Annotated in this window: 44 protein-coding genes and 4 tRNA genes (2 of these 48 running past the window's edge); 33 read left to right on the top strand and 15 right to left on the bottom strand. The window is 41.3% G+C overall.

Annotated features, from left to right (window positions below; genetic code table 11):
- From D7322_RS02115 to D7322_RS02055, 14 genes are all read left to right on the top strand, one after another.
- A protein-coding gene (locus tag D7322_RS02115) for an exo-beta-N-acetylmuramidase NamZ family protein (protein WP_245971228.1) crosses the window boundary here: on the top strand, nucleotides 1–749 show its 3' portion. Its footprint begins 493 nt before the window's first position; 749 of the gene's 1,242 nt are visible here — the last part of the coding sequence; the start codon falls outside the window, past its left edge; it ends in the stop codon at nucleotides 747–749.
- 72 nt (nucleotides 750–821) lie between these two features.
- Nucleotides 822–4,283 (top strand): SusC/RagA family TonB-linked outer membrane protein, encoded by a 3,462-nt coding sequence (locus D7322_RS02110; RefSeq protein ID WP_121120838.1) that lies wholly within the window; start codon nucleotides 822–824, stop codon nucleotides 4,281–4,283.
- Nucleotides 4,284–4,294: 11 nt separating this feature from the next.
- Complete coding sequence (locus D7322_RS02105; protein WP_121120836.1) at nucleotides 4,295–6,154, top strand: RagB/SusD family nutrient uptake outer membrane protein; 1,860 nt, start codon at nucleotides 4,295–4,297, stop codon at nucleotides 6,152–6,154.
- A 130-nt stretch (nucleotides 6,155–6,284) separates the two neighbouring features.
- Entirely contained in the window at nucleotides 6,285–8,141 is a 1,857-nt protein-coding gene (locus tag D7322_RS02100; RefSeq protein WP_121121263.1) for an outer membrane protein assembly factor BamB family protein, read from the top strand.
- Between the two features lie 42 nt (nucleotides 8,142–8,183).
- Complete coding sequence (locus D7322_RS02095; RefSeq protein WP_245971227.1) at nucleotides 8,184–10,010, top strand: glycoside hydrolase family 9 protein; 1,827 nt, start codon at nucleotides 8,184–8,186, stop codon at nucleotides 10,008–10,010.
- A gap of 50 nt (nucleotides 10,011–10,060) precedes the next feature.
- The gene (locus tag D7322_RS28870) at nucleotides 10,061–10,705 is read left to right on the top strand and encodes a polysaccharide deacetylase family protein (protein WP_245971226.1); all 645 of its coding nucleotides are present in this window, start codon (nucleotides 10,061–10,063) and stop codon (nucleotides 10,703–10,705) included.
- Between the two features lie 21 nt (nucleotides 10,706–10,726).
- Nucleotides 10,727–11,539 (top strand): N-acetylmuramic acid 6-phosphate etherase, encoded by an 813-nt coding sequence (gene murQ / locus D7322_RS02090; RefSeq protein ID WP_121120833.1) that lies wholly within the window; start codon nucleotides 10,727–10,729, stop codon nucleotides 11,537–11,539.
- Nucleotides 11,540–11,579: 40 nt separating this feature from the next.
- Nucleotides 11,580–13,070 (top strand): sodium:solute symporter, encoded by a 1,491-nt coding sequence (locus D7322_RS02085; RefSeq protein ID WP_121120831.1) that lies wholly within the window; start codon nucleotides 11,580–11,582, stop codon nucleotides 13,068–13,070.
- Between the two features lie 69 nt (nucleotides 13,071–13,139).
- A complete protein-coding gene (locus tag D7322_RS02080; protein WP_121120829.1) occupies nucleotides 13,140–13,955 on the top strand; it encodes a purine-nucleoside phosphorylase in 816 nt (271 codons plus the stop codon).
- 23 nt (nucleotides 13,956–13,978) lie between these two features.
- Nucleotides 13,979–16,048 (top strand): putative porin, encoded by a 2,070-nt coding sequence (locus tag D7322_RS02075; protein WP_121120827.1) that lies wholly within the window; start codon nucleotides 13,979–13,981, stop codon nucleotides 16,046–16,048.
- A gap of 139 nt (nucleotides 16,049–16,187) precedes the next feature.
- Nucleotides 16,188–16,265, top strand: a tRNA-Val gene (locus D7322_RS02070).
- Between the two features lie 9 nt (nucleotides 16,266–16,274).
- A tRNA-Val gene (locus D7322_RS02065) sits at nucleotides 16,275–16,352 on the top strand.
- A 9-nt stretch (nucleotides 16,353–16,361) separates the two neighbouring features.
- Nucleotides 16,362–16,436: transfer RNA gene (locus D7322_RS02060), tRNA-Val, on the top strand.
- Between the two features lie 34 nt (nucleotides 16,437–16,470).
- Nucleotides 16,471–16,545 (top strand) — tRNA-Val (locus D7322_RS02055).
- 104 nt (nucleotides 16,546–16,649) lie between these two features.
- Here D7322_RS02055 and D7322_RS02050 read toward each other — a convergent pair.
- Nucleotides 16,650–17,846: an acyloxyacyl hydrolase gene (locus D7322_RS02050; protein WP_121120825.1), complete on the bottom strand. Its 1,197-nt coding sequence runs from the start codon at nucleotides 17,844–17,846 to the stop codon at nucleotides 16,650–16,652.
- Between the two features lie 229 nt (nucleotides 17,847–18,075).
- Here D7322_RS02050 and D7322_RS02045 point away from each other — a divergent pair, with 229 nt between their 5' ends.
- Complete coding sequence (locus D7322_RS02045; RefSeq protein ID WP_121120823.1) at nucleotides 18,076–21,021, top strand: M16 family metallopeptidase; 2,946 nt, start codon at nucleotides 18,076–18,078, stop codon at nucleotides 21,019–21,021.
- Nucleotides 21,022–21,279: 258 nt separating this feature from the next.
- On the opposite strand, the gene D7322_RS02035 is transcribed toward D7322_RS02045, so the two are convergent.
- On the bottom strand, nucleotides 21,280–21,801 hold the full coding sequence (locus tag D7322_RS02035) for an NADPH-dependent FMN reductase (protein ID WP_121120819.1): 522 nt from the start codon (nucleotides 21,799–21,801) through the stop codon (nucleotides 21,280–21,282).
- Between the two features lie 227 nt (nucleotides 21,802–22,028).
- On the opposite strand from D7322_RS02035, the gene D7322_RS02030 reads away from it, so the two are divergent.
- The 5 genes from D7322_RS02030 to lepB all read left to right on the top strand — a co-directional run bounded on the left by D7322_RS02030 (nucleotide 22,029) and on the right by lepB (nucleotide 26,985).
- Nucleotides 22,029–22,826 (top strand): ParA family protein, encoded by a 798-nt coding sequence (locus D7322_RS02030; RefSeq protein ID WP_121120817.1) that lies wholly within the window; start codon nucleotides 22,029–22,031, stop codon nucleotides 22,824–22,826.
- Between the two features lies 1 nt (nucleotide 22,827).
- A complete protein-coding gene (locus D7322_RS02025; protein WP_121120815.1) occupies nucleotides 22,828–23,763 on the top strand; it encodes a ParB/RepB/Spo0J family partition protein in 936 nt (311 codons plus the stop codon).
- A gap of 1 nt (nucleotide 23,764) precedes the next feature.
- The gene (locus D7322_RS02020; RefSeq protein WP_121120813.1) at nucleotides 23,765–24,487 is read left to right on the top strand and encodes a DUF5683 domain-containing protein; all 723 of its coding nucleotides are present in this window, start codon (nucleotides 23,765–23,767) and stop codon (nucleotides 24,485–24,487) included.
- Nucleotides 24,488–24,656: 169 nt separating this feature from the next.
- Nucleotides 24,657–25,400 (top strand): 4-hydroxy-tetrahydrodipicolinate reductase, encoded by a 744-nt coding sequence (gene dapB, locus D7322_RS02015; protein WP_121120811.1) that lies wholly within the window; start codon nucleotides 24,657–24,659, stop codon nucleotides 25,398–25,400.
- A gap of 16 nt (nucleotides 25,401–25,416) precedes the next feature.
- Nucleotides 25,417–26,985 (top strand): signal peptidase I, encoded by a 1,569-nt coding sequence (gene lepB, locus D7322_RS02010; protein WP_121120809.1) that lies wholly within the window; start codon nucleotides 25,417–25,419, stop codon nucleotides 26,983–26,985.
- Between the two features lie 270 nt (nucleotides 26,986–27,255).
- On the opposite strand, the gene D7322_RS02005 is transcribed toward lepB, so the two are convergent.
- Nucleotides 27,256–27,972, bottom strand: coding sequence for a pyridoxine 5'-phosphate synthase (locus tag D7322_RS02005; protein WP_121120807.1), 717 nt, complete (start codon nucleotides 27,970–27,972; stop codon nucleotides 27,256–27,258).
- Between the two features lie 60 nt (nucleotides 27,973–28,032).
- Here D7322_RS02005 and cdaA point away from each other — a divergent pair, with 60 nt between their 5' ends.
- Entirely contained in the window at nucleotides 28,033–28,827 is a 795-nt protein-coding gene (gene cdaA / locus D7322_RS02000; RefSeq protein WP_181390572.1) for a diadenylate cyclase CdaA, read from the top strand.
- A 142-nt stretch (nucleotides 28,828–28,969) separates the two neighbouring features.
- On the opposite strand, the gene D7322_RS01995 is transcribed toward cdaA, so the two are convergent.
- The 5 genes from D7322_RS01995 to D7322_RS01975 all read right to left on the bottom strand — a co-directional run bounded on the left by D7322_RS01995 (nucleotide 28,970) and on the right by D7322_RS01975 (nucleotide 33,772).
- Nucleotides 28,970–29,815, bottom strand: coding sequence for a DUF2911 domain-containing protein (locus D7322_RS01995; RefSeq protein ID WP_121120805.1), 846 nt, complete (start codon nucleotides 29,813–29,815; stop codon nucleotides 28,970–28,972).
- Between the two features lie 233 nt (nucleotides 29,816–30,048).
- Nucleotides 30,049–31,341, bottom strand: coding sequence for a glucose/galactose MFS transporter (gene gluP, locus D7322_RS01990; protein ID WP_121120803.1), 1,293 nt, complete (start codon nucleotides 31,339–31,341; stop codon nucleotides 30,049–30,051).
- 281 nt (nucleotides 31,342–31,622) lie between these two features.
- Nucleotides 31,623–32,048 (bottom strand): hotdog fold thioesterase, encoded by a 426-nt coding sequence (locus D7322_RS01985; protein WP_121120801.1) that lies wholly within the window; start codon nucleotides 32,046–32,048, stop codon nucleotides 31,623–31,625.
- The gene (locus D7322_RS01980) at nucleotides 32,014–32,562 is read right to left on the bottom strand and encodes a DinB family protein (protein ID WP_104383679.1); all 549 of its coding nucleotides are present in this window, start codon (nucleotides 32,560–32,562) and stop codon (nucleotides 32,014–32,016) included. Before D7322_RS01980 ends, D7322_RS01985 begins: the two co-directional genes overlap by 35 nt.
- Nucleotides 32,543–33,772 (bottom strand): sensor histidine kinase, encoded by a 1,230-nt coding sequence (locus tag D7322_RS01975; protein ID WP_121120799.1) that lies wholly within the window; start codon nucleotides 33,770–33,772, stop codon nucleotides 32,543–32,545. Before D7322_RS01975 ends, D7322_RS01980 begins: the two co-directional genes overlap by 20 nt.
- Nucleotides 33,773–33,891: 119 nt before the next feature.
- Here D7322_RS01975 and gltX point away from each other — a divergent pair, with 119 nt between their 5' ends.
- Complete coding sequence (gltX, locus tag D7322_RS01970; RefSeq protein ID WP_121120796.1) at nucleotides 33,892–35,412, top strand: glutamate--tRNA ligase; 1,521 nt, start codon at nucleotides 33,892–33,894, stop codon at nucleotides 35,410–35,412.
- 51 nt (nucleotides 35,413–35,463) lie between these two features.
- Here the strand turns inward: gltX and D7322_RS01965 are convergent, their stop codons facing one another.
- Entirely contained in the window at nucleotides 35,464–37,041 is a 1,578-nt protein-coding gene (locus tag D7322_RS01965) for an MFS transporter (protein WP_121120794.1), read from the bottom strand.
- Nucleotides 37,042–37,047: 6 nt separating this feature from the next.
- On the bottom strand, nucleotides 37,048–38,097 hold the full coding sequence (locus D7322_RS01960) for an HlyD family secretion protein (RefSeq protein ID WP_121120792.1): 1,050 nt from the start codon (nucleotides 38,095–38,097) through the stop codon (nucleotides 37,048–37,050).
- A gap of 277 nt (nucleotides 38,098–38,374) precedes the next feature.
- Here D7322_RS01960 and D7322_RS01955 point away from each other — a divergent pair, with 277 nt between their 5' ends.
- Nucleotides 38,375–39,184: a helix-turn-helix transcriptional regulator gene (locus D7322_RS01955; RefSeq protein WP_121120789.1), complete on the top strand. Its 810-nt coding sequence runs from the start codon at nucleotides 38,375–38,377 to the stop codon at nucleotides 39,182–39,184.
- Between the two features lie 5 nt (nucleotides 39,185–39,189).
- Here D7322_RS01955 and D7322_RS01950 read toward each other — a convergent pair whose 3' ends face one another.
- A complete protein-coding gene (locus D7322_RS01950) occupies nucleotides 39,190–42,075 on the bottom strand; it encodes a DEAD/DEAH box helicase (RefSeq protein WP_121120787.1) in 2,886 nt (961 codons plus the stop codon).
- Between the two features lie 184 nt (nucleotides 42,076–42,259).
- Nucleotides 42,260–43,039 (bottom strand): diaminopimelate epimerase, encoded by a 780-nt coding sequence (gene dapF, locus D7322_RS01945; RefSeq protein ID WP_121120785.1) that lies wholly within the window; start codon nucleotides 43,037–43,039, stop codon nucleotides 42,260–42,262.
- A 230-nt stretch (nucleotides 43,040–43,269) separates the two neighbouring features.
- Here dapF and D7322_RS01940 point away from each other — a divergent pair, with 230 nt between their 5' ends.
- The 5 genes from D7322_RS01940 to D7322_RS01920 all read left to right on the top strand — a co-directional run bounded on the left by D7322_RS01940 (nucleotide 43,270) and on the right by D7322_RS01920 (nucleotide 47,749).
- The gene (locus D7322_RS01940; protein ID WP_121120783.1) at nucleotides 43,270–44,826 is read left to right on the top strand and encodes a Do family serine endopeptidase; all 1,557 of its coding nucleotides are present in this window, start codon (nucleotides 43,270–43,272) and stop codon (nucleotides 44,824–44,826) included.
- 365 nt (nucleotides 44,827–45,191) lie between these two features.
- Nucleotides 45,192–45,638, top strand: a complete 447-nt coding sequence (locus D7322_RS01935) for a low molecular weight protein-tyrosine-phosphatase (protein ID WP_121120781.1) — start codon at nucleotides 45,192–45,194, stop codon at nucleotides 45,636–45,638.
- A gap of 120 nt (nucleotides 45,639–45,758) precedes the next feature.
- Nucleotides 45,759–46,106 carry a hypothetical protein gene (locus D7322_RS01930; RefSeq protein ID WP_121120779.1) on the top strand — a complete coding sequence of 116 codons (348 nt, stop codon included), beginning with the start codon at nucleotides 45,759–45,761 and terminating at the stop codon, nucleotides 46,104–46,106.
- A 3-nt stretch (nucleotides 46,107–46,109) separates the two neighbouring features.
- Nucleotides 46,110–46,868 (top strand): peptidylprolyl isomerase, encoded by a 759-nt coding sequence (locus D7322_RS01925; protein ID WP_121120777.1) that lies wholly within the window; start codon nucleotides 46,110–46,112, stop codon nucleotides 46,866–46,868.
- A gap of 113 nt (nucleotides 46,869–46,981) precedes the next feature.
- Nucleotides 46,982–47,749: an exodeoxyribonuclease III gene (locus D7322_RS01920; protein ID WP_121120775.1), complete on the top strand. Its 768-nt coding sequence runs from the start codon at nucleotides 46,982–46,984 to the stop codon at nucleotides 47,747–47,749.
- A gap of 88 nt (nucleotides 47,750–47,837) precedes the next feature.
- On the opposite strand, the gene D7322_RS01915 is transcribed toward D7322_RS01920, so the two are convergent.
- A complete protein-coding gene (locus tag D7322_RS01915; RefSeq protein WP_121120773.1) occupies nucleotides 47,838–48,899 on the bottom strand; it encodes an Mrp/NBP35 family ATP-binding protein in 1,062 nt (353 codons plus the stop codon).
- A 353-nt stretch (nucleotides 48,900–49,252) separates the two neighbouring features.
- Between D7322_RS01915 and D7322_RS01910 the strand changes: the two genes are divergently transcribed.
- Together D7322_RS01910 and D7322_RS01905 are read left to right on the top strand one after the other, a co-directional pair.
- Nucleotides 49,253–51,457: a transglycosylase domain-containing protein gene (locus D7322_RS01910; RefSeq protein ID WP_121121261.1), complete on the top strand. Its 2,205-nt coding sequence runs from the start codon at nucleotides 49,253–49,255 to the stop codon at nucleotides 51,455–51,457.
- A 150-nt stretch (nucleotides 51,458–51,607) separates the two neighbouring features.
- Nucleotides 51,608–52,147 carry a phosphoribosyltransferase gene (locus D7322_RS01905; protein ID WP_121120772.1) on the top strand — a complete coding sequence of 180 codons (540 nt, stop codon included), beginning with the start codon at nucleotides 51,608–51,610 and terminating at the stop codon, nucleotides 52,145–52,147.
- A 154-nt stretch (nucleotides 52,148–52,301) separates the two neighbouring features.
- On the opposite strand, the gene D7322_RS01900 is transcribed toward D7322_RS01905, so the two are convergent.
- Nucleotides 52,302–52,868 carry a DNA-3-methyladenine glycosylase I gene (locus D7322_RS01900; RefSeq protein ID WP_121121259.1) on the bottom strand — a complete coding sequence of 189 codons (567 nt, stop codon included), beginning with the start codon at nucleotides 52,866–52,868 and terminating at the stop codon, nucleotides 52,302–52,304.
- A 120-nt stretch (nucleotides 52,869–52,988) separates the two neighbouring features.
- On the opposite strand from D7322_RS01900, the gene D7322_RS01895 reads away from it, so the two are divergent.
- The 3 genes from D7322_RS01895 (at nucleotide 52,989) to D7322_RS01885 (ending at nucleotide 55,958) form a co-directional block, all read left to right on the top strand.
- Entirely contained in the window at nucleotides 52,989–53,960 is a 972-nt protein-coding gene (locus tag D7322_RS01895; protein WP_183078583.1) for a DUF4271 domain-containing protein, read from the top strand.
- Between the two features lie 11 nt (nucleotides 53,961–53,971).
- Nucleotides 53,972–54,742 carry a uroporphyrinogen-III synthase gene (locus D7322_RS01890; RefSeq protein ID WP_165309272.1) on the top strand — a complete coding sequence of 257 codons (771 nt, stop codon included), beginning with the start codon at nucleotides 53,972–53,974 and terminating at the stop codon, nucleotides 54,740–54,742.
- A gap of 346 nt (nucleotides 54,743–55,088) precedes the next feature.
- Nucleotides 55,089–55,958: a cupin-like domain-containing protein gene (locus tag D7322_RS01885; RefSeq protein WP_121120769.1), complete on the top strand. Its 870-nt coding sequence runs from the start codon at nucleotides 55,089–55,091 to the stop codon at nucleotides 55,956–55,958.
- Nucleotides 55,959–56,023: 65 nt separating this feature from the next.
- On the opposite strand, the gene D7322_RS01880 is transcribed toward D7322_RS01885, so the two are convergent.
- A protein-coding gene (locus D7322_RS01880) for a PD-(D/E)XK nuclease family protein (RefSeq protein WP_121120767.1) crosses the window boundary here: on the bottom strand, nucleotides 56,024–57,671 show its 3' portion. It continues 1,238 nt past the right edge of the window; 1,648 of the gene's 2,886 nt are visible here — the last part of the coding sequence; the start codon falls outside the window, past its right edge; the stop codon is at nucleotides 56,024–56,026.

Raw genomic sequence — 57,671 nt, 5'->3', positions numbered from 1 at the left:
GGGTGATGGAACTATGTGCAAAGCATAATAAAAAACTGATTGTATTGGACCGTCCCAACCCCAATGGTGATCAGGTAGACGGACCGGTACGTCATGATGATAAATTTAAATCAGATGTTTCATGGCATAAAATTGCCATGATTCATGGATTGACCATTGGCGAACTGGCGCAGATGATCAATGGTGAAAAATGGCTGGAAAATGGACGTCAGGCTGACCTAGAGATTATAAAAGTTCAAAATTGGGATCACAGCAAGATGTATGACTTGCCGGTAGTTCCATCTCCGAGTTTGCCCAATCAGCTTTCAGTGCGTTTATACCTTTCTTTATGTTTGTTTGAAGGTACGGATATTTCGGTGGGGCGCGGTACGGATTGGCCTTTCCAGGTGCTGGGTTACACAAATCCAGTCTATGGGTCTTTTACGTTTACGCCTGGTGAACGTCACGGTATGTCAAAACATGTGGAAGGAAAAGGAGTCAAGAATTATGGTATAGATCTGCGTGATCTGAATCCTGATGAGCAGAAATTCACACTAAAATATCTCTTAGACTTCTACCAGAAAACGCCGGACAAAACTGTTTTTTTTGCGAGACCTGAGTTTTTTGACAAGCTGGCTGGCACAGATCAACTGCGTAAACAGATTATTGCGGGTGAGTCTGAGGCACAGATCCGGGATTCTTGGGCCGCGGATTTAAAAGTTTACAAGAAAATGCGCAAGAAATACCTGCTATATACTGATTTTGAATGAGTGTAGCGAATAATACTAACGAATAACGAACAATACTAACTAGAATCATTTATTTTTAAAACTCTATAATCAATGAGAAAATTTGTACTATTTTCTGTTGCTCTTGGATTGAGTTTTCCTTCTGAATCCTATTCTTTTGTAAAGAAAGAGGGCGCTTTGAGCAGTGCTAACTTGACGGGTGCCCTGCTTCGCTCTTCATCGAAGACTTCGGTTCAAAATACGGTGCAAGGTACTGTAACGGATGGAAAAGGCCCAGTCTCAGAAGTAAGCGTTTCTGTCGTTGGCGGAAGTGCATCTACTAAAACCGATGCGCAGGGGCATTTCAAGATTACAGCTGCCGTGGGAAGCAAATTGCGTTTTTCATCCATCGGGTATATTTCGCAAGATGTCATCGTTACTTCGAATACACTTAATGTAGTGTTGGTTGATGATAATCAATCCTTGGAAGAGGTCGTGGTCGTTGGTTATGGTACCCAAAAGAAAGGGAACTTAACTGGTGCCGTTTCGTCAATTAACGTCAAGGACAATTTGCAGGGACGTGCCATTGCGGATGTGGGACGTGGTATCCAAGGGACCACTCCGGGTTTAACTGTTGTGGTGCCAAGTGGCGAGGTTGGTTCCGATCCGGTAATGAAAATTAGGGGGCAGATTGGTTCGATTGCAGGACAGTCTAATCCTTTGATTTTATTAGATAACGTGGAAATCCCAAGTATCCAATTGGTTAATCCGGCTGATGTAGAGTCTATTACGGTGTTGAAAGATGCGGCAGCAGCTTCCATCTATGGGGCTAAAGCAGCATTTGGGGTGGTGTTGATCACGTCAAAAAAAGGCGCTAAGGGCGGGGATACTTTCAATATCAGCTATAATAATAACTTTTCTTTCCAGAATTCAGCTGTTGATTATAATATGGGTGATGTGAATGCGCTTAAGTATTCACTTGAAGCTGCAGAAAGGATTGGTGAAACTGAAGCGGGAGCATTCTATAAAGTCAATAGACAGAGTTATGACCTAGCCGTTAAATGGAAAGAGAAATACGGCGGTACAATTGGTGCCAATGATCCTACTGTATATGGTCGTGACTGGTATGTGAATCCGGCTGAACCGACCAAAAAATATGGTGTGCGTACCTATAATGTGCAGGATTATATGATCCGGAAGGCTGCGCCGACTTCACAGCATGATTTAAGTATCTCGGGTACTTCTGGAAAAACTGATTATAATTTAAGTATGGGCTTATTGAATCAGTCTGGAATGATGAAGCCTACGGATCACGACCAATTCAGACGGACAAATGCTGCTTTACGTTTGTCTACGGAGCTGAATAAATACCTGACTGTGCGCGGTGGTGCAATTGTGTCACGCCGCAAAAAGGAGTATCCGTATACGACTAATTCGACAACTGCCGATCCTTGGTTGTACTTATACCGCTGGAGTTCGCTATATCCGATGGGCTACGATGAAAATGGTAAAATGATCCGGAGTCCATGGAGTGAAGTTTCTTCAGCGAATACGGCCAGTTTCCAAAATAATTATCTGAATTTGAATTTGGGAGCTACCGTAAATATTATGAAAAACTGGAAGGTAGATTTTGATTATACCTTCTCTAATCAAGAAGAAATTACGACACAGCCGGGGACACGTTTTACCGCCGCGGATTCCTGGATCGCAGGTGTTGCTCGTAAAGATGCGGCCGGAGCTCCGGTTTATGTTAATGCGGATGGTCAGGTCGTGCCAGCTGGTACGCAGGGCGCTTCGGCTGCCTATGATCTGAATTACTATATGTATACCGCGAACGGCGCTAACCCAGATCATTTTTTGCGTGCGGCGGGGAATCGTCGTAACAACACGATCAATGCTGTTACAACGTATAATCTGAATATTAATGATGATCATGAATTTAAGTTTTTGGCAGGTATCAACCGTGTGACCTTGGATTATGATATGAATTCCTCTCAGACCTTTAATTTGCTCGATATCAAAAATCCACAGTTGGGATTTGGTGTGAATACATCATCGCAGCAAGCCAAGGGGGATGCTTTGTGGGAGGCGCAGCTGGGTTATTTTGGTCGCGTAAACTATGCGTACAAAAACAAGTATCTGTTTGAGGCAAATATCCGTTATGATGGTTCTTCGAAATTTCCAAAAAACCTGAAATGGCAATGGTTCCCGTCCTTTTCTGCGGGCTGGGTAGCATCCGAAGAAAGTTTTATGGAATGGGCAAAGCCTACATTGAACCAATTGAAGTTTAGAGGATCTTGGGGTTCTATCGGTGATCAGACGGTGCTACCAAGTTTGTATACTTCAACGCTTATTCCGGGTGATATCAACTGGCTTGGCGCAGATGGAAGCCGTTATTATAATATTGGAACACCATCAGCGGTTCTTAGCAGTTTGGGCTGGCAGCGTATTGAAACCACAGATATTGGTCTGGATATGCGGATGTTTAAAAATAAATTCGGCGTGGTCTTCGATTGGTACCGCCGCGACACAAAAAATATGATTGTTCCTAGTGGGAATGTAAGCGCAACTTTTGGTGCTCCGCCGCCGCAAGGGAACTTTGGTGCATTGCGTACCCAGGGTTGGGAGTTGGCGATGGATTTCAATCACCGTTTTGAGAACGGGCTCGGGTTCAATGTTCGTGGGACATTGTCGGATGCCAAATCAACCATTCTGAAGTATACCGACACCAAAGTGATTTCTGATTATTACGTTGGTAAGGACGTGGGTGAAATTTGGGGGTATCGTACAGATAGATTGTATCAAGCCTCTGATTTCGAGTATGATGCTTCCGGAAAGATGGTGGAGATTGATATAAATCAGAAGAAATTTAATAAACTTTCTGATCCAAATGGAGCATACAATACATTTTCAACGGACAGCAAGTTTCGTTGGGGACCCGGTGATGTAAAGTTTGTGGATCTAAATGGTGACGGTAAGATTGACAAAGGAGCTGAGACGTTAAGTGACCATGGTGATTTGGAAATTATAGGTAACGAAACTCCGCGTTATGAGTACGGATTCCGTTTGGGACTTGATTACAAAGGCTTTGATTTCTCGGCATTTCTACAAGGTGTGGGTAAACGCCAGCTTTGGGGGAATGGATTCTTGACGATCCCTGGTTATAACTCTTCGGATGGTGCAATGCCTGCGGCTATTGCGGATAATTTCTGGTCGAAAGATCATACCGATGCCTTTTATCCTGCTGCATTTAATAATGCGGCAAGTAATGACGCAAATAATCTGGTAAAACAATCGCGCTATTTATTGGATATGTCTTATATGCGTATCAAGAATATTACATTGGGATATACTTTGCCTTCGTCTCTGACAAATAAAGCCTATATCAAAACAGCGAGAATATATACCTCTTTGGAAAATTTCTTTACGTTTGATAAACTGAAAGGCTTGCCTGTGGATCCTGAAGCAATCAATGGGTTCTCTATATTCAATGAAAAGAATTATAACTCGGGTAGAACAGGGGTAGGTACACCAATGTTCAAATCGGTTTCGTTTGGTGTCCAAGTTAACTTCTAAAATTTACAAAAATGAAACTTACAAAGAAAATAGCTTTTTTGGCGCTGGGGGCAACAGTTTTATTGTCCTCCTGTAATAAAGATGTTTTGGATCGTGATCAGTTAACGAGTATCGAAGATCAAAATAGCTGGGGAAACGAGCTGGCTTTGCGTCTTTACGCAAATGGATTCTATCCGAATTTTTTTACAGGTAATAATTCGGGCTATGCAACTGCTTATGCTCCTGTAACAGGCTATAATTTTTCGGATGACCTGACAAAGAGGAATATTCAGGATAATTTTGAGAATACTGTTCCTTCTACCCGTAAAAATGAATATGCCAGTACAATTGCTTTAATGGAGACGCCGCAGATGTTGCGGGAATATGCAGGCCCGACCTGGAACTTTGTTTACGTAAGAAAAGCAAATATTTTTGTTGACCGCATTGAGCGTGTAACCAAACCAAATATTAATGATGAGACTTATCGTCACTGGATGGCTGTGGCCCGTTTTTTCAGAGGATCGGAGTATAGTCGCCTGGTAGAGGTATTTGGTGATGTTCCTTATTATGATAAAGAATTGAAGGATACTGAAACGGATCTTTTGTATAAAGACCGGGATAATCGCAGTGTGGTTATGGATCATGTGTACGAAGATTTTCAATATGTATTGGATAATATGCGGACAAATGACGGAAAGCAATACCTGAATAAATATGTTGCGGCATCTTTTATTTCTCGTTATATGTTGTTCGAAGGGTCTTATTTATATTATCACAATATAGATAAAGAAAGAGCGAAGAAATATTTGGAGTTGGCTCAGAAGGCGGCCGAAATTGTGATGAATTCTGGTGCTTATAAGTTTACAAGTGATTTTAAGAGTCTTTTTTCATCGGAGGATTTAAGTGCCAATCAAGAAGTAATCATGTATCGTGCTTATGACGCAACTAAAAATGTCACGCACAGTGTTGGTTCGTATAGCAACGGTACAGAGCGTCAGGATAATGCGTCCAATCTCGTTCTTGTCAAATCGTTTCTGTGTAATGACGGAAAACCTTGGCAAAACTCATCTGTGACAAATGCAAGCAGTTTCTCCATTAAAGATTTGGCCGTTACACGAGATCCTCGTTTTGAGGCTTCATTTTATGAGAAGCCATTAACTTCCTCGTCGACTCTTTTTTACGCATTTAAGTTTGCCTCAAGAGAAGCATTGACCTATATTGGTGGTAAATATCCTGCTGCGTGGGCCGGGATGACGAACACATCTGATGCACCGGTTATTCGTTTGGCTGAGGTGGTACTTAATTTTGTTGAAGCGAAGCAGATTTTAGCTGAGGGATTTGGAGGGGCGGCTGTAACACAGGGTGATATAGACAAATCGATCAATGCGATACGTGCTCGTCCTATAGATGCTGTGGCTGCATCAAAAGGGGTACAGAAAACAGCGCCTTTACAGATCGGAGCTATCGCAAATGACCCTGCAAGAGATGCTGATGTGTCACCATTAACTTGGGAAATCCGCCGCGAGCGTCGCATGGAGTTTGTTTATGAAGGTCTTCGTCTATTGGATATTAAACGCTGGAAGAAACTGGATTATATGAATTTTGATAAAAATCCAGATTATTACCGTGGTCCTTGGATTGATGTTCAGAAAGATATTCCGGCTTTACTGGATCCTTCAAAAGTAGGAATCCTTAAAGTGGTGGATGCTACGAATAAAGTAATCATTTATGATGGTAAGAATGCTAGTCAAATGGTTGGCTTCTATCTTGTCGAAACCGTCCAAAATCGGGAGTCTTTCTCGGATCGCTCTTATATGGCACCTGTTGGCCTGGAGCAAATAAATGAATATGCTTCGAAAGGTTATAAACTGACCCAAACTAAGGGTTGGTAATTTGACTCTTGACAGTATTAAGCCTTGTCTATTAGACAAGGCTTTTTTATATCAAAAATATCACGCATAAAAACGCATCTGTTTTTTTGTATTTATGCATAAAAACGCTATTTTTAAGAAAATATTATCCATGAAACCGAGGCTTATAACCCTTATTGGTGCATTATTATGCATTATTGATATGTCCTTTGCGCAATCTTTTAAATTTGCCCATGTGACAGACACACATGTTGGCGGTGCAACAGGAGCGGAAGATCTGCGACGTACTGTAAAGGATCTTAATACATTGAAAGACATCGATTTTGTTATACTCTCTGGGGATATCACTGAATTTGGGGCTGATCAGGAACTGAAATTGGCAAAACGTATTTTGGATAGCCTGCAACTGCCCTGGTATGTAATTCCGGGCAATCATGATGGAAACTGGTCCGAAAATGGAGCCAATACTTTCCGTACCGTCTTCGGTGGCGAAACGTTTTTCTTTAAACATAAAGGTTATCAATTTATAGGGACTAATTCCGGTCCGAATATGCGTATGAGTCCAGGTCAAATACCACGTGAAAACCTGGTGTGGATGGATTCTGTCTTTGCCGCGAACCCCGATAGGCAAACACCATTAATTTATATTAACCATTATCCACAAGATTCTTCCCTGAACAATTGGTTTGATGCATTGAAACGGGTCAAAACACGTAATGTCCAATTGGCGTTCTGTGGACATGGTCATGCAAATAAGGCTTACGACTGGGAAGGTATACCGGGTGTGATGGGGCGGTCTAACCTCCGCGCAAATAAAGCTGTGGGGGGGTATAATATCGTCACTATTGGGGATGGAAAAGCTTCCTATCAGGAACGTAATCCGGGCGTAGGGACACAAGAAAAACCTTGGTTGGAGGTGCCTTTGTTTGATCATCATTATGATAAAGAGGCTGCTGTTTACCCGCGACCAAGTTATGCAGTCAACGAGAAATATGCGGGTGCCGTTCATGTGAACTGGACTTTCGAAGACGCAAGCGACATTGGCGCAGGGTTGACCATTGATAAAAATAAGGTAATTACTTCAAATACTGCAGGGGATATCTTTGCCCTGGATCTTAAATCCGGTAAAAAGCTATGGTCTTACAGAACGGGAGGAAAGGTGTATTCCACGCCAGCAGTTTGGAAAGGTGTTGTTGTCGCCGGCTCTTCGGATCACTTTATCTATGCTGTCGATGCAGAAAACGGAAAACTCCTCTGGAAGGTAAAAACAGATAAAGCTGTATTGGGGTCGCCGTTGATTCAGGATGGTATTGCTTTTATCGGTGGCTCAGATGGTAAATTCAGGGCATTGGACGTAAAGACCGGAAATTTGAGATGGAGTTTTGATCAGGTCAAAGGGTTTGTGTCGACTTTGCCAACTTATTATTTAGGAAATATTATCTTCGGTTCTTGGGGAAATGGATTTTATGCCTTGGATGCCAAAACCGGAAAATTATCCTGGGAATGGAAAAATGGTCACGCCAATCGGATGTTTTCGGCTGCTGCCTGTAATCCTGTCGGAGTAAATAATCGCATTTTTGTTGTCGCGCCGGATCGGTTTATGACTGCGTTGGATGCGCGAAATGGCGCAGTGATCTGGCGGGAAAAGAAGGATACTATACGTGTGCGGGAGTCTATGGGGTTGGCGGTAAATAAAAAACAGGTCTATGTGAAGACAATGGACGGCGATTTGCTGGGAATTTCTTCTTCGGATGACAAAATGGACGTAATTTGGAAAGCAAAACTAAAATTACCCTATGAACTGACCCCATCGGCAATAAAAACAAACCGTAAATTGGTGTTTGTGCCGAGTCATTCGGGTTTGCTTTCGGCTGTGGATGCAAAAACAGGCGCGGTTATCTGGCAGTATAAGATTTCCAATGGCATGGTCAACCCTGTTGCTATAAGTGGTAATAATGAGGTTGTTGCGAGTACGATGGATGGGAAAATAGTTTCTTTGAGGTTTTAAACAACCGTTTGAGTTGATTTTATTAAAAATAAATGCCTTATTATGATAAAAGAATGTCTAAACTTCTTAAATTTACGTCAAGCTTTTTTGCTTGTTTTTGCATGTTTTGTTTGTAACTTTGCGGAAGCACAGCAGAATGCTTGGATTCGAATAAACCAATTAGGCTATACTCCGACAGGCAAAAAGGTCGCGGTATGGGGAGGGAAATCAATCAGGCAGCTTCGTTCTTTTGAGGTTAAAGATGCAAAAACAGGTAAAACAATATATGTCCGCCCTGTAGGGAAGGATTATGGTGCCTATGGTCCGTTTGTTCAGAGTTTTCGATTTGATTTTTCGGCATTACAGGATACGGGAAGTTATTTTATCCAGGTGGGAGAAATCAAGTCTCCTGATTTTAGGATAGCCTCCGATGTCTATAAGGGTGCAGCGGACTTTGTATTACGGTATATGCGTCAACAACGGACATTGTTCAATCCTTTTTTAAAGGATAGTTGTCATACCCATGATGGCTTTACTTTGTATGCCGGTAAAGTCGGTATAGCGGATAGTTCGCATATTGATGCTGGCGGAGGCTGGCATGATGCTTCTGATTATTTACAATACGCGACCACGTCTGCAAATGCGACATTCCACCTGCTGGCGGCTTATCGGGATTTTCCCAAAGTGTTTGACGATCAAAAACAGGCAAATGGCTTGGATGGAAAAAATGGTCGTGCTGATGTGTTGGATGAAGCCAAATGGGGACTGGACTGGTTGTTGAAGATGCATCCAAAAGCGAATCAGATGTATAATCAGATTGCGGATGACCGCGATCATGCAAGTATGCGCATGCCCAAGGAGGATCCCTACTATGGTCGTGGATTTGAACGCCCGGTGTATTTTATAGATGGCGAGCCTCAGCAAAGGGGCAAGTTTATGAATAACACCACCGGGACGAGTTCCACGGCGGGGAAATTTAGTAGCGCTTTCCGTTTGGGATCTGTGCTTTTTGGAAAAGAGAATAAAAAATATGCAAAATTGCTGTCACAGAAAGCGGAGACAGCTTATGCGTATGCAAATATAAAACCCGGGGTAACACAGACGGTTTCGGTCAAATCACCCTATATCTATGCCGAAGACAATTGGGTGGATGATATGCAGCTGGCGGCAGCAATGGGATTTTCGGTAACAAAGAAAAACAAGTTTGCCGAGGAAGCCATGCAGTATGCCAGACAGGAAAAAATAACACCCTGGATGATATCAGATACAGCTGCGCATTATCAGTGGTATCCTTTTATCAACTTGGGGCATTATGAATTGGCTAAAAAATTGAAGGGACAGGATCGCGAGGAGATTGTTTCATATTATAGGCAAGGTATCGAAGAGGTCAATAAACGTGCGGAGCAAAATGCATTTTTAAGAGGGGTTCCTTTTATCTGGTGCAGCAACAATCTTACGGCTTCTTTTGCCATACAGTGCCTTTGGTATAAAGAACTGACAGGGGATAATCAGTTTGATGAACTGGAACAGGCGAACTTTGATTGGTTGTTTGGTGCTAATCCTTGGGGAACAAGTATGGTTTACGGACTTCCATCTTGGGGCGACACACCGGTTGATCCACATTCTGCTTTTACTTATCTGGGTAAGCATCCGATCGACGGGGGGCTGGTAGATGGTCCGATCATGGCGTCTACTTACCGTAACCTGATCGGTATTAAGCTGAACAACCCCGATAGCTATGCGGATTTTCAGAGTGACCTTGCCGTTTATCATGACGATTATGGTGACTACAGTACCAATGAGCCAACCATGGACGGAACGGCTTCATTGATCTACTTGCTGGCGGCTAAAGAAGGGAAGGCCTTGGAGGAGCCTGTGGGAAAAAAGTAAGCAGGGATGGATTCGGCGCTATTGTCCGTGGCGACTCTAAAGTGAAAAAAGTGGCTTTACTTTTTACGGGCCACGATTTATCGGAGGGAACGACTGCGGTTTTGAAAAGCTTGAAGCGCCATCATGTGAAGGGGAATTTTTTCTTAACAGGAGATTATCTGCGGAACGCAAGTTTCAAGCCTTACATCCAGCAAATGTTGAAAGACGGACATGTGGTGTCTGGGCATTCTGATAAGCATCTCCTGGTCAGTGGTTGGGGGAGTCGGGATGAATTGCTGGTCAGTCGGGATTCGTTCCTGCGGGACTTGAAGACCAATGTGGATGAGCTGGCGCTTGCGGGGGTAGATACAAGTCAATTACGCTATTATATTCCTTCTTATGAATGGTATAATAGCCAGACGGTAGCATGGGCAAAGGAAATCGGCTTGTCTTCAATCAACTATACGCCCGGGATACGGACTGCCGCAGATTATACTTATCCAGAAATGGGTGAACGTTATCTTTCCTCCGGGGCAATTTTGAAGGGACTTTGGTCTTATGAGGAGAAGTTCGGCCTGAATGGTTTCATGATTTTGATCCATATGGGGACGGATGGAAGACGGAAAGATAAATTGTATCATTATTTGGGTGATATGATCAACATATTAAAAAAGAAAGGTTATCAAATAGTGGATATACCCGATTTATTGAATTAAGAAATACAATATATATTAAGAATGGTTAATACAACGGAGAAAGATTCGAATTATCAGGATTTGGACAAGATGTCTGTACATGAATTATTGACTAATATCAATAACGAGGATAAATCTGTGCCGCTAGCTGTTGAAAGGTCTATTCCTCAGATCGAAGCATTGGTTAAGGTTACTGTGGAGAAGATGAAGGCTGGTGGTCGGACTTTTTATATCGGGGCCGGTACCAGTGGCCGGCTTGGTGTCTTGGATGCATCTGAATTGCCTCCGACTTATGGTGTGCCATTTGAGTGGATTATCGGGTTAATTGCAGGCGGGGATACTGCGATCCGCAAAGCCGTGGAATTCGCGGAAGATGATCTGGAACAGGCCTGGAAGGATATGGAAGCATATGATATTGACGAAAATGATGTCGTTATCGGTATTGCGGCATCGGGCACTACACCTTATGTCATCGGTGGCCTGAAGACTGCAAACGAGAAAGGTCTGGTGACAGGCTGTATTGTCTGTAACGGCGGTTCTCCGATTGCTGAAATTGCTCAGTATCCTGTTGAGGTTATTGTAGGTCCCGAATTTGTGACGGGCTCTACCCGTATGAAATCCGGTACCGCACAAAAGCTTGTATTAAATATGTTCAGCACGGCGGTCATGATTCAGCTGGGGCGTGTGAAGGGAAATAAAATGGTCGATATGCAACTGTCAAACCATAAATTGGTCGGTCGTGGCGTACGGATCATTATGGATCAGACGGGGGCTACTGAAGAAGATGCTGCGGCTTTGCTGGAACAATTCGGCAATGTAAGGCAAGCGATCGAAGCTTATCAGGCGACACATTAAAATCATCTGCTATCATCAAATCACCTATTAAAAACAAACTATGTCACCAGTTATATTATTATCCTTTATTGTGATCTATTTTGCGGTCTTACTCGCAGTAGCGCACTTCACCTCAAAAGGATCTTCGGATAATTCCACCTTTTTTGTTGCCAACCGAAATTCGAAATGGTATATGGTGGCTTTCGGGATGATCGGTACCGCGCTCTCCGGTGTGACCTTTATTTCGGTGCCGGGTGCTGTGGGGGCTTCTGAATTTAGCTATTTTCAATTTGTTCTCGGAAATGCAGTTGGCTTCGTCATTATCGCTTATGTATTGCTTCCGTTGTATTATAGAATGAACCTGACCTCCATCTATACCTATTTGGAGGAACGTTTTGGACATACGACTTATAAAACCGGCGCGGCGATCTTCTTGGTTTCCCGTACCATCGGTTCAGCCTTTCGCTTATACCTAGTCGCAATTGTCTTGCAGCACTTTATTTTTGATGCCTGGGATGTGCCTTTTGCGATCACCGTTGTGATCTGTCTCGTGCTTATCTGGTTATATACCAATAAGGGGGGACTAAAGACGATTATTGTTACAGATACTCTACAGACGACCTTTTTGGTGACCGCCGTTATTCTTTCGATCTATTTTATGGCCAAAGGATTGGATTTTGGAATTGTAGATACGTTCGAAGCAGTCAAAGAAAGCAGCTATTCCAAAATCTTCTTCTGGGATGATTTTGTAGGCAGTAAGGCTAATTTTTGGAAGCAATTCCTGGGCGGAATTTTTGTGACTATTGCCATGACGGGACTCGATCAGGATCTGATGCAAAAGAACCTGTCAATGGGAACGATCAAAGAAGCGCAGAAGAATATGATTACATTCACAAGTGTATTTGTGGTGATCAATATTTTCTTTTTGGCTGTGGGAGCTTTATTATATATCTACGCCGCAAAAAATGGTATTGATGTCTCCCAATTATCGACCCGTGATTACCTGTACCCGGAGATTGCGTTGAACCACTTGGCTATCGTTCCAGCGATCATCTTTATGATGGGGCTGACTGCGGCGACATTTGCAACAACCGATAGTGCGCTTACGGCGTTGACAACGTCATTCTGTGTGGATTTTCTGAACTTTAATAAAAAGGAAAATCCAAATGATCCTGCTCTTGTCAAACAGCGTAATTATGTGCACTTTGCTTTTTCGATTGTTATGTTGCTGGTCATTCTCGTGTTTAAGCTGATCAATGATGACTCTGTCGTGAATGCCATATTTACCGCAGCGAGCTATACCTATGGTCCGTTGCTGGGATTGTTTGTTTTTGGGATTTTTACAAAATCTGCTGTACGGGACAAAGCGGTACCTTATATCTGTGTGCTTTCACCGACCCTGTTGTACTTGCTGAAAACATATGTGATCGAAGTCTATACGCCCTATGTGATCGGACTGGACCTAATTATCATCAATGGTTTTATCACTTTCCTAATGCTTTTGGCAAGCTCTCCGGGCAAGGCGAGCGAAAAGGCGCTTTTACATAACTAAGCTCCTATATTTGATTTGTACGTACAAAAAAATTAAGTTAAGTTTGAGTTACTTAGTTTTTTTGTACGTATGTATCATAGCATAAATGAGACTACGGAATTTATCCGTAGAAAAATTGGAGATTTTACTCCAGATTTCGGTATCATCCTGGGTACTGGTTTAGGTAAATTGGTTGATGAGATCGAGATCGAATATCAGCTCATGTATTCCAATATTCCTAATTTTCCCATCTCTACGGTAGAATTCCATTCCGGTAAATTGATCTTTGGCAAATTAAATGGCAAGAATGTGGTTGCCATGCAGGGAAGACTCCATTATTATGAGGGGTATGATATGCAGCAGATTACTTTTCCTATTCGGATCATGAAAGTGCTGGGTGTAAAAAAGCTTTTTGTGTCAAATGCTGCCGGCTCGCTGAATCCGGAGGTCCGAAATGGAGATTTGGGTATAATTGAAGACCATATCAATCTCTTGCCCGACAACCCATTGCGTGGGCAGAACCTGACTGAATTTGGGCCTCGTTTTCCGGATATGAGCGAACCTTATAACCGTGCGATGATCGAACAGGCGCTTGAAATCGCGTCAAAGCATGGAATTACCGCACGAAAGGTTGTGTATGTCTCCTCGCAGGGACCAAATCTGGAGACAAAAGCTGAGTACCGTTTCATGCGAATTATTGGGGGGGATGTAGTCGGCATGAGTACAGTACCGGAGGTAATTGTTGCCAATCATATGGCTCTTCCGGTGTTCGCGATTTCTGTTGTTACGGATGAGGGCTTTCACGATGTGTTAAAACCTGTCTCTTTGCAGGAAATCGTGGCTGTTGCGGAGAAAGCGGAACCTAAGATGACATTAATTTTGAAAGAATTGATAGCTTTGCAGTAAATTTAGACTATATACAATTTTAGATGAAGTTGATCGTACGCGTATTAGCCGCACTGTGTGTCTTACTTATTTGTTCCATGGATGTTATTGCGCAGAGCAAGGAGGAGTGGAGCAGCGCATTGGATTCGGCGAGAGCCAAAGAAGATGGAAAAAAGGATTCGGTTATCCTGTCTGCAAAGTATATTCGTTACGCGACATTGGATATGCTGAAAAAAGGAACTTATACAAGGCAAATAGATACTTCACATCGTAATTATCAATATTATAATCCTCAAAATACCCCCTGGAATCCCAGTATAAATTTAGGGTCTTATGGTCTTGCCACACGTGACTTATTATTTCAGCCCAAAAAGACAATCGGATTTCAGTCAGGATTCACAGCCTTGGAGCGTTATCTATTGAATCCGGATTCTATTCAGTATTTTAGGGCAAGGGCACGCTATTCGGAATTGTCGGCAGTAGGATTCTTTTTCAATGACCAGGTCTTCAGGGCCCGGGTTGCCCAAAATATCAATCCGCAATGGAATATGAATGTGGATTTCCATTCGACGAAAACGGATGGTTTTTACCTTAATCAGAGTTATTCCGATCTCAAAGCATCTATTGCCTCTTGGTACGAATCAAAAAACAACCGGTATAATCTCTTGATTAATGCTGTATTTAATCGTTTGGATGCAATGGAAAATGGTTCTATAACCGAAAATAATCCATTTGCTCCTGAGAACAGGCAAGCTCCTGATCGGTTTGCTACCAAATTTCGGGATCCTTCCAATACAAATGTGCCGAGATCAAAGTGGTGGGATAATTCCCTGTTCCTACGTCAGTCCCTGTACGTTGGTCGAATTGACACCGTAGACAAGGGAAAGTCGACCATGCAGATCTATCCGACAAACAGTATGGCGCACAATACAAGGATTCGGAAACAGACGTTCAACTTCTTCAAAAATATGCCTGATGAGTTTGCGGCGTTACCATACAATAATCAAGCGTTGACATTGAATAATGATAAAACAGGCATTACGAATGTCTCCAATGAGTTTGAATATAATTTCTTTCTGCGTGGTAAATCCATTTTTAAAAATGAGGCTAAGCTAAATCTGGCTTTTCAGCATGATATGAATTGGGTGGAGCAAAGTCAGGTAGATTCCTTGCGGTACTATACCGATCGTGCCGCTTACCCTGAACCATTGAAGAAATTGCCAGATAGTACAACGTTTGATCGTTTCTACCAGAATGGAATCGTTAAGGGGGAACTGGGGTACAAATTTTCGGATCGGTTGGATTTTAGTCTGAAAGCCAATCAGATTGTTTTCGGACATAATATCGGTGATTTTCTTTATGAAGCAAAGGCGGATATATCCATGGGAGATAAAATCGGAAAGGTGACGCTTTCGGCTTATTCACAAAATAAATCACCCGAAATGGTCTTCGAAAATCTGAATTATACCTACGCAAAATGGAATGATCTCGATCTCAAAAAGACCAAAATTCAGAATGTGGCCTTTCAATACCGCAATCCAACATTGGGTTTCAATGGAAAGATTGAATATTTTCGGATGAATAATTATACTTATTTTGAAGAATTATCGAACCCGCAGAATGACCGGAAGAAAGATAAGTGGATCAATCCTGCACAATTGGATAACGCTAATTTGCTGAAGGTAAGTGTGGGGCAGAAGTTTAAGCTTAGTCATTTTACCCTGGATAATCTGGTGGTTTATCAAAAGACGGATCAGCAGAATATACTAGCGGTGCCCGAACTATATACTTGGCACAGTCTTTACTACAGTAATCTCTTTTATAAAGTCATTGACTATAGTATTGGTATTGACGCTAAATTTAATACGCCTTATGCCAATCCGAATTATTCGATAGGGACGGGACAGTTTTATAATGCGTATCAACAGATCGAATTTTCGACTTATCCGATTATGGATTTATGGATCACGGCAAATATACAGCGGGTGAATATGTTTTTAAGTTATAATTTCCTAAATCAGAACTTTTATCCGAATGGCTATTATACTGTTAGACGTTATCCAATGAATACGGCAAACTTTAGATTTGGTATTTCGTGGAAGTTTTATGATTAATTTCTGTGAAAATTATATGGGTGTTTCTTAGCTTGTTGCGGTTTTTGCTGTAGAAAATCTTCGAAAATAATTTTGAGAATAGAATTTTTAAGCTATATTTGCACACGCAATTAGGGAACGGCGTTCTTTAAAAAAGTATGGAGGCTTAGCTCAGCTGGTTCAGAGCATCTGCCTTACAAGCAGAGGGTCACTGGTTCGAATCCAGTAGCCTCCACCATACAAAGTCGGAGAATTAGCTCAGCTGGTTCAGAGCATCTGCCTTACAAGCAGAGGGTCACTGGTTCGAATCCAGTATTCTCCACCAATCCAAAACGGAGGCTTAGCTCAGCTGGTTCAGAGCATCTGCCTTACAAGCAGAGGGTCACTGGTTCGAATCCAGTAGCCTCCACAAAGCATCATCAAATGGTGCTTTTTTTTCGTTAGGGGATTTAGCTCAGCTGGTTTAGAGCACTACCTCGACAAGGTAGGGGTCACTGGTTCGAATCCAGTAATCCCCACAATAAAAAAAGCGTTCATATGAACGCTTTTTTTATGCAAATTAAAGGATATTTTAAATGCCCCCTTAGTTGTTTAACAACTCGTCGGGCTCATCCAACAACTGTTAATTGCTAGATGGATTTGCCCGTTTCTTGCGCAACTTAAAACCATATCCTGTTGTCCATTCGATAAAATCTGCTTTACCGCCATGTGCTTTAATAGAAACTCCTGCAAAGAAATCTTTGTACACTTTATAGCGTACACCCGCCCTTAGATAAACAGGCGTGCTTTCACCATTGAATTTATTTCGGTGTAAGTATACGCCGAAATTTCCATTGATATATAGTCTCGAATTTAATACATGGTCAATGTAGAAAGCCGGACCATAGGAAAACAATGCTCCAAAGCTCCCTGCTTTGTCACCGGCGACTTCCTCGTCGTTACCACTTGCTGAATAGAATGCATCCATTCCGGCACCTAGACGCCATTTATATCCCAAATGCCTGCTGTAATAAGCTCCTAATGTCGATTTAAAATATTGACCGTCATGTTCGCGATCAATCTGTTTGAAACCAAAAGCATAATTGAAATGCAGTTCTTCCATTTCTTCCATTTTTGGTACCGTACGTTTTCTGAAATCAAACGGTCTGCTTGTCGGCGTATAAGAGACGGACAAGCTCAATGGTAGCAGGTTTATTCCCGTGTTTGGCAAAGCCAATGCCCCATTGCTAAAATGGTGGAAAGCTACACCGGCACCGACCTGGAATTTTTGGCTCAAACGGTAGTTGGCCTGAAGTCCAAAGTCGATAAATACATTGTTTTTGCTTCCTATCAGGAGGTTAAAAGGATTATCCTCCTCGTTGTAGGGATTAAATCTGCCCGAGAGACCAAGTGCAATCCGGTAGTTGAAATTCCATCTCGAATTTATTTTGGGTTTAATAGGTATTGCTACAAAACCATAGAGCGCGAAAGGTTGTCCCAGATGTTCCTGGCCAAACGTGCTGCTATAGACTCCCACACCATAGATCGGGTAGTTGTATATCTCATTGTAAATGCTCTTTAAGGAGTCTTGAAACTGTGTCTGAAAGCCAACGCGGAAATTAAGCCCGCTATAATAAGAGTCGGCTAGGGTCTCTTTTGAGCGTTCATTGAATTTGAGTTCACCGCCACTTTCATGCTCAAGTTGAAATATTAACCTTGTTTTCGCGGGTTTGAGGTTATTCAATGTGTCTTTTTGATTTTCTATTCGGGGGGTGACCTGCGCATTTGTATGAAAGGAAAGTAGCGCGAAGATCACAAAAACAAGTATACTCGATCTCATGAATTAAAACGTTAGCGTTTTTTAAAATTTTTGCAAAAGTAAGAATGATTAACGATTGTAGCAATTTTCCTTTAACAGTTGGTTAATGCGGAGCATAAATGGACGCTTTTTAGCGACAAAGAACCACGTACAACAACAGCGGAGCGCAATAATTGTTTTTATATGTTCGTGATTATATTGCATATCCACAGCAATTTATCTAAGTTTGAGTTGAAAAGAAAAAGGAAATATGATTAAAAATCTATTTAAAATTACCGCTGTTACGTTTGCTCTAACAACAGCGGGGGGAGCTTTGTTTGCTCAAAATGCCAAATTTGACTGGAAAGAAGCTTCTGAGGGTGGGTATATCTACAAATATGTGACCAATGACCCTACCCATTCAAGATTCTATAAACTTAAAAATGGCCTAACCGTTATTCTAAGTCCAACCAAAAAAGAACCGCGTATCCAAACCTATATCGCAACAAAAGCGGGAAGTAAAACCGATCCGAAGGACCATACTGGCTTGGCGCACTATCTGGAGCACATGCTCTTTAAAGGGACAGATAAATTTGGTTCCAAAGATTGGGCGAAAGAAAAGCCTTTATTGGATCAGATTGACGCGCTCTATGAAAAGTACAATGGTACAACTGATGAGGCGCAGCGGAAAGCAATATACAAGGAGATTGACCGGGTGTCGGGTGAAGCTGCAAAGTATGCGATCGCTAATGAATACGACAAGCTGATGGCATCCATGGGTGCCGAGGGGACAAATGCGTTTACCTCATTCGAACAGACGGTATACCAAGAGCAGATTCCGAGTAATGTGATGGATAAATATCTTGCTGTACAAGCCGAACGTTTTAGGAATCCGATACTGCGTCTGTTCCATACGGAACTGGAGGCGGTATATGAAGAGAAAAATATCGGATTGGATAAAGACAGCCGTAAAGCTGTGGAAGCTATGTTTGAGGCCGCATTTCCCAATAATAATTACGGAAAACAAACCACGATCGGTACAGTGGAACATCTGAAAAACCCGTCATTAAAAGCGATCCGTGAATATTTTCATACTTATTACGTGCCCAACAATATGGGGGTGATCATGTCCGGCGATTTTGATCCTACAGAGGTTGTAAAGAAAGTGGACCGGAGTTTTGCTTTTATGAAGCCTAAAGAAATACCTCCCTATACTTTCGATCCTGAGCAACCTATTTTGAGCCCGATTGTCCGGGAAGTTAAAGGGCCGGATGCAGAATTTATGTTTATGGGTTTCCGTTTTCCCGGGGCCGCGACCAAGGATGCGCAGCTGTTAAATCTGATGAGCCAGATTCTGACGAACGGGTCTGCGGGTCTGATCGATCTGGACCTGGTGAAGAATCAGAAATTATTGGGCGCAGGAGCCTTTCCTTATGTATTGAAAGATTACTCATTATTGATTTTACAGGGGAATCCAAGTCAGGGACAGAGCCTGGAGGAGGTGCAGCAGTTATTACTTAAAGAACTGGAAAAATTGCGAAAAGGTGAGTTTTCTGATGACTTGATAGGCGCAATCGTCAATAACGCGAAAAAAGATGAGATCAAACAATATGAAAGTTATGGTGACCGTGCTGAAGCTTTGATGGATGCTTTCACATCCGGTCAGGACTGGGCCTCGGTGGTTAGCTATTCTGATGGGCTAAATAAAATTACAAAACAAGATATCGTCGATTTTGCCAATAAATATCTAAACGATAATAACTATGTTGTCGTTTATAAACGCAAAGGGGTAGACAATAATGTCGTTAAGGTTGTGAAGCCGGAAATTACACCGGTGACTGTCAATCGTGACGATCAATCTGATTTCCTGAAAACGGTGGAAGCCATGCCTGAAGATAAAATCCAACCGGTGTGGGTAGACTATAATAAAGATGTTCAGAAAGCTACTGCGAATGGCCTGCCTGTACTTGCTGTGAAGAATAATGATAACGAATTATTCTCGCTGTCCTATCGTTTTGATGTAGGTAAATGGAATAATAAATTACTGTCGCTGGCTGCAGGATACCTGGAGTTTTTAGGTACGAAAGATAAATCCAGCGAGCAATTCAGTAAAGATTTTTATCAATTGGCGTCTGATTTTTCGGTGTCTGCCGGAAACGAGGAAACATTGGTTTCAATTTCGGGTTTAAATACAAATTTTATCGCTACGCAGTCTTTAATTCAGGACTTATTGCGCAATTGTATTGCAGATGAGGATGCTTTCAAAATGTATATTGTCCGTCTTAAGAAGTCCAGAGCCAATGCAAAGGAAAACAAAGGGGCTATCATGGAAGGTTTAAAATCGTACGCAAAATACGGAGCCAAAAACCCGTTCAACAATGTGTTTACAGATGCGGAGCTGGATGCGTTGAAGGCGGAAGATTTGGTGAAAGCACTGCATGATCTGGCCAATATGGAGCATACTATACTGTATTTCGGACCGTTGAGCACCAGTGAGTTTGTGGCAAAGGCAAAACCATTGAAACAGGGTGCGGGCGACTACCTGAAGGGAACAAAAGGTTTGGTGTTTACTGAACAGCCAACCACAAAAAATCAGGTGCTATTTGCTGATTTTGATATGAAACAAGCCGAAGTGTTCTGGTATAGAACTTCCGGTCTGTATTCGAATCCATTAACACCAACAGTGTCATTGTTCAATAATTATTTTGGCGGCGGCATGGGCAGTATTGTTTTTCAGACTATTCGTGAATCAAAAGCATTGGCCTATTCTACTTACGCATTTTATGGGCAACCGTATAAAAAAGAAAATCATTATACGGTAGGCGCTTATGTAGGCACACAGGCCGATAAATTCAATGAGGCGATCAAGGGTATGAACGAATTATTGGATGTGCTGCCCGAAAGTGCGAAAGGATTGGATATTGCTAAAGTGAGCTTACAAAAATCCATCGCCAGTGAGCGGGTGCTGAATGCATCTATATTAAGTAGCTATCTGGCGGCACAACGTCTGGGCAATACAACAGATATCCGTAAAGCTGTCTATGAACAAGCGCCTAAGTTGACTTATGCTGATTTAAATATGTTTCACAAGAAAGAAATGAGCCGAAAACCTTATGTATATTGTATTGTGGCGAAGGAAGATGGTCTCAAACTGGAAGATCTTGCTAAATTGGGCGAAGTGAAAAAACTTGACTTAAAAGAATTGTTTGGGTATTAGTTTTTTTGTTATCCCTATTTTAGATGGGGATCGGAGACTGTTTTTTTGGGGGGCTTTGGCTGATAAACTGTTGCCTTTTTCCGAATATGGCTTTACAAAAAGAAGCCTTTGACATACCAAAGGCTTCTTTTTTTGTGATTCGTTCACCCGTATATCTTTGTCTTGGTACATGATCTTCACAGGTGCGCGTAAAATATATGAAAAGCTCAAAAGTGTCTGTCGAGGGTACTATCAAGGGCGAATACCTGCAAGGATGAATTAAAACCGTACGATTTCCTCAATCTGTTCGTTGATAAAATGGAGCGTATCTTCTTTAAATAATTCTCCGTTTTCGTTCAGTTCCTGTTGTACATTGGGGAGGAATATCTTGAGCGGGAGAACATGCATTCTGAGGTAGTGACATATTCCTGTGAGGTGATCTATTCCGCGGAGGTTGCCATATCTTCCGGAGGATAATCCTACCAATGCAACTTTTTTGTGGTAAAAACTAATGGGGAAGGTGCAGCAGTCAATAAAAAGTTTGAGTGCACCGGGGATGCTTCCATTGTATTCAGGTGCGACAAAAATAAACATATCGGCTTGGCTAACCTTTTGCTGGATCGGTTCAAAAGCAGGGCTTCTTTTTCCGTAAAGGTCTGTTTCCAAAATATTTGCAGGGAGATCTGATAGCGAAAAGATCTCGTTCTCAACGGATTTACGGTGAAGTAGCTGTTGGTAGCATTTTGCTATTTTTAACGTCTTACTATGAGGACGGTTTGTTCCGGATATTATTAAAATCATTGTGTTGTTGATACTTATAAAAAGCACTATTTCAAAGTGGATACATATCTTGATTTTTTGTATCTTAGCATCCTGAGGATATGTGCTTTTGATCAATCAAAAGTACGAAATATGCTGAATTTGTTTGGCTAAATTAAATTTAGCGTAAATATTTGGACAAATTGATCTTCAGGAAAGTGAAATGTAGTGTAAAATGACATTTTAATTAAGAAAGGTTTTCATTCAAGATGGGAAAAGTAATCGCAATCGCAAACCAAAAGGGTGGGGTCGGAAAGACCACAACGTCAATTAATTTGGCGGCTAGTTTGGCGGTTTTAGAATATAAGACATTGTTGGTGGATGCGGATCCTCAAGCAAACTCCACTTCTGGGATTGGTTTTGACCCTCGTACAATCAATGAAAGTATATACGAATGTTTGGTCAATGATCTGAACCCAAGAGACGCTATTCAGTCCACTGAAACGCCTAATCTTGATCTTTTACCGGCCCATATTGACCTGGTAGGTGCAGAGATTGAAATGATCAATATGCATGAACGGGAGTACAAGATGAAGAAGATCTTGGATCAAGTAAAAGATGATTATGATTTTGTTATCATTGACTGTTCACCTTCATTGGGATTAATTACCATTAATGCCCTCTCGGCGTCCGATTCAGTAATCATACCGGTTCAATGTGAGTATTTTGCATTGGAAGGGCTGGGGAAATTGCTGAACACAATTAAAATTGTTCAAAACCGTTTAAATACTAGTTTGGAGATTGAGGGTATTTTGTTGACGATGTATGATGTGCGTTTGAGGCTTTCCAATCAAGTTGTTGAAGAAGTGAAAACGCATTTTACGGATTTAGTTTTTGATACCATCATTCAACGTAATACTCGTTTAAGTGAAGCTCCTAGTTTCGGTATTTCTGTTATCATGCACGACGCTTCCTGTAAAGGTGCGATCAATTATTTGAATCTGGCGCGTGAAATATTGCAGAAAAACGGGCATTTTAATGAAATGAATACAACAGTAACCGCATAATATGGCAGCACATCAGCGTAAAACAGGACTGGGAAGAGGTTTAGGTGCGCTATTAAACGATAGTGTAGAAGCTCCTGCAAAAAATAGTCAGCAAGTGGAGGAGGCTCCTCTAGTGACGCCTGCTACAGCAAATACAACAAAAGAAAATGGAAGTATCAGCCATGTCCGGGTGGAAGAAATATCGGTGAACCCGTTTCAACCCCGTACGGAATTTGACCCGGTCGCATTACAGGAATTAGCTGAATCCATTACCTTACAAGGGCTAATCCAACCGATTACCGTACGCAAGATTTCGGATGGAAACTACCAGTTGATCTCTGGGGAGCGACGTCTTCGAGCTTCAAGACTGGCGGGCATAACTGAGATTCCAGCCTATATCCGTACAGCCAATGACCAGCAGATGTTGGAAATGGCTTTGATCGAGAACATCCAACGTGAAAACTTAAATGCCATCGAAGTGGCATTAAGCTTCCAGCGCATGATCGAGGAATGTAATTTAAAGCAGGAGGAATTGGGCGAACGTGTCAGCAAAAACCGTTCGACGGTAACGAATTATTTGCGCTTATTAAAACTACCGCCGGTCATTCAAGCTGCCATACGCGACGGCGCTCTAACTATGGGGCATGCACGCGCGTTGATCAATATCGCAGAAGTGGATAAGCAGCTCTATATCTTTAAATTGATCATCGACCAGGGACTTTCGGTTAGAAAAGCCGAAGAGTTAGTTCGTGAACTTCAAAAAGGGGGCAAGAAAAAAGCAGTTAAGGATAAAACTCCAATGTCCTTTCAGCTGCAGAAAATTGAAGATGATCTGGCTTCGAAATTTTCGTCAAGAGTCAAATTGAATTTAAAGAGCACCAAAGGCAAGGGAGCTATTGAAATTCCTTTTGAATCCGAGGATGACCTGAGCCGTATTCTTGAACTTTTAGATTGGTAATATGGCCAAGTTAATAAGTTTGTTCTTTGCCTTATTTGCTGTACTTATCGTACACGGACAGACTGTCGATACAATTTCCAAAAAACAGGTCCAAACGATCAAAACAGAAAGTTTGAAACCAAAATCGGCACAGGATACTATAAAAAAGGAATCCAGAAAAGAACGTAAAAAGCGTGAAAAGGAGGAAGCCAAGGCGAAGGAGAAGGTCGTATTTAAAGATTCTACGCGTTTAGCGATTGAAGCAAAGAATAAGCAGGCCTGGAAGCGTTCTTTGGTGCTCCCCGGTTGGGGGCAATATTCCAACGGCGGTTTATGGTGGATAAAAGTCCCTGTGATCTATGGCGGATTGGCGACTACAGTGCTCGTTTTCGATTTTAATAATAAATATTATAAAGAACTTTTGGGGGTATTGAAAGACCGGAGCGAAGGTAAGCCAGTAGATCCTTATTATAATCAGGTTACAAATGAGGCAATTATTCGTGGAAAGGATAATGCAAGGCGAGACCGCGATCTGATGGTGTTACTCACACTTGGAGTATACGGATTGAACGTCGCTGAAGCTTATATCGATTCGATGCTAAAATATCGCTGGAGCATTGGTGATGATAAGCCCAAAAAGACGGCTTTTTCCATTGGACCTACATTAATGGATGCCAGTCTAGCATCCGGTTCATTTACATTTAAACCTACTGTTGGATTAAAGTTGTCCATGAAATTCAATTAAACTTTGGGTCGGAGTCCGTATTAAGTATCATTGAATGACGATTTAAGGCCCTTATGGTCTTAAATATGGACACTTTTAATAAAAAATCGTTGTTAACCATGGTTTTGTGTCTGTTTTTCACTGGAATTTTTTAATTTTAAAAATAAACTATACTTTATTTTCTAGATATATGAACATCATTCTCTTGGGATATGGCAAAATGGGGCAGATTATCGAAAGGTATGCACTGAAGAGAGGCCATCAGATTTTTTTAGTTGTGGATGAAAATAATCGTCCCGGCCTGACAGTTGATGATATTAAGGGAGCTGATGTAGCGATCGACTTTAGTGTGCCATCAGCTGCTCTGGATAATATGAATCTTTGCTTGGAAGCTGGTGTGCCGATTGTCGTAGGGACAACGGGCTGGTACGATCAACTGGAAAGTGTCAGAGAAAAATGTTTGGACTTAGGGGGAACCATTTTATATGGTTCAAATTTTTCGATCGGCGTGAATGTGTTCTTCCATATCAATCGTATGTTGGCACAGGCTTTACAACCTTATAAACAATATGATGTTCAGGTAGAAGAAATCCACCATATCCACAAATTGGATGCGCCGAGCGGTACAGCAATCACCATTGCCGAAGGTATCCTGGATCACAGTGATGTGAAGACAAACTGGGTCAATACTGTCGTGGGTGAGCAGGATGAAATTATTCCTAAACCACAAGAACTTCTCATCGAGAGCCATCGAATTGAAGAAGTCCCAGGTACACATACCGTGTTGTACAGTTCCGAAGTAGATCAGATAGAATTTAAGCACACCGCACATAGCCGTGACGGCTTTGCTTTGGGTGCGGTAGTTGCTGCTGAGTGGTTGAACGGTAAAAAGGGATTTTATCAAGTGACTGAAATTTTCGATTTTAATAAATAGTACTAATTAATAGATTATGTGGTTAATTATCTTTGCGGTTTTAACAGCAATAGCGGGATATGGATTGTGGCAATTGTTTGTTAAAGCTGGCAGAAAGGGCTGGGAAGCAATCGTACCTTTTTATAGTCAATATATTCAAGCCAAATTAACAGGGCGGCCAACTTGGTGGGTGATCTTATTGCTGATCCCGATCGTTAATATTTTTGTTTTCTATAACCTGTACCTCGACTTTATCCATTGTTTTGGCAAGCGTCGTTTTTGGGAAAATGCGGCGGCTGTTTTGGTCCCCTTTATTGTACTCCCAATGTGGGCAAAAGATAATAACGTACGTTTTTTAAATGGCTTGTATGCTAAAAACCTAAAGACCGCCGCGCAGGAAGGTGTAGAATTGACAGCGGAAAAGCGTGCGGAAATTGAGCAGGAGTCCTTTAAGGAATACAAGATTAAATATCCTTATAAAAAATCTATGGTGCGTGAATGGGCTGACGCCATTGTTTTCGCAACTGTAGCGGCTTCGCTTATCCGTGGATTTTTAATCGAAGCGTATATGATCCCTACTGGATCCATGGAACGTACGCTATTAATTGGGGATTTTCTATTCGTAAGCAAACTGAATTATGGCCCTCGTGTGCCAAATACGCCAATTGCTTTTCCTTTTGCACATCATACCATGCCGGTAACTGGTGGAAAGGCTTACTCTGAGCTTATCGAGCTGCCCTATAAACGGCTCCCCGGATTTCAAAAGATTGAGCGAAATGATGTCGTAGTTTTTAATTTTCCCGCAGGGGATACTGTTGCGTTGGAAAACCAGAATGCTAGTTATTATGATCTTGTAAGGGCTTACGGCTGGCAAACGGTGAACTCGCAGTTTACGATTCAGGCTCGGCCGATCGATAAACGTGAAAATTATATCAAACGTTGTGTGGGTTTGCCGGGAGATAAGATCTCCATGAAGGATGCAAAGCTATTTGTCAATGACCAACCCGGATTTGACCCGCCTGAAAGTCAATTGGATTATCTGGTGCTGACCGACGGAACTCCATTGAACATGGATCGTCTACGGGAATTGAGAATAGAGGCTGTAGGCTCGGATCAACAGCCCGGAGTTTATCAGCTGTTTATGACCAAGGACGAGCTGGCATTGGTGAAATCCTGGTCAAATGTAAAAGAAATCAGAAGAAGTCCAGTTGGGGAAGGTGCCTATCCCTATGACCCTCAGTATAAGTGGGATTTTGATAATTTCGGTCCGATACTTATTCCAAAGAAAGGCTGGACGGTTGCCCTGAACGCGCAGACATTACCAATTTACGAACGTGCAATTCACGTCTATGAAAATAATAAATTGGAGAAACGGGCAGACGGGATTTATATCAATGATGTCAAAGCGGATAGCTACACTTTTAAAATGGATTATTTCTGGATGATGGGGGATAACCGCCACAATTCCCTGGATTCAAGAGGATGGGGCTTTGTTCCTGAAGACCATATCGTGGGCAAGGCATTATTCACCTGGATGAGCTGGGATGAAATCGGTTCGGGCCTTTCTAAAATCCGCTGGAACCGTATATTTAAGGGAATTCATTAATCCTTTTATAAGGAGTGCATCTTCTTTTGATGGTGGATTTAAAACAAATAGAAAAAGGCTTTCTTCCTGCAAGAAGGCCTTTTTCTATTTGTCTTTTCCTTATTCTGGAAAGTCTCTTTAGTCTTGTTTTTTTTGCGAAGAGATGCAACTGTGGCTTAAGGTACCTGGCTGTTTGGACAAAATCCCGGTGCTGACCGGAGCGCTTTCCCAATAGAGTTGTACTTACCTTAGCTGTGCTTTAACCAGTTTAGCCAGTCCTCATCGTATTGTTTATTTTAAGCAGGCCAGATAGCGTTTGATTGTTTCTTCAAGACCGAGGTATAGCGCGTCTGAAATTAAGGCATGCCCAATGCTGACTTCCAGTAATTCGGGTATATGCTGATTAAAATACTGGAGGTTGTTTAAATCGAGGTCATGACCCGCATTCAGGCCTAATCCAACTTCACGTGCTTTCACTGCCGCTCTAAAATAGGGGCTGATGGCGGCATCTTTATCAAAACCATATTCGCTGGCAAAGCCTTCTGTATATAATTCGATACGATCCGTACCTGTTTCAGCTGCTGCCTCGACCATCTCCTCAACTGGATCCACAAAGATTGAAACACGTATACCGGCATCTTTGAACAATTGGCACATATCCTTTAAGTAGGCTTTGTTTTTGATCGTGTCCCAACCATGATTGGAAGTCAACTGCCCTTCAGCATCCGGTACCAAGGTTACTTGGGCAGGCTTATTGGCGAGGACAAGATCAATGAATTTCTGTTCCTGGCAATTGCCTTCGATATTGAGTTCGGTCTGAATTTCAGCTTTTAAGTCAAAGACATCCTGATAGCGGATATGCCTTTCGTCCGGTCTTGGGTGGACAGTGATGCCCTGCGCCCCAAAACGTTCGCAGGCTAATGCAGCAGCCACAAGATTAGGATTATTGCCGCCTCTTGAATTTCTGAGTGTTGCGATTTTATTGATATTTACTGAAAGTCTAGTCATTTTACTATATGTTATAGGGTAAAAATACGAATAATATCTATTTTTTTTTAACTTGCATATATGGATGGAATCGATTATAGCTTGTTTAGTGGCTTTCGCCTATTGGACGTTATCGATATTATATTGGTGGCGATTATTATCTACTATATCTATAGTCTGATTCGGGGTACCATTGCGGTGAATATCCTGATCGGGGTGGCCTTATTCTATGGGGTTTACATCGTCGTCAAACAGATGCACATGCGTCTATTGACCGAGATATTCGGCGGATTTATATCCGTAGGTTCCATTGCGCTTATCGTGGTATTCCAGCAGGAAATCAGGCGCTTTTTGCTCCATGTGGGCAAGAATATATCGATGAAACGAAAGAAGGTCTTCTGGTCTTTTTTAGGGAATAAAAAAGCTATACAGAAGGATTTGACCGAGGATTTAAGGCCAGTTGTGGAGGCTTGTAGAAGCATGTCGCGTACACGCACCGGGGCTTTATTGGTTTTCTCAAAATATTTTGATGAGGAATATTACCAGAGTAGCGGTGAATATATTGACGCTCATATTTCGAAGCGGTTAATCGAGAGCATCTTCCATAAAAATAGTCCCTTGCATGATGGTGCCGTAGTGATCGTCGATTTTAAGATTATGACTGCTTCCTGCGTACTGCCACTGTCGGATAGTGAGGATTTACCGCTACAGTTTGGGTTGCGACATCGTGCGGCGATCGGGGTGACCGAAATCTCCGATGCCATAGCGGTCATTGTCTCCGAAGAAACCGGAGAGATCTCTTTTGCAAAGGACGGCAATGTGAACATGAATGTTTCGCCTGAGGAATTGGAACAACTGCTCAAAGATGAGTTATAAAAATGACGTTGGCCAAGAGTAAAGCGAACTCACTGCCAATTGAATATTTGAAGGGAGAGGCCGGAGTACACGAATGAAATTAACAAAAAGCGGGGTATCCAATCTTTTGGATACCCCGCTTTGCTATCCGTTTATCACTGCTTTATTTTTTTGCCGCATTGATAATCTGCGTATTCAATTTGATGTATTCGCTATTTTTACCTTCCGTAGCGACTTCGACCCCTTTCGTAGCCGTTTCTATGGCGCCTTTTTTATCGCCGGCTTTGAGTTGCGCTTTCGCCTTCCAGTACAATACATGGGCGGCTTTAGGCTGTGCTTTCGCCGCTTCGTCAAACCAAGCTAATGCTTTCTTCTCGTCTATGTTATTGTTGAAATAATATTGGGCAGCAGCGAAATAAGGCTTTTTCTCACCTTTCATTGCTTCCTCAATGGAGGCGATGATTTTTGCCTGTTGATTGACTTTAAGAGCTACTTTTATTGCTGTTTTCTCCCATGCAAGATTTAATATGGCATCTGTTGGTGTGACATTGTCGAAAGAGATCGTAAAGGTTTCAACCGGACTGCTTAAATTCTGTGGTTTAACATTGAAACGAAGTGCATCTTCGGACTGATTATAGGTGTAGGCACCCCATTGTTTGGTATTCTTGCTGATAATTACAGTCCACTCGTTCTTGTTAGGGATGGTGAATAATGCATAGGTTCCTGCAGCGAGTTTATTTCCGTTGATTGTAACATCACCTTCAAAGGTCAAGGTTGTATTGGTATTGGCACCTGTACGCCATACCTCATTGTAAGGTACAAGGTCACCAAAGATCTTACGGCCGTTCATGCTCGGACGGCTGTAGCTGAGGGTTACATTTTCAATCCCTAATCCCTGTGTAACTGTTTGGGCACTACTTGCTGCCGGAAATTTTAACTGGGCATAGGATTCATTGGCAGTAAACATTAAGGCTGCTGCAAATGCAATGGCAAAGAATTTCTTTTTCATTTGTTCGATAATTACTTTTTGGGCCAATTAGCCCGGTGATTTATGAATATAGAATTTTGCTAATTAATGGCTAATGCTTTTTTAGTTCGTATAAAGCATGTCGCATAATCTGTCATCGAGTAAATCCGAGCTGCAACTGAACTTAGATTTATCTCTTAAAAATAGGAAGAATTTCACAAAAAAGGGCATCTATTTTTAGGTGCCCTTTTTTGTGAAATTCTTCGGTACTTTTCTTACGCTTTTTTTCCAATTTTATGACCAGCTATTGAAAAGTACATGATATATAAATATCCGGGAATCATGGCATAAAGGAAGGCATGTTGAAAATCAATATGTAAGTGATCTTTTAGATAACCATAGACTAAAGGCCAGATTGCACCGCCCGCGATTCCCATAATCATAATGGCCGATCCGGTTTTTGTGAATTTTCCTAGCCCTTTGATTCCCAATGGGAAAATTGCAGGCCACATTAAGGAGTTTGCAATTCCTAATAAAGCAACAAAAACGAATGATGTGGTTCCGGTTGTAAAAACAGATATAAGCGTAAATGTAATTCCTATAATGGTACAGATGCGTAGTGCCATTTGTTGAGATACATATTTAGGGATCGAGATGATACCGATAATGTACCCGATCAGCATACACGAAAGAGTAAACGCTGTAGCGTATGTTGTAAAGAACGGAGCTACTTTCAGCTCACGTGCGTAGACACCAATGATATCTCCCGCCATTACTTCAACAGCAACACAAAAGAAAATGGCCAGTGACCCTAAGAATAGGTGTGGGAACTGAAAGATCGAGGTCTTTTTCACTGCGACATTGCCATTTTCTTCGCCACTTTCTTCTTCAGCATCAACGTCGACTTCAGGAAGATGTGTGAATTTTAAGAAAATTGCGAAAGCAACAAAGATTACAGCAAGGGAAATGTAAGGGGTGTGAACACGTTGGAGGAGATCATCTAAAATGGCATTTTTTTGCACTAGATCAGTGGTAGCTTCTAATTTTGCGGTCACATTTTGCGCATCTTTTAAAAAGAGTGTTCCAAATAATATCGGTACGATAATTCCTGCAGATTTATTAAAGAATCCTGCTATCGAGATCCGTTGTGCAGCACTATCTATTGGACCAATAATACTTAAATAGGGATTGACAGCCGTTTGAAGAAGGGCCATACCCGATCCCTGAATAAATATTCCCGTTAAAAATAGGCCATAACTTCTGCTATCGGCCGCAGGGATAAAAATCAAGGATCCCAAACCTAATATAACAAGACTAACAACCAGGCCATTTTGGAAGCCGATTTTTTTAATAATAACTGAACTTGGAAGGGCCAGAAAAAAATAGGCAATATAAGATGCGAAGGTTACAAAAAATGCTTGTAAGTCTGTTTCTAAATTACAAGCAATCTTTAAGAACGGGATTAACGTTCCGTTTGCCCAGGTAATAAAACCGAGGATAAAAAATAATCCACAGCAAATGGCCATAGGGCGAAAAGCTGTTTTACCAACGTTAGGATTAGTGGTCATGTTTTATTTTATATATTTAGTTAAGTTATCGTTCACGGATTTGTCAATCAGTAAAAAATAGCTTTAAACAAACGATTGCATGCTATTTTTGTTGATTTTTAAAATATCCATCTTACAAGACTACTTAATTTTCTTGAATATCGGAAATAAATAAAGCGGGATTTTGATAATTATTTGGCAAAAAAAAGAAGAATAAATTGTGAAAATTATTCTTCTTAGCTTGTAAATATTGTTGATTTCGAATTACATGAAACTGGTAAATCGAGTTAGCAAACCCGGTCTTATTTGGGCACGATAGCTACTGTAAGTCTAGAGATACAATTCAACTTATTGAAGCGGTCATACATTTTTATCTCCCAGATGTGGGTCGATCGGCCAATATGAATAGGACTGCATTTTGCCGTAATGATTCCACTGCTTACCGGTCGGATGTGATTAGCATTGACTTCGAGCCCTACACCGCGATATTTATCTGGGTCGACGACCAAATTGGATGCAATGCTTCCTAGCGATTCTGCTAGTACCACCGATGCCCCACCATGTAGGATACCATGAGGTTGTTTCACTTTATCTGTGACGGGCATGGTCGCCGTAATGCTGTTGTCATCTATTTCGGTAGCGCTGATTTCCAATAAGCCGGACAGGTATTTATTGAAAAAGACATTTATTTCCTCAATGTTGTAAGGCTGAAACCAAATTCTTGACATCGTCTGAGTTTAAATAACGTTCCTGAATAATAATGCGGTGGTGATTAAGATGTCCAGCAATCACATATAATAATGCTTTGACACTGGTCAGTCGCTCTGAGGCCATGCCTTTGCGCTCTAACTCTGCATCGTTGAAACTGTTGAACAGCATGAGGTTGGCCTTGCGCAGATAAGTAAACTCTTTGCTTAGGCTTTCCAAGGTACGGTCATTGTAACGGGAGTGTTGAATAAAGTAGTCCTGATCATAACCGGCCAGCTCTTTCAGGTCGTTGCGTGAAAATCGTAATGCACGGTAAGCCATGATGCGCTCATTGTCAATAACATGACCGACCACTTCTTTGATTGTCCATTTGTCTTCGGCATATTTGAAATTACCTCTCTCTTCGGGGATGGTATCCAGAAATGCTGGAAAAGAGAGCGTTTGTTCTTCCAATACATCTAATACGTTGTCGACTACAGTCTCAATATAGGGAGCATATACTGCCGGATATTCGTCAGATTTGAGTGGCTTCATATTTTAAGTTGCTTTTTAAGATTATTCGAAATGTTGTTCCTTTACCTATTTCAGATTCTTTAACAAAGATTTGTCCTTGATGATACCGCACCATTCGTTTGGTTAAGCTAAGGCCGAGTCCCCAACCTCTTTTACGTGTTGTAAAACCCGGCTGGAAGACAGATTCAAAATTTGATCTTGAAATTCCTTTGCCCGTATCACTAATGTCTATAAAAATTTCTTCTTTCGCAATATTTTCTGAAATATTAACAGTTATCTTTCCTTCTGTGCCAATTGCATTTACGCCGTTTTTCAATAAATTTTCGATAATCCAGTCAAAAAGTGGAATATTAAGTTTGGCTTCCACATGGGTATCTCCCGTTAATTCGAATGTAATTTTATTACTTGTCCGTATCCGGAAATAATCCACGTAATTTTTGATGACCTCATAGAGATTGTGATTGGTCAGCACAGGTGTTGACCCTATTTTTGAAAAGCGATCGGCGACGATCTCCAATCGTTTAATATCATTTTCCATTTCATTCAGCGTATCGTCTTCCTCAGCATCAAATTTGATTCGAATCAGCTCCAGCCAGCCCATTAATGAAGATATGGGGGTTCCCAATTGATGGGCGGCCTCTTTTGTTAGTCCCACCCAGACAAGGTTCTGCTCGGATTTTCGAATGGAATTGAAAACGGTATAAGCAATAATCAGGAAGAGGGCGATCAGCGATAACTGAACATAGGGGAATACACGTAATTGCTGTAAAAACCAAGAGTCTTTATAGTAAACATGCCATTTTTGACCATTTTCCAATTCCAAAGTAATGGGTGGATGACTCTTTTTCATAAAGGCAAGCTGTTTCTGGAAATAATTTGGGTCATAATCCAGCTGCTTTGTAACGCTGTCATTATGGATTGGCTTGATATTGGTCTTGGTGGAATCCAGATTGCGCCAAAAAATAATATCGTCTTTATCGTCGGTGATGATTGCAGGCAGATTTAAACTATCTCTAACAGCATAGATGAATGTAATGAATTCATCGTCCACATCGGGCATCGTCATAATGTTTTTGGTACTCATTGCCCATACTTCGGCTTTGGAACGTTCGGCATGTGCAAGGTTGCGGACAAGGTAATTGGTATAAACCAATGAGGCGATGGCGATAATTGCCGCAAAGATGAGCAAAATAAATTTCCAGCGTTGTTGGCTTATCTGAGAGGGTTTCATGATTCCGTAATTTGTACTCTAGCGCAAATTAATGAATAAATGTCTGTTTTCTGCACTTTTATTTCAGCTTAGAACTCATCCTGTTATCCAAATCAAAAATTTTGTGGTAATTTTGCGGCATGAGTTCAGAAAGAAGAGTAAGAGTGCGCTTTGCACCGAGTCCTACCGGTGGTCTTCACCTTGGGGGCGTACGTACAGCTTTGTTTAATTTTCTCTATGCGCGTCAGCATCAGGGGGATTTTATTTTACGTGTCGAGGATACGGATCAAACTCGTTTTGTCCCGGGAGCCGAGGAGTACATCAATGAATGTTTGGCCTGGTGTGGCCTGACTCCAGATGAAAGTCCGTTAAAAGGTGGCCCATATGGCCCTTACCGTCAAAGTGAACGAAAAGCTTCTTACCGCCAATATGCCGAACAGTTAATCAAGAATGGCTACGCTTATTATGCATTCGATACCGCAGAAGAGCTGGAAGAACAACGTAAGCTGCAACCTAACTTCCGTTATAGCCATGAAAATCGGTTACAATTGCGCAATTCTTTGAGCTTAAGTGAAACTGAAACGCAACAATTACTGGATGCGGCAACACCGCATACCATCCGGATAAAAATTCCGACAGACGAAACGGTGTCATTCACCGATATGATCCGTGGGAAAGTCGCCTTCGATACCAATATAGTGGACGATAAGGTGCTGCTTAAAGCCGACGGAATGCCAACGTATCACTTGGCTGTCGTTGTGGATGATAAGGCGATGGAGATATCCCATGTCTTCCGTGGTGAAGAATGGTTACCTTCTGCACCGATCCATATTCTATTATGGGAATACCTTGGATGGGCTGATAGCATGCCACAATGGGCACATTTGCCACTTATCCTTAAACCTGATGGTAATGGAAAATTAAGTAAACGAGATGGTGACCGTTTAGGATTTCCTGTATATGCCATGAATTGGACGGATGCTAAATCTGGTGATACAACAAAGGGATTCCGTGAAATGGGATTCCTGCCAGAAGCTTTTGTCAATATGCTTGGTGTGTTGGGTTGGAACGATGGGACAGAACAAGAACTATTTTCTTTAGAGGAGCTGATCCAAAAATTCAGCGTCGAGCGCATTAGCAAAGCTGGAGCAAAGTTTGATTTTGAAAAGGCAAAATGGTTCAATCACGAATGGATTAAACGTTCTTCGAGCGATTCTTTATTACCTCAGATCAAGGAGGTGCTGGCTCATCATCAAATAGAAGCAGAAGAAGGTTATGTAAACCGCGTATTGGCAGCGGTCAAAGAGCGTTTAACTTTTGTTGAGGATTTCTGGAGCCAAGCTGCTTTCTTTTTTTTACAGCCTGTTGAATACGATCTGAATGCCGTAAAACCAAAATGGTCTGCGGAGAAAACCGTATTTTTTGAAAACATCATTCCGTCATTTGAAGGCTTTTCGGATTGGAAAGCAGCTGAGCTGGAGGCATTTTTTAAAGAAGCGATTCAGAGCTCAGGAATGAAGATGGGGGAACTGATGATGCCATTCCGGATTATGCTGGTAGGTGGTAAGTTTGGTCCCGATGTGTTTCAGATCGTTGAATTACTTGGTCAGAACGAAGTTATTGAGCGTATAAAGCGAGCTCTTCTAGCGTTTAACGCCTAGTAAATATTACCGTATCGAAAAGCTGTTGCAAACTCGTTGCAATGGCTTTTTTTATAAATATGGAATTCTCAGTCGCATGAACAATGCCTTGGCGGGGGCAAATAGAAAAATGATTAAGGTAATGGCTCCTCCCAAGATCCCGAGATAGGTAAAGATCTCCATATTGCTGATGAGGGATGCCTGCTGGGTAATTGTTGTCTGAAGGCTCTTGCTGGCAAGATTAGTTGCCAATTGATCACCGGATGTCCCCAGGTATTTTTCGATCAAAGCACTCCAATAGGCAACTGTGATCGGATTGCTCGTATTTAAGTGTTGTTCGATCTGGATAAAATGTTTTTGATTTAAGGTGTAACTGATGTTTTGAATCAGCGCAAAGCCAATATTGGTGCTCCAGAATCTAACGGTCGTGCCCATTAAACCTGCATTGCCCACATGATGTGGAGCAACCCCTGTTATAATATAGATCACAAGTGGGGTAAACAGCCAGCCCTGTCCGATTCCCTGAAGAAATAGTGGCAGGCCTATTGCCCAAACGGTGGTATCGGGATAAAATGTAGGGACAAACAAAAAGCAGGATGTGGTCAATATCAGGAAGCCCAGTCCGAAAATATATTTCGGTGATACATCGCGCAATAAGAGTATTCCTGAGCTACCCACTCCCACGATGGTCCCCAGTACATTAATGTATTGGATGTCGACAATGTAATGCCAGGGCCACCGCCATACATTGGACATGACAGTGTAGACATTGTTGAGGCTGCTCCGGATCAGATAAAATAAAAAAAATAGGATAACGCCAAAAATAACGTTCTTATATTTCAAAATTTCAAAATGAAACAGTGGTCTTCTTACGAGATATTGTTTGATGACAAAAAGCGCCCCGAAAATTAGGAAAAGTGCGCAGTTAATTGCGATCGTGTTGTTTTCGAACCAATAATATTTACGACCATAAATCAACACATATGCCCCACAGCTTAACGAAAGCAGCAGAAAGAGACAGCTGGCCAGATCCAATTGATAAAGTGGGAATTTCCGGCTTAATCGCCTGTTGTTCAAAAATAGTAAAGCGATCCCGATGACCATCAAATGCCAATAGAGCACAACATGAATCATATCTTCCCAACCATAATCCATAATACTTTCTTTTAAGAGGGATGTTGTTATTGTTCCGCCTGTCAGCATAAAAGTATACAGGAAGAAATAGGCAATGGTGCGGCTTTTGGAATGCCTGATCTGCATCATCAGCAAGGGAAGAAAACAAGCGCCTTCAAGTATACAAAAAATACCCTCGATCACCCTGAGCACGGCAATGAGGAAGGGATCTCTGGTTATAGAAATGGCCAATAAAGTGAGGATGGATACCGTGCAGGTCAGCAGGATATATGTCCTTACCCGAAAGAAGGCAAATAGCCTATGAAAGATCAACAGGGCTGCGACAATAGCACCATACATTAATGAAAGAAAATACTGAATATCTTCCATTTCGATCGCTAACGTAGAAGCGGTAAAAGCGGTGTTCGAATGAAACAGGGACATCAGCATGAGATGTGGAAACATGGCCAACATCATCATGGGAAGTTTAATCCATTCGGGAACCCAGCGGTAATATAAAGATTTGCTTGAACTCATGAATAGTTAAGATTGGTGGGCTGCATGTACCACGACATTCATTCCTGCACGTAGTTTTGTCAAATCCTGTTTTGGTGCAAAGACAATTTTGATCGGTATGCGTTGTTCGATTTTAACAAAGTTTCCGGTTGCATTATCTTGGGGTATAACCGAAAATCTGGATCCTGATGCCGGCGAAAAGGAATGAATTTTTCCCTTCAGATGTAATTTCGGAAAAGCGTCCACCTGTATGGTGACTTCGGTTCCTTCGCTCAGGTCCGCTAATTGTGTCTCTCTAAAATTGGCGTTAATCCATTTCTCTTCGCTGACGACATTGACTAAAGTCTGTCCCTCTTTAACAAATTGGCCCGGTTGGATCGTTCTTTTTCCAACAAAACCGTCATAAGGTGCCGTCACTACGGTATAGGACAGGAATACTTCGGCATTGCTTTTTGCTGCTTTTTTTAAATCGATATTTGCTTTGGCAGGTAGTTCGCTAGCTTTTTCTTTTCTTGTATTTAACTGTGCCGAGTTGTATTCTTCCTGAATAGCATTGAGCTGAGCCAAAGAAATGTCATACGCTGCCTTGGCATTATCGTATTGTTGTCTGGTTGCGGCATCTGCTTCATACAAATTTTTAAATCGCCTGTAGTCCTGTTCAGTTTGCCATACACTTACTTTGGCTGCTTCTAATCTAGCTTTTTGGACAGAAATGCTATTGGCAGTGACATTTGCGCTTTTGGCAATCACTTCGGCATTCCGCTGACTGTTTCGAAGCTCGGCATTCGCCATATCTAATTTGGTCTGATACTCGCTGGCATCTATGCGTAATAATGTGTCTCCACGATGTACATATTGATTTTCTTCAAACCTGACTTCCTTCACAAAACCTGATATCCGACTTGCTACTGGCGTCACATATTGGTCAACCTGAGCGTCGTTGGTCGTGACATGTTGACTTGTAAACAACAGATGTTTGCCCAAAATACCGATTCCGGCAAGGAGCAGGACCACGGCAAATACAACTAAAACTTTATTAAACCCTTTTGTTCGGTCTTTATTTTCTTCTGTACTCATTATGATTTTTATGAATATTTTAATGTTTTTCCATCTATGCTCCAGTTGATCTGCCACCTGCGGTCTGTATGATAGGCTCCCAGTATCTCAAGCGGCAATTTCAGAATATGCTGGCAAATTGTTGTTGAACCGGGATCGCCCGGATACGCTGTATAGGCTTGAGCATGGAGGGAAACTTTGCACAAAGATACTGCCGGCGGGACGAGTTTAGTTTTGTATAGTCGGACGGATATTTGTTCATTTGTGCCATATGGTAAAAAAAGTGTAATTTTAAATTATGGAACAGGAACAACTGGTGGCTATAGATGACGACCGGAACGACTTTTATGTGTGGCATACCCATGTAGACCGGATTGATCCGCGTGAATATATACACCGGAAAGCGCGCTTACTGTATGCTGATGGCGGTATTATACATGTGTTTACTGCGATGAAGCATTGGTATCTGCCGGGCCGGTTTTATATGTGGATTCCTGCAAATACGGCCTACCACCTAGAAAGTTCCAGTTCCCGTATTCACCTGTATAGTTTCTACTTTAAAGAACAGTCAGACGTTCACCCTGTTCTGTTGGAACCGAACATATTTTTGAGCAATGACCTGATGCGGGAGATGTTTTTATTTGCACAGGATTGGGAAGGTGGGATAGGTAAAAAAAACAATTATGCTAGGTATTGCTTATTACGGGCAATGATGGCTATTATTCCGGAGATGAGTCCGCCGATAGATGCTTTCCCCATGCAGCATCCCTATCCTAAGAATGAAAAGCTTCGGCGTATAGCGCGGTATCTAAACTCGAATATTGATCAAGCTTTTACAATCGAGCAGGTAGCGGCACAGTTTGGCATGAGTAGCCGGTCCCTTTCACGGCTGTTTAAGGAAGATATGGGAATTAGCTATATCCGTTTTTTGAGAGCTATACGCATAGCGAAAGCATTAGAACTGATGGCTGAGAATACTTATTCTATCCTGGAAATTGCGATGCAGATCGGCTACAATGAACTATCGTCATTCAGTAATATCTTTATGCGTGTTACGGGTATTCGTCCCTCGGTCTATATGTCAAAAATTAATGAATATAAAAATTGATCACATTAAGCCAGAAGTTCGTGCAGATCTTCCTGAGAAAGTGATTTTATAAAGCTTTCTTCTGTTGTAATGAGGCTCTGTGCAATGGATTTTTTGCGGTTCTGCAATGCCAATATTTTTTCTTCTACAGTGTCTTTACTAATAAATTTGTAAATAAATACGTTTCGCGTCTGTCCGATACGATGGGAACGGTCTACTGCCTGTTGCTCTACGGCAGGATTCCACCAAGGATCCAAGATAAAGACGTAGTCTGCTTCGATCAGGTTAAGACCAACACCGCCGGCTTTGATTGATATCAAAAAAAGTTTGGTGTTGTTGTTTTTACGGAACTGGCTAACGGCTTCGTCACGATTTTTAGTTCCACCATCCAGGTAGGCATAGTTTGTTCCTTTCTTATCAAAATATTGCCTGAAGATATTAAGCTGTTTGACGAATTGGGAGAAAATAAGAACCTTGTTTCCTCGCTGCATCACCATTTCAAGGGTTTCAATAACAGCTTCAAATTTTCCAGAATCACCAACAAAGTTCTCGTCGACCATTCTAGGATGATTGGCTAACTGGCGAAGCTTTGTCAATCCCTGCAATAAGGCAATTTGGGTTGACTTTGGCTTGTTGTCCAGTTGCCCGTCGAGAATGGCATTGCGGTACTCGGATTTGACCTTTTCATAAAGTTCCGATTGCTTATCGGTCATTTCACAATACAGCACTTGTTCTGTTTTTGGGGGCAGTTCTGTTGCGACCTGATCTTTTGTTCGCCTTAAGATAAACGGTTTGACAATCGCCTGAAGACGTTGCGCTTTTTCTTCATCCTTTTTCTTTTCAATGGGTTGCACAAATTCTTTTTGAAAGTAGGTGTAACTTCCCAATAACCCGGGATTGGTAAAATGCATTTGTGCCCAAAGATCAGAAACAGAGTTTTCAACAGGAGTCCCGCTTAAAGCTAGTTTATTTTTACTTTTCAGACTTTTTATGGCCTTAAATGATTTTGAGGTCGGATTTTTAATATTCTGGCTTTCATCTAGGATTATGTAATTGAAATAAAATCCACTCAATATTTCCTCATCAATACGTGCTATGCCATAAGTGGTAATGACCAGGTCATACTTAGCAAATAGTGTGGCATCTTTAATACGGTTATTTCCCGTATGCAAATGGATCTTTAGCTGTGGGGCAAACTGGTGTGCTTCCTTTTGCCAGTTGTAAACGAGTGATGTTGGCAATACCAGGAGTGAAGTGTGTACTTCCTGCTGATCTGTAAGCTGCTCTTTTTGTTGCTGCAACAGGGCTAAAGTCTGTATGGTTTTTCCCAATCCCATGTCATCTGCGAGACAACCACCGAATTTATACTGCTTTAGAAAGTTAAACCAGTTATAGCCTGCTTTCTGATAGGGCCGAAGATTTCCTTTGAAATGTTTTGGTTCCGGAATATCGGCAATTTCCTCAAACGTCGCGAGATTTTGCAATTTACGGTTGAAGACCAATTTGGTATGTTCGCTGATCTCAAAGAGCAGACCGATGTGTACTTTGTTTAATTTAAGTTCATGTCTATCGGCAGAAAACTGAAAGAGATGGTTGTATTGTGCAAACCATTCTTCAGGGATCATGGCGATTTCCCCATTGGGCAGGGTAAATTCTTTGATATTGTTTAGAATATGGTTTCGTAAGTTTATAAAAGGAATCTCGTAGGGACCGAATTTAGCAATGGCACTGATATCAAACCAGTCATTATCTTCGTCAATGGCGATGTCCAATGAGGTATGTCCGATGAAAAAGCGTTTCTGTTCGCTGTTTTGTATGATTTCAAATCCCAAGTTTTTTATTTGTTCCTGATGATTATTTATCCAGTCGAATACAGAGATCCGTTTTCCGGACTGAATAGACGGGGCAAGTAGTCCCAGCTGACGGTCCAGATCTTCCAGCCCCATGGCTTTTAGATTCTCGTGCTGCTGTTCTTCCCATTGTAAAGAGCGTTTGACCCGATGGAAGATATATAAGTCTTTCTCTTCATGATATTCCATCCGGACAGTCACTTTATTTTCCGCTCCCGCAGTAAATGTATGTGGGCCATATCTGAATTGCAACTGTAATTGCGATGCGCCATCTTCTACATAAATTAAATGCAGCAATGGAATTGCTTGGTGCTGATGCGTTTGTATTTCAAAGCCTTCGGCATAAACATGATAACGTTCGATTAATCCACAGACAAAAGTTTCAAAATATTTTTTTTCGGTACTTCTCCCCACGGAAATGTATCGCTTATTGAGAAAGGGGCTAAGCTTTTTTCCTTCTAGCGCCTGATCGAAATAGTATAAGGTATTGTTTAAGAGTAGCCACGCCTGAGTATTGGTTAATACAATGGCATTTTTAAACATAAATTCCAAGCGTTGATTTTCGTACTTTATGGTTGGAAAGTAACGTGTTTCCTCATTACTTCGACGAAAATGAAATAAGATAGATGCAGCCGATGTCGCCAATTTTATTTCTTGGTCTGCCGGGTAACCGTCTTTGCTCATCATAAAGAGCGGTTTATTTCCAATAGACTCGAAAAATTGGATCATCTTTTCATCAATCTTAGGTCGCAGCAGGTCGTAGAGCTTTTTGTCAAAGACTTTGGAGAAAAAATCTACAGGTCTGATTGCTTTTTTATAATATTTCTTGATGAGGTTTGTCTGTTCGATATCGTCGAGCAGTCGGATCAGCTTGTAATCTACCTCATCCAATTCTGCGGCATAGGCATCTACGGTATTGCTAAATATACGTTGGTATCGTAGGGAGTAGGTTCCGTTCGGATTGAGTTTGACCATGTGTGGCTCAATGAGATAGCCAAGATAGGGATGCTCACAAATAGAATAAACGATTTTATATATTGGAAATGACTTTGACTGTTGCATTAAAAATAGCGGGCCTTGTAAATAAAGGTATCTAATATACAATAAAATATACCATTAAACGTAATTTGCCGAATGAAATTTAAAAAAATGTAGATTACAGAAATAGCCTGCAATATTTTAGGTAATAAATTGGCATCGTATCAAGACTATATTGACCGGTGATAACAATATGTCTTTCCAAATACTAGAAATTGCCCTCAAAAACAAATTGAGCAGGGCCTTTGAGAAAAACATTTGTAAAGCTACTTCCTTTTTTATGAAAAGAGATATACAATTGTCCACCCAGCACGCGAATAGGGATAACGATCTCGCCTTCTAAGTTCATTTGTAGGGCCACTGCCATTGCAGCAGCGGTAGCACCGGTACCACAGGCGTAAGTTTCGTCTTCTACACCACGCTCGAATGTGCGCAGAAAATAACCATTTTCCTCCTTCTCGATAAAATTGACATTGATGCCATGGTTGGCATAAGTAGCGTTGTTGCGAATCGAGTAGCCATCCTGATAAACATTTTTTTCTTTTAGGTTTGTAACAAAGCTAACGTAGTGGGGTGACCCGGTATGTAGGATGTAAGCATCGCCGTCTCGTCCAAACTCATACACGTCGATCATTTGCAGGTTGACAAGTTCTGCGGAAAGGGAAGCATGGTGTGCGCCGTCGACTGCCAAAAAGTCAGTTTTGTCAGTGATAATGCCTAAATCATGTGCAAAGGCCACGATACAACGTCCGCCATTGCCGCACATACTCCCCTCTCGGCCATCAGCATTATAGTAAATCATCTCAAAATCGTAATTTTCTTTCTTTTGAAGCAGCATGAGGCCATCGGCGCCTATTCCAAACCTGCGGTCACAGAGGTTTTTCACCAGGACTTCGTCCGCCCGGTTAAATGAATCGTCGCGATTATCGATTAGGATGAAATCATTGCCAGCTCCCTGATATTTTGAAAATCTTATTTTCGATGCCATTCTATTGATTTGAAGTAACAAAAATACGTTTTTTTGTTACAAAAAAGCGTTAGGAAGTTAAGATTTGTTAAAATTATTGCATTTGTCTAGCAATTAACATTTTTTAACGTGTCGGATTTTCCGAAGGCCTTTAAATGGTATTACATTTGAACATATCCGAATAAAATCGGTAATTTTAAGAGCAAAAATTATCAGCTTATATTAAGACATTTTAAAATAGAAATAAGTTTATGAATAAGGTCGGTTTAACGCTATTAACAGCTGTTTTCGGTGGAGCAGTAGCATTAGGTGGTTACAAGCTTATTGAAAATAAGAAACTTGATAGTATGTCTTTTGAAGACAAACAGAAAGTTTATTTTGCCAATAACCCTACAGGAGTCATGTCTTCAACGGGCAATCCTGATTTTACACAAGCATCTGCGGCGGTGGCTCCGGGTGTCGTACATATTAAGACAACATATAGTAGAAAGGGTTCGCAGCAATCACAAGGTTCTCCATTTGATATGTTTGAAGAATTCTTTGGTATGCCCCAAGGCGGGGGACGCCGTCAGATGCAGGCGCAACCTGTGCAAGCTTCAGGATCAGGGGTCATTATCTCTGACGATGGGTATATTGTTACCAACAATCACGTCGTAGAGGATGCGGATAAGATCGAGGTTGTGCTAACAGACAAGCGCACTTATGAAGCGAAATTGATCGGTCGCGATCCAAATACGGATATTGCTTTATTAAAAGTAGCCGGAAAAGGCTTGCCTGTTGTAAAGTTGGGTAACTCGGATAATGTAAATGTGGGTGAATGGGTCTTGGCCTTTGGCTATCCACTTGGGCTTCAATCAACCGTAACGGCTGGTATTGTCAGTGCAACAGGTCGTGATATTGGAATCTTAAGAGAAGGACAGCAACAACGTGGTAATCCTTTTGGCGGTGCTACTGAGCAGCCACTTGCAAGCTCTGCTATCGAGTCTTTTATTCAGACTGATGCGGTGATCAATAAGGGGAACAGTGGTGGCGCATTAACTAATGCCTCCGGTGAATTAATCGGTATCAACTCTGCTATTGCATCACCAACAGGTGTGTATGCAGGTTATGGTTTTGCTATTCCCGTCAATTTAGTGAAAAAAATTGTGGATGATTTCGTGGAATTTGGTAATGTAAAACGCGGCTATATTGGTATTAGTTATGTGCCGATAACGTCAGAACTGGCCAAAGAAAAAGGGATCACCGATGTTAATGGATTATATGTTGAGGATGCGGTAGCCGGTGGAGCTGCAGCAGCCGCAGGGATTAAAAAAGGCGATATCTTGACTAAGATCAACGGTAAGACCATCACGGGCTCTCCGGTATTAAGTGAAACTATCGGCCGTCTGCGCCCGGGTGATAAAGTAAATATTACCTACAAACGCGACGGTAAAGAAAAACAGGTCTCGTTGACATTGAAAGGTGAGGAGTCGCTAAAATCAGCTTCAGGTGCAAGTGGAAAAGCTTCAAAAAGTGCAACTGAAATCTACAACAAATTGGGGGCAAGCTTTATTCCTGCTTCTGCAGCGAAAAAGAAAGAACTGGGTGTAAACTCTGGTGTTGTGGTGACACAAGTAAACCGTGGTGGTATATTTGATTATTTTGGTGTAGAAAGAGGTTTGGTGATAACCGAAGTCAATGGAAAAGCCGTAAACAGTGTTGATGATGTAGAATCGGCATTGGGCGCAACGCAGCGCAATATCGTTCGCTTAAAAGGTGTATCTCCACAAGGAGGTGCTGTCCAGTTGAGCTTCCCGGTAGAATATTAAAAATTGAATTAAGAATTGGTTGATTAATATAGTTTAGGTGGTTCTAGCCGTAAGGTTAGGCCACCTTTTTTTATTATTAAAGACCTTATTGGCAAGAGATGAAATCTTAAAGGTCTGTTTTTGCGGTATTGAAATCATAGAGACAGCATTGTAAATGTCCGGTCATCAAAAATCATCCTGAGGTTGAAGTTGCAATAAGAAAATATGATTTCTTTAGGATTGTTTCTTTAATAGTTCAAGTTTAGTTATTTTGTGCAATAAAATCTGATAGACTGATTTTGTTTGGAATCATAGACAGAGATGAGGTCTATGATTTATTGTGGTCGTATTGCTCTTTATAGTCGTAGCTTTAAAAAAATATTTCAATGAAAATTTTAATGGTTTGTTTGGGAAATATCTGTCGTTCGCCACTGGCACATGGGATCTTGAAGCAAAAAGTAAAAGATAAACAATTAAACTGGATCGTAGAATCCGCAGGCACGGGAGATTGGCATATCGGTGAAGCGCCAGACCGAAGGGCAATTTCGATTGCTAAGAAATATGGGGTCGACATATCCAGCCAACGGGCAAGACATTTTCGGCCGGAGTTTTTCGAAGAATATGACCTTATTTTTGTCATGGACCGTCAGAATTTTGCAGATGTATGTGCACAAGCTGCCAATAAAGGTGACCTGGAGAAAGTGCAATTGTTTTTGGCTGATGATATTGTTCCGGATCCATATTTTGATGATAATTTGTTCGATCCCGTTTTTCAGATGATTGACAAACGCTGTATGGAGGTGATCGAGATAATATCCAAGAAGAAGGAATAATATTGGGCTTGTCATTGCGCTTGCGTTATGGGTAATGACGTTAATGAGTGATTTTTGTACCGGAGACATATAACTTGCATACCAAGTTGAAATTGTCTTCGTTTGTTTAAAGGGAAAAAAATGAAAGCAGCAGAAGTGAACAAGAAATGGAGCACGCTACAGCGTGAAATCGCGTCTTTATTTGATATGGAAAAACCTGACATCAAGGTATGTTTATTCCTTATCGGTGTACAGGAATTAGGAAAAGGCCCGCAGAGCTTCTCGAAACGGCAGAAAGAGGAACTGATGCATATTGCCACGTGCCGTCTGTTCAGTTCGATGGGGTTCTATAACCTAAAAGGATTGGATGAAGAAGGGTGGCCGCATTGGGAATTGGTAAAACCTATTCCAAACTATACGTTATTGGAGCAAGAACTTATCATGAAGTCCTTGATTATTGATTATTTTGAAGAATTAAACGTCATCTAAAACATGAGATTTTTAAAAATTTGTTTAGTAGCACTATTTTGCTTTTTGCAGGTTATGGCATTTGCGGCTAAACCTGAGTATAAATATGTTCAGATTATCACGGATAAGGGAACCTGTGTATTGCGATTGTATAATGAAACGCCTAAACATCGGGATAACTTTGTGAAATTGGCAAAAAATAAATATTATGATGGCACATTGTTCCATCGGGTTATTCAGAACTTTATGATCCAGGGGGGGGATCCGGACTCAAGAAATGCAGTCGGTGGTGCTCAGTTAGGAAATGGAGGACCGGGGTATACGATTCCTGCGGAGATCCAGGATGGATTATTCCATAAGAAAGGTGTTATTGGTGCTGCACGGGACAATAATCCCGCAAAAGCATCTTCCGGATCTCAATTTTATCTTGTTCAGGGCAAGGTGTTCACTCCCGAGGATCTTGATCGCCTTGAGCAGACCCGGATGAGCGGAAAGAAGTTTTCTGAGAAACAGCGTCAGGCCTATACAACAGTCGGTGGTGCCCCGCATCTGGACTGGAATTATACCGTATTCGGTGAATTAGTGAATGGAATAGAAGTGATCGACAAGATTGCGGAAGTAAAAACAGACCAGCATGACCGGCCTGAGGTGGATCAGAAGGTGACCATGCATCTGTTGACCAGACGAGAGGCACTTAACCTGGAACGTGAACTGAAAGGTCTAAAACCACAGACTGGATTCTTTACAAAGATTGGGGACCTATTCTCTTCCAAAGATTATTAAATTGTCTTTGATTGATATACTGGGAAAGAATGCGCTGCGTGCGCTATTTCGTAAGTTCCGTGCTTTCGGATGTAAAGTTTTAAATCTAATATTTCAATACTCATAGCTAAACAATGAAAATAGTAACCTACAATGTGAACGGTTTGCGAGCTGCTTTAAAGAAAGATTGGTTAGGCTGGCTGAAAAATGTGGATGCAGATGTCATATGTCTTCAGGAGATTAAAGCTACTCCGGACCAGATTCCAGAAATTGCGCTACTGGAGGAGATGGGGTATGAGCATTACTGGTATCCGGCTCAAAAAAAAGGATATAGCGGTGTTGCTCTCTTTACCAAAATTTCTCCAATGCATGTTGAATATGGCTGCGGCCATGAAGACTATGATTTTGAGGGGCGTATTATTCGTGCTGATTTTGATAAAGTTTCGGTGATGAGTACCTATTTTCCATCTGGAACAACGGGAGATGTAAGACAGGATTTTAAATATCGTTTTTTGGACGATTTTCAGCTGTATAGTGACAAGCTGTTGGTAGAGCGGCCAAATTTGGTCGTATGCGGGGATTATAATATCTGTCATCGTGCTATTGACATCCATAATCCAAAGTCAAATGCAAACTCATCCGGATTTTTGCCCGAGGAACGCGAATGGATGGAAAATTTCATTAATTCAGGATATATCGACTCTTTTCGTCATTTGAATCCGGAGCCGCATCACTATACCTGGTGGAGTTACCGTGCGGGTGCGCGTGCACGAAATCTGGGTTGGCGCATTGATTATAATATGGTCTCAAAACCATTGGAGGCGCAGATTAAAGCTTCGCAGATTTTGGCGAATGCAGTCCATTCGGATCACTGTCCGGTTTTGTTGGAATTGGACGTTTAACTAAGACGACCTATTTGCTATATAAGAAAGGCTTTCAGTTAATGAAAGCCTTTCTTATATAGCAAATAGCTGCCTCCAGATGTGTTGCTTAGACCTGACTCTGGATGATGGAAAGTTGCTGCGCAACTTTTTCTGCAATCGTCAGAAAGGATTTTGTCACGGGATCTTCCTGATCTGTTGCGATCGGGAAGCCATTGTCGCCTGCATCCGAAATACCTTTAAGCAACGGTATCTCACCAAGGAAGGGAACCTTATATTCTTCGGCCAGACGTTTTCCTCCATCTTTGCCAAAAATATAATATTTATTGTCCGGTAATTCTGCTGGGGTAAAAAAGGCCATATTTTCCACAACGCCCAAGAGCGGAATATTGATACTGTCCATTAAGAACATCCCAATTCCTTTGACTGCATCGGCAAGTGCTACGTGCTGTGGTGTCGTTACAATGACGGCTCCTGCAATGGGGAATGTTTGCGATACCGTGATATGGATATCACCGGTCCCCGGGGGCATGTCAACAACAAGATAATCCAATTCGCCCCAATTAGCATCGTTAAATAGCTGTTTGATAGCTGAAGTAGTCATCGGACCACGCCATGGAATAGGTTGGTTCGGATCGGTAAAGAAACCGATGGAAAGTAATTTTAGGCCAAACTTTTCGATAGGTTCAATTTTAACCTGACCGTCGGGCATTTCAACAGATCCGGGTTTCGCACCCTCCAGTCCAAACATAATCGGCAGCGAAGGGCCATAGATATCGGCGTCCAATAGACCCGTTTTTGCACCCTTGGCATGAAGTGCCAGGGCCAGGTTTGCTGCGACTGTCGACTTTCCGACGCCGCCCTTACCCGATGAAACCAGAATGATGTTTTTAATCCCTGAAACCTGCGCTCCCTGTTTGCCAATCACATTGGAAGTCATGTTTATCTGTACTTCAAGATTTTTATCGACAAAATGCGCTATGGCATTGCGGCAAGCATGCTCAATATGGTCTTTCAGTGGACAGGCCGGGGTAGTCAATATGACATCGAAAGCTATTTTTTGGTCTTCGATCTTGATATTTTGAATCATATTCAATGTTACAAGGTCCTTTTTTAGATCAGGCTCTTCAACATAGGATAATGCATTTAATATTTGTTCTTTGGTAACCATCTATTATTCATTTGAAATCATGGAATACAAAACTACTCATTGCCGATCAATTTCATGTCATTTGTTTGTTTTTAATGGAATTCAAATCAGGCCGCTGCTCCTAATGAATGACTCTGCCGCCTTAAAGAAAATTGAAGCGAAGTCAAGTCGACTGAACGGTGCGTTTCCATTTTGGCTTTGCTAGCAAGGTTTTCTTTATTTTAGGAATTGGACCGACAATTCGGCACATCGTTTGACTAGCTTTAATAATGAGACCTACCCACGCAGGTTTCGGTGTAATTATAATTGTATATAAAGGCAAATTTATCTAAGTTTGACTATTGATATGCATGGATTTGCATGAAATTGTAATTATGTCCAATCGATTTATAACATCTCTGAAGTCCCGCAAGTGGCGATGGCTTTATATTACTTTGGCTGTTTTCTTGATTTTGGTAATCGCGGTAAGTGTTTATGCTTACCAGAAGAGAGATGGGATGCTCATGGGGGCGATCAATAAAGCAAAAGCGAAACTGCTGGAAAAGTATGACATGGATTTGAAAATCCAGTATTATGCTTTTCAGGGAATTAATGCAGTGCAGTTTAAAAATATACAGTTGCTGCCTAAAAATAGAGCACCTCTGGCGCAAATTAATGACCTGACTGTATCCGTTAAATTGTGGCCTCTTTTATTCGGTGATGTGAAGCTCGGAGAGGTTATTATGGATAATGCCACCGTATCATTGGTCAAGAAAGATTCAATCAGTAACTATGATTTTTTGTTTAAGAAGCAAAAGAAAGATACCATTGAAAATGACAACCCTAAGCAGAATTTGGCCGCATTGGCGGATCGTCTGCTCAAAAATGTATTCTTTAAGATCCCGAATGATCTCGATCTCAGAAATTTTGAGCTTTCCTACAAAGACGACAGTACCTCACAGCGTATTGTTATTCCTTCTGCCGTTATCGATGGTGGTGACATGGAATCCAAATTTTTGTTGAACGATCATGAAGCAGCTTGGAACCTAACAGGGACGATAGATTCGGACAATCAGGAATGTGACCTACGTCTTTTTTCAGATAAGAAGGAAGTTAACCTCCCTTTATTACAGCGTAAATTTGGTCTGGCGGTTAGTTTTGATGAGATATCCTTTCGATTGGACAAAGCTAATCGACGAAATAAGGAACTGTTGGAATTGCACGGACAATGGGGATTTAAAAACCTGAAAGTAAATCACTGGCGTATTTCCAGTAAAGATGTTATTTTTCCTGAAGCGACCATGCAGGGGGCGCTCAAGATAGGAGCCTCTTCTATTGAGGTCAGCAAAGAAAGTACAGTACAGGTAAAAGATTTTGTTTTTTCTCCTTATTTAAAATATATACATAGGCCTGAAAAGGAAATTTTTCTAGCTATTCACACGGATAAAATCAAAGCGCAGGATTTTTTTGATGCCCTGCCAGTTGGATTATTTCCGGGGCTTGATGGAATTCAGGTTGAGGGACATATCCAATATGATCTAAATTTTGCTTTGGAATTCAAAAGACCCGATAAGCTCCTTTTTTCTTCCAAAATGGACGACCGCGATCTGCAGGTCGTGAAATGGGGTGAAGCTAATATCGGGATGTTGAATACGCCTTTTACCTATACGGCATATGAGGACGGAAAACCTATGCGTGAGATTGTGGTGGGGCCGCAAAATCCAAATTTTACCCCATTGGATCAAATTTCCCGTTATATGCAGATCAGTCTGATCAACACCGAAGATCCATTTTTCTTTAAACATAAAGGATTTGAGGAGAAGGCTTTCAAACTCTCTATTGTCACAAATATTAAAGAGAAGGGTTTTAAACGTGGCGCAAGCACCATATCCATGCAATTGGTGAAAAATGTGTTTCTAAACCGGAATAAGACCGTCGTTCGAAAACTGGAGGAAATTTTGTTGGTTTGGCTGATGGAACGTTCGCAGCAGGTAAGTAAAAAACGGATGTACGAGGTTTATCTCAACGTGATCGAGTGGGGAAATAATGTCTATGGGATTACTGAAGCTGCGCGCTACTATTTTGGAAAAACACCGGCGCAACTCGGGCTTGGAGAAAGTATATTTTTGTCCAGTATCGTGCCTCGTCCGAAGAAAGGGCTGAACTTTTTTGACTGGACAGGGCATCTCAAAGGAAATATGTTGCGTTATTTTAACACCTATGGTCATATCATGACTAAGACTGGGCAGATAGGTATTGACTCGACCACATCGGCTTATGGTTTCTATGAGGTCGTACTGCAACCACATCTGCGTGCTGCCAGACCTGCCGTTATAGATTCGATAGATACATTGGATATGGGCGATGACCCATTGCTGTTCGATGATCTGGGCGAGGGGAGAGCAGTTGATAATCTGGAAGGCGTTTCCCTTCCAAAAACGATAAAAAAGATGTCTCATCCTGAAAAGCAGGACGAGGAAACGGCCGAGCCGGAAAAACATAAAAGGTCTATTTTCGATAAGATCCTGGGCCGAAACAAAGAGGAAAAGGAAAAAACGGAGGCGGAGACTACCAATGCGCCTAAAAAGCCACAGAAGTAGCTGACTGAAAAGGTGCGTGGCCAGTTGTTTTCTCCTTGAGAAAACTTTTGATTTATCGACATCAGGTGTAGATTTTTAAAATCAGCTAGCACAAGGCTAGGAAACTTCGTCCCGGAAATGGAAATGAAACCGATAAAATAATTTAGTGGAATGAAAAAAATAGAAATTGACGGGTTGCTTTTTGAACCACTTTTTGAGGAAGAACAGATTCAGAAAAGGGTTCGTTTAATGGGGATAGACATCAGTCTACGGTATGAGCATAAGCAGCCTGTTTTTATAGGCGTTTTGAACGGTTGTTTTATGTTTATGGCAGATCTGCTCAAACAGATAGAAGTTCCCTGTGAGATGTCTTTTATTAAATTAGCCTCCTATATCGGTACTGGGCAGTCTGAGTTGAATGAGCTTTTAGGACTGGGTATTGATCTGGAAGGGCGAGATGTGATTATCGTGGAAGATATCGTCGACTCCGGACATTCGTTAAAGCATACACTAGATGCTGTGAAGCGGTTAAATCCGGCCAGTGTCATTGCTTGTGCACTTTTGGTAAAGCCAGAAGCATTACAATACCATTTTGAAGAGCTCACTTACGTTGGTTTTGAGATTAGTAAAGAGTTTGTCGTGGGGTATGGGATGGATTTTAACGGTCTTTGCCGCAACTTACCAGATATCTATAAGAATGTTCCCGTTTAGATTTTAGGATTAAGATATTGTGATGAGAGATTTTGAATATCGAGATTTTGATTTGGCAAGGTTAATTTGGCTGTTGAAAATAGATCAAGGAACTATAGAAACATCCTTCCGCAAGGTCGTTTGTCATCTTTTTTCCTTGACCCTATCATGTGGTTTAATATTTAAAAGAACAGCTTTCAATATGGTCATTGACCATGCCCACTGCTTGCATGTAAGCATAGCAAATGGTGGAGCCAAAAAACTTGAAACCTCTTTTTTTCATGTCTTTTGCTATTTTATCAGAAATCGCAGTCGTCGCCGGAACCTGTTGTAGACTAGACCAGTGATTGACTAGGGGTTGCTGTTCGGGTAAAAATGTGTACAGGTAATTGTAAAAGCTACCATATTCAATCTGGATTTTTTCGAACAGTTGCGCATTGGTAATGGTCGACTCAATTTTATTTCGATGTTTAATAATACCGGAGTCTTTTAAGAGCGCCTCGACATGAGCTGCCGTAAAATCGGCGACTTTATTGACATCAAAATTAGCAAAGGCTTCTTGATAAGCTGATCTCCGACGGAGGATCGTAATCCAGCTCAAACCGGCCTGTGCTGATTCGAGCACCAAAAATTCGAAAAGGGTTTTATCATCTTTTACCTGTCGCCCCCATTCTTTATCGTGATAGGCCACATATTGTTCGTCAGATCCGCACCATTGACAGCGTATTATTTCTTTTGGCATGTTGTATAAAGATTTTTTGAATGCAATATAACTTTTTATCCTAACTTTACGATCATAAAAGAGTTTCGAATCTAAGCGGCCCATGATTTCTGAATGGCCGATAAGGGACAATTTATTTCAATGAAAGTTAACGTCTTTAGATATTATATTGTATTTGTAATCCTCTTTGTGTTTTCGGCTGTACAGTTGAGTGCGCAGCGACGGATATCGCGACAGGTTGTTCGAGAAAGTGTGTCTCTGCCTGATAGTACACTTATGTTAAGGGATTCAGTGGCGTCGTCAAACCAGGAGATGCTGGCATCTTTGAATCCGGCACTTCAAAAACAATATCGGATTGTTACGGTGGAGACAGAGGGGCTGGTTATTCACAACATGTATGATTATAATGTAAAACAATATTTTAAAGGAGAGAAAAGTGGTAATGCCCTGGAACGGCAATATGGAACACCTAAGCCACATCGGGACAACTGGATATTATTTACGGCGCTCTTTTTGATATTTGGCGTTGGGTTAATCCGTGTATTTTTTCCTTCTGATATAAAATTGGTATTTCAGGGTTATTTTGATGACAGGGTATTGCTGTCCGTTAGTAAAGAGGATACGATCCTGACTTCATGGCCGTTTATTTTCCTATTTGTATTATTCTCGGGAGCGATAGCTTTGTTTGTCAGTCTTTTTTATGCTTACGAACTGAACCGTTTCGATTTTATTACCTTTCCTAATTATATGAAGACGGTCGGTATGGTGGGCGGTCTGTTTGCTTTTAAAATTGGATTTATCCGATTCCTGTCTTTTGTTTTTGAAATCAGAAAACTTGTCAAAGAATATGTGACCGTATTATATCTGATTTATTTTAATACGCTTTTCCTGATGCTTCCGGTGCTATTGATATTGAGTCTTGCACCTTTATCCTCCGTTGGCATAGTCTTGCATCTGGCAATTATTGGAGCCATCTTGCTGTTCCTATATAGATTTCTCAAAACAGCGGCTCATATTATGTCGATGTATAAATTTTCAATTTCCTATTTAATTTTGTACCTTTGTTGCCTAGAAATAGCACCAATATTAATACTGTTAAGATTATTGAGCTAAAACTGGTTAATATGCAAACTTCAGACGTAGAAAGAGCAAAGAAGGTAAAAAGTGTACTGGTGACTTTACCAAAGCCTGAAAACGATAAGTCCCCTTATTATGATTTAGCAAAGAAATACGGGTTAAAATTAGACTTTCGAGGTTTTATACACGTAGAAGGAGTTCCCGCCAAAGATGTGCGTAGGGATAAAGTTAATTTAGCAGATTATACTGCGGTAATATTTACAAGTAGAAATGCTGTAGATCATTATTTTAGGATATGTGAGGAGATGCGATTTGAAGTGTCTGCAGAAATGAAATATTTCTGTATTTCGGAAACAATCGCCCTCTATCTTCAAAAGTATATTCAGTATAGGAAACGCAAAATATTCTTCGGTAAACAGACAGCTAAAGATTTGGAAGAAGTGCTGAAAAAGCATAAAGCAGAAAATTTTCTGTTCCCTTGTTCAGATGTTGCCAATGAAGAAACAAGCAACTGGTTGCAGCAGAACGGTTATAAATTTACACCTGCAGTTCTGTTTAGAACAGTAGTAAGTGACTTGAGTGATCTTAAAGATGTATTTTACGATGTAATCGTATTCTTTAGTCCTTCCAGTGTTCAGTCGTTATATGATAACTTCCCGGACTTTAAGCAAAACAATACTCGAATAGCTGCGTTTGGAGCTTCAACACAGCAGGCCCTTTTGGAGCATGGATTGATATTAGATATTCCTGCGCCTACACCAAAGGCACCTAGTATGACAATGGCCGTAGAAGAATATATCAAAAAAGTGAATAAATAATACCTATCTTAGGTCAATAATATAAAGGGGTTTTTCAAAACCCTTTTTTTGTTGAATAGGGAATCTGCAAGGTAAATGATACTTGAATTAAAATATTCGTTTCGTTTTCACACCGTTGATAAGGAAAGGTGACGAAAGTATGATCGTTGTATATTGGTTTGTGGATAAGGATTGTTGTAAGGGAGAAATGTATTAAAAGTGACAGATGTCATTGAGATTTTAAATATATTTCCATTAAATTGTATTTGGGTTATTTGTTCCGATTAAAAATAAAGTGTATGCGTTATTTTTAAAATTTGGTAGAAATATTTTTTTTATGTTTGTAATTAAGCAAAATTAGTCAGTCGTGAATTTAAAGCAAGTTGATAAAATTTCGGGCATTCGATCAGAGGACTTTTTAAAAAAATATCTGAAACCTGGGTTTCCGGTGGTTATAAAAGATTTTATTAGTGCTGATAGTCCTGCATGGAAGAAATGGAGTTATGATTACTTTAAGGAAATAGCCGGTGATATTAAGATTGATGTCTATGGAAAAGAAGAAGATTCGATGGATCGTGCTGCCAGTGCTCCTGTGGGGCAAATGACATTTGCGGAATATTTGGATCTTATTACTAAAGAACCTACCGAGTTACGATTGTTTCTGTTCAATCTGCTCAAGATACGTCCCGAGCTAAAACAGGATGTTATCTATAATGATGTAACAGGTGGAAAAGTATTGCAGTGGCTGCCCTTTATGTTTTTCGGAGGCGAAGGTTCAAGTACACGGAATCATTTTGATATCGATATGTCCCATGTGTTTATATCACAGTTTCAGGGACTTAAACGTATTTGGCTTTTTCCAAATGATCAATCTGATCTGATGTATAAGCTACCATATAACTTCCATAGTATTGCTAATCCAAAGTATAGCAATGTGGAGGAATTTCCGGGGATAGAATATCTGGAGGGGTATGAGGCGGTGATCCACCCGGGAGAAACACTCTATATGCCTGCAGGCTGGTGGCACTACATACAATATGAGACCGAAGGTTATTCTATTTCAGTAAGGGCTTTGGCAAATTCGATCAGTGAGAAATTAAAAGGAGCACGTAACCTTTTTATCACCAGACATTTTGATAATACCATGCGTAAGATCTTTAAAGATCATTGGTTTCATTATAAAATAAATACCGCCAAACGGCGAGCCAATAAGGCGATAAAAAAAAATAAACGCTAAGAAAAGGGGACATTCATGAATGTCCCCTTTTCTTAGCGTTTTAGCTAACAGGCTGAAGGCCTTTCCTATACTGATTCTTCATTTTCCGCCCATTTGCTCGCTTCTCTATAGAACAGCGTATAAGGATCGCTGGGGTAGATGGTCGCATCCGGATTATGTCTAAATGGAATTTCAGGATTAAAAATTTCACAGAGTATCTTGCTCAAGAATCCGACGAAGTTCTCTTTCTGAAAGGCGAGAAAGTCGGCGGTTAATACACCCTCTTTGCCATTAAACAGAGTTCCTTCCTCACGCATTTTTCGAGCAACATATAGATGTGGCTCCAGTTGCTTCCGGCCTGTCTTTTGCTCAAATACATAGGCATAGAAAAGTGTTTGTATCAGCGCTTTATTTTCCGTATTGGGGGCAAAGACCTGGTCCATCTCTTTAAAACTAACGGAATCACCTCCTGTTTTGTAATCGACAATCCTGCTGATGATCCGATCATCATGGGTGACAACTTCGTCGACCCGGTCAATGATACCATATAAAGTAACCTGTTCTTCTTTACCATTTACAGAAATAGGGTATGGAAGTATGTAGTCGGTGTCGTTTTCAAGTTCTATAATACGGAAGGCCTTATAATTGGCGATGTCATATTCGAGATACATTTTGATATATTCACAGGCGATCTTTAACATGATGCGCTGTAGGCTATTTAAATCGTTTGTGGAAGTTAATTCAACCTGATATTGAAAGCCTATTTCCCGAATAACAAAAGATTCGATCTGATTGAATTGCTGCTGCAGAATATGCGTTGGTGTAAAGTCTTTCTGATCTTTGAACGGCAGGAATATTTTCTCCATGACATTGTGGATAACAGTTCCCAATTTGTTCATCTCAAATTCCTGTGAAATGGAAGGAGGTTCTTTGATATTTGCAATATGCTTGAGGAAAAACTGCAACGGAGACTGCAAATAAGTTGTTAATGCGGTCGCTGATATTCGCTTCTGATCGACAATGAAGTCCTGATACATCTTTTTCCATACTTCGCCCTTCTTTTCGATGATAATCTCTGCCGTTTTATCGGAGAACTGGATCGTCTGTTGTTGAACTTTTCGTTCAAAATTAAACCGGCTTTCAAATTCCAGCTGTTTGATAAATCGACTTTCCTCTCCTGTTGAGCTTTCGTCAACCAAGCCATTATAAAAAATATGGATTCCCTCGCTATATTGAAAGTGTCTGTAAAATAAATAGGCTGAGAGTGCATCTTGATTTTCCAATATCGGAAGTCCATAAGCTCTTCGCAGGCTATTGGGAATAAACGTCGGGGAATTGGATATTTTGGGCAGGATACCTTCGTTGGCCCCCAGGATGTAAACATTGTCAAAATTTAGACATCGGCTTTCCAAAAGCCCCATAATCTGGATGCCTTCTAGCGGGTTTCCCTCTATCGCGGAGTTTATCGGTGATATGGCTTTCTTAATCAAGCCGATCTGGAAGCCGATGCTCAAGGGGGCAACGGTGTCAAATCCCAATAACAGCTGGTTGAGTGTCTTTTTGGTTTCTATCAGCAGGTTATTGTCAATCTGACGGATGCGTTCATCTGATGATATGCTGTGCAGCAAGTCTTCAACGATGTTGATGAGTGAAGGGATCAACTGGGACGCATGTCCAATGGGAACGAAAAATTGGGGTAAGGAACTTTTGAAATGTAGCTCTTCCAAGGCGATT

This window comes from Sphingobacterium puteale (assembly GCF_003627955.1).
Taxonomy (GTDB): domain Bacteria; phylum Bacteroidota; class Bacteroidia; order Sphingobacteriales; family Sphingobacteriaceae; genus Sphingobacterium; species Sphingobacterium puteale.
The sequence above is the reverse complement of the archived record's forward strand: the minus strand, read 5'-3'. Positions and strand labels throughout refer to the sequence as shown.

What these genes read in the sequence shown, in the direction of transcription:
- D7322_RS01930 (WP_121120779.1), top strand. Translation starts at nt 45,759, where the DNA reads ATGAAAGCAGCAGAAGTGAACAAGAAATGGAGCACGCTACAGCGTGAA.
- D7322_RS01985 (WP_121120801.1), bottom strand. Translation starts at nt 32,048, where the DNA reads ATGTCAAGAATTTGGTTTCAGCCTTACAACATTGAGGAAATAAATGTC.
- dapF (WP_121120785.1), bottom strand. Translation starts at nt 43,039, where the DNA reads ATGGCATCGAAAATAAGATTTTCAAAATATCAGGGAGCTGGCAATGAT.
- D7322_RS01895 (WP_183078583.1), top strand. Translation starts at nt 52,989, where the DNA reads ATGAAAGTTAACGTCTTTAGATATTATATTGTATTTGTAATCCTCTTT.
- D7322_RS02110 (WP_121120838.1), top strand. Translation starts at nt 822, where the DNA reads ATGAGAAAATTTGTACTATTTTCTGTTGCTCTTGGATTGAGTTTTCCT.
- dapB (WP_121120811.1), top strand. Translation starts at nt 24,657, where the DNA reads ATGAACATCATTCTCTTGGGATATGGCAAAATGGGGCAGATTATCGAA.
- D7322_RS01900 (WP_121121259.1), bottom strand. Translation starts at nt 52,868, where the DNA reads ATGCCAAAAGAAATAATACGCTGTCAATGGTGCGGATCTGACGAACAA.
- D7322_RS01955 (WP_121120789.1), top strand. Translation starts at nt 38,375, where the DNA reads ATGGAACAGGAACAACTGGTGGCTATAGATGACGACCGGAACGACTTT.
- D7322_RS02020 (WP_121120813.1), top strand. Translation starts at nt 23,765, where the DNA reads ATGGCCAAGTTAATAAGTTTGTTCTTTGCCTTATTTGCTGTACTTATC.
- cdaA (WP_181390572.1), top strand. Translation starts at nt 28,033, where the DNA reads ATGGATGGAATCGATTATAGCTTGTTTAGTGGCTTTCGCCTATTGGAC.
- D7322_RS01915 (WP_121120773.1), bottom strand. Translation starts at nt 48,899, where the DNA reads ATGGTTACCAAAGAACAAATATTAAATGCATTATCCTATGTTGAAGAG.
- D7322_RS02105 (WP_121120836.1), top strand. Translation starts at nt 4,295, where the DNA reads ATGAAACTTACAAAGAAAATAGCTTTTTTGGCGCTGGGGGCAACAGTT.
- D7322_RS02050 (WP_121120825.1), bottom strand. Translation starts at nt 17,846, where the DNA reads ATGAGATCGAGTATACTTGTTTTTGTGATCTTCGCGCTACTTTCCTTT.
- D7322_RS01920 (WP_121120775.1), top strand. Translation starts at nt 46,982, where the DNA reads ATGAAAATAGTAACCTACAATGTGAACGGTTTGCGAGCTGCTTTAAAG.
- lepB (WP_121120809.1), top strand. Translation starts at nt 25,417, where the DNA reads ATGTGGTTAATTATCTTTGCGGTTTTAACAGCAATAGCGGGATATGGA.
- D7322_RS02080 (WP_121120829.1), top strand. Translation starts at nt 13,140, where the DNA reads ATGTATCATAGCATAAATGAGACTACGGAATTTATCCGTAGAAAAATT.
- D7322_RS01980 (WP_104383679.1), bottom strand. Translation starts at nt 32,562, where the DNA reads ATGAAGCCACTCAAATCTGACGAATATCCGGCAGTATATGCTCCCTAT.
- D7322_RS02045 (WP_121120823.1), top strand. Translation starts at nt 18,076, where the DNA reads ATGATTAAAAATCTATTTAAAATTACCGCTGTTACGTTTGCTCTAACA.
- D7322_RS01925 (WP_121120777.1), top strand. Translation starts at nt 46,110, where the DNA reads ATGAGATTTTTAAAAATTTGTTTAGTAGCACTATTTTGCTTTTTGCAG.
- D7322_RS01905 (WP_121120772.1), top strand. Translation starts at nt 51,608, where the DNA reads ATGAAAAAAATAGAAATTGACGGGTTGCTTTTTGAACCACTTTTTGAG.
- D7322_RS01940 (WP_121120783.1), top strand. Translation starts at nt 43,270, where the DNA reads ATGAATAAGGTCGGTTTAACGCTATTAACAGCTGTTTTCGGTGGAGCA.
- gltX (WP_121120796.1), top strand. Translation starts at nt 33,892, where the DNA reads ATGAGTTCAGAAAGAAGAGTAAGAGTGCGCTTTGCACCGAGTCCTACC.
- D7322_RS02085 (WP_121120831.1), top strand. Translation starts at nt 11,580, where the DNA reads ATGTCACCAGTTATATTATTATCCTTTATTGTGATCTATTTTGCGGTC.
- D7322_RS01935 (WP_121120781.1), top strand. Translation starts at nt 45,192, where the DNA reads ATGAAAATTTTAATGGTTTGTTTGGGAAATATCTGTCGTTCGCCACTG.
- D7322_RS01890 (WP_165309272.1), top strand. Translation starts at nt 53,972, where the DNA reads ATGCAAACTTCAGACGTAGAAAGAGCAAAGAAGGTAAAAAGTGTACTG.
- D7322_RS02100 (WP_121121263.1), top strand. Translation starts at nt 6,285, where the DNA reads ATGAAACCGAGGCTTATAACCCTTATTGGTGCATTATTATGCATTATT.
- D7322_RS02025 (WP_121120815.1), top strand. Translation starts at nt 22,828, where the DNA reads ATGGCAGCACATCAGCGTAAAACAGGACTGGGAAGAGGTTTAGGTGCG.
- D7322_RS01965 (WP_121120794.1), bottom strand. Translation starts at nt 37,041, where the DNA reads ATGAGTTCAAGCAAATCTTTATATTACCGCTGGGTTCCCGAATGGATT.
- D7322_RS01995 (WP_121120805.1), bottom strand. Translation starts at nt 29,815, where the DNA reads ATGAAAAAGAAATTCTTTGCCATTGCATTTGCAGCAGCCTTAATGTTT.
- D7322_RS02005 (WP_121120807.1), bottom strand. Translation starts at nt 27,972, where the DNA reads ATGACTAGACTTTCAGTAAATATCAATAAAATCGCAACACTCAGAAAT.
- D7322_RS02030 (WP_121120817.1), top strand. Translation starts at nt 22,029, where the DNA reads ATGGGAAAAGTAATCGCAATCGCAAACCAAAAGGGTGGGGTCGGAAAG.
- D7322_RS02095 (WP_245971227.1), top strand. Translation starts at nt 8,184, where the DNA reads ATGATAAAAGAATGTCTAAACTTCTTAAATTTACGTCAAGCTTTTTTG.
- D7322_RS01950 (WP_121120787.1), bottom strand. Translation starts at nt 42,075, where the DNA reads ATGCAACAGTCAAAGTCATTTCCAATATATAAAATCGTTTATTCTATT.
- murQ (WP_121120833.1), top strand. Translation starts at nt 10,727, where the DNA reads ATGGTTAATACAACGGAGAAAGATTCGAATTATCAGGATTTGGACAAG.
- D7322_RS01975 (WP_121120799.1), bottom strand. Translation starts at nt 33,772, where the DNA reads ATGAAACCCTCTCAGATAAGCCAACAACGCTGGAAATTTATTTTGCTC.
- D7322_RS02035 (WP_121120819.1), bottom strand. Translation starts at nt 21,801, where the DNA reads ATGATTTTAATAATATCCGGAACAAACCGTCCTCATAGTAAGACGTTA.
- gluP (WP_121120803.1), bottom strand. Translation starts at nt 31,341, where the DNA reads ATGACCACTAATCCTAACGTTGGTAAAACAGCTTTTCGCCCTATGGCC.
- D7322_RS02075 (WP_121120827.1), top strand. Translation starts at nt 13,979, where the DNA reads ATGAAGTTGATCGTACGCGTATTAGCCGCACTGTGTGTCTTACTTATT.
- D7322_RS01910 (WP_121121261.1), top strand. Translation starts at nt 49,253, where the DNA reads ATGTCCAATCGATTTATAACATCTCTGAAGTCCCGCAAGTGGCGATGG.
- D7322_RS01960 (WP_121120792.1), bottom strand. Translation starts at nt 38,097, where the DNA reads ATGAGTACAGAAGAAAATAAAGACCGAACAAAAGGGTTTAATAAAGTT.